Origin of the sequence: Nitrobacter vulgaris, from assembly GCF_031453995.1 — a bacterium.
Lineage (GTDB): Bacteria > Pseudomonadota > Alphaproteobacteria > Rhizobiales > Xanthobacteraceae > Nitrobacter > Nitrobacter vulgaris.
Genome location: NZ_JAVDPZ010000018.1, coordinates 1 through 55574 on the forward strand (window position 1 = coordinate 1; position 55574 = coordinate 55574).

Annotated in this window: 57 protein-coding genes and 3 pseudogenes (1 of these 60 running past the window's edge); 34 read left to right on the forward strand and 26 right to left on the reverse strand. The window is 58.4% G+C overall.

Annotated features, from left to right (window positions below):
- Nucleotides 1-168, reverse strand: a 168-nt coding sequence (locus tag GGQ85_RS12055; RefSeq protein WP_309774764.1) for a transposase, incomplete at its 3' end; no start/stop codon positions are given.
- A 403-nt stretch (nt 169-571) separates the two neighbouring features.
- The gene (locus tag GGQ85_RS12060; protein ID WP_309774765.1) at nt 572-2017 is read right to left on the reverse strand and encodes a carboxysome shell carbonic anhydrase; all 1446 of its coding nucleotides are present in this window, start codon (nt 2015-2017) and stop codon (nt 572-574) included.
- A 325-nt stretch (nt 2018-2342) separates the two neighbouring features.
- Between GGQ85_RS12060 and GGQ85_RS12065 the strand changes: the two genes are divergently transcribed.
- The 3 genes and pseudogenes from GGQ85_RS12065 to GGQ85_RS12075 all read left to right on the forward strand — a co-directional run.
- Nucleotides 2343-2663: a helix-turn-helix domain-containing protein gene (locus GGQ85_RS12065; RefSeq protein WP_309774707.1), complete on the forward strand. Its 321-nt coding sequence runs from the start codon at nt 2343-2345 to the stop codon at nt 2661-2663.
- Nucleotides 2664-3194: 531 nt separating this feature from the next.
- Complete coding sequence (locus GGQ85_RS12070; protein WP_079445980.1) at nt 3195-3530, forward strand: DUF983 domain-containing protein; 336 nt, start codon at nt 3195-3197, stop codon at nt 3528-3530.
- A gap of 209 nt (nt 3531-3739) precedes the next feature.
- Nucleotides 3740-4045 (forward strand): annotated as a pseudogene (locus GGQ85_RS12075) (IS3 family transposase); the annotation flags it as partial.
- Between the two features lie 165 nt (nt 4046-4210).
- Here the strand turns inward: GGQ85_RS12075 and GGQ85_RS12080 are convergent.
- Together GGQ85_RS12080 and GGQ85_RS12085 are read right to left on the reverse strand one after the other, a co-directional pair.
- Complete coding sequence (locus GGQ85_RS12080; RefSeq protein ID WP_309774708.1) at nt 4211-5176, reverse strand: diguanylate cyclase domain-containing protein; 966 nt, start codon at nt 5174-5176, stop codon at nt 4211-4213.
- Between the two features lie 108 nt (nt 5177-5284).
- Nucleotides 5285-5683, reverse strand: a complete 399-nt coding sequence (locus GGQ85_RS12085) for a hypothetical protein (protein WP_309774709.1) — start codon at nt 5681-5683, stop codon at nt 5285-5287.
- 34 nt (nt 5684-5717) lie between these two features.
- Here GGQ85_RS12085 and GGQ85_RS12090 point away from each other — a divergent pair, with 34 nt between their 5' ends.
- From GGQ85_RS12090 to GGQ85_RS12105, 4 genes are all read left to right on the forward strand, one after another.
- Nucleotides 5718-5939 (forward strand): hypothetical protein, encoded by a 222-nt coding sequence (locus tag GGQ85_RS12090; RefSeq protein ID WP_079445982.1) that lies wholly within the window; start codon nt 5718-5720, stop codon nt 5937-5939.
- A gap of 149 nt (nt 5940-6088) precedes the next feature.
- The gene (locus tag GGQ85_RS12095) at nt 6089-6367 is read left to right on the forward strand and encodes a hypothetical protein (protein ID WP_374708882.1); all 279 of its coding nucleotides are present in this window, start codon (nt 6089-6091) and stop codon (nt 6365-6367) included.
- A gap of 80 nt (nt 6368-6447) precedes the next feature.
- Complete coding sequence (locus tag GGQ85_RS12100; protein WP_309774710.1) at nt 6448-6933, forward strand: cupin domain-containing protein; 486 nt, start codon at nt 6448-6450, stop codon at nt 6931-6933.
- 365 nt (nt 6934-7298) lie between these two features.
- Nucleotides 7299-7496, forward strand: a complete 198-nt coding sequence (locus tag GGQ85_RS12105) for a twin transmembrane helix small protein (RefSeq protein WP_079446034.1) — start codon at nt 7299-7301, stop codon at nt 7494-7496.
- Between the two features lie 918 nt (nt 7497-8414).
- Here GGQ85_RS12105 and GGQ85_RS12110 read toward each other — a convergent pair.
- Nucleotides 8415-8675 (reverse strand): hypothetical protein, encoded by a 261-nt coding sequence (locus tag GGQ85_RS12110; RefSeq protein ID WP_309774711.1) that lies wholly within the window; start codon nt 8673-8675, stop codon nt 8415-8417.
- A 29-nt stretch (nt 8676-8704) separates the two neighbouring features.
- On the opposite strand from GGQ85_RS12110, the gene GGQ85_RS12115 reads away from it, so the two are divergent.
- The 3 genes from GGQ85_RS12115 (at nt 8705) to GGQ85_RS12125 (ending at nt 12163) form a co-directional block, all read left to right on the forward strand.
- Nucleotides 8705-10072 carry a glutamine synthetase family protein gene (locus tag GGQ85_RS12115; RefSeq protein ID WP_309774712.1) on the forward strand — a complete coding sequence of 456 codons (1368 nt, stop codon included), beginning with the start codon at nt 8705-8707 and terminating at the stop codon, nt 10070-10072.
- Between the two features lie 84 nt (nt 10073-10156).
- Nucleotides 10157-11329 (forward strand): iron-containing alcohol dehydrogenase, encoded by a 1173-nt coding sequence (locus GGQ85_RS12120; RefSeq protein ID WP_309774713.1) that lies wholly within the window; start codon nt 10157-10159, stop codon nt 11327-11329.
- A 3-nt stretch (nt 11330-11332) separates the two neighbouring features.
- Nucleotides 11333-12163 (forward strand): type 1 glutamine amidotransferase, encoded by an 831-nt coding sequence (locus tag GGQ85_RS12125; RefSeq protein WP_309774714.1) that lies wholly within the window; start codon nt 11333-11335, stop codon nt 12161-12163.
- A gap of 170 nt (nt 12164-12333) precedes the next feature.
- Here GGQ85_RS12125 and GGQ85_RS12130 read toward each other — a convergent pair whose 3' ends face one another.
- The 3 genes from GGQ85_RS12130 to GGQ85_RS12140 all read right to left on the reverse strand — a co-directional run bounded on the left by GGQ85_RS12130 (nt 12334) and on the right by GGQ85_RS12140 (nt 14689).
- On the reverse strand, nt 12334-12786 hold the full coding sequence (locus GGQ85_RS12130; RefSeq protein ID WP_309774715.1) for a DUF5681 domain-containing protein: 453 nt from the start codon (nt 12784-12786) through the stop codon (nt 12334-12336).
- Between the two features lie 686 nt (nt 12787-13472).
- On the reverse strand, nt 13473-13961 hold the full coding sequence (locus GGQ85_RS12135; protein ID WP_309774767.1) for a peptidoglycan-binding domain-containing protein: 489 nt from the start codon (nt 13959-13961) through the stop codon (nt 13473-13475).
- A 482-nt stretch (nt 13962-14443) separates the two neighbouring features.
- A complete protein-coding gene (locus GGQ85_RS12140) occupies nt 14444-14689 on the reverse strand; it encodes a hypothetical protein (protein ID WP_309774716.1) in 246 nt (81 codons plus the stop codon).
- Between the two features lie 496 nt (nt 14690-15185).
- Between GGQ85_RS12140 and GGQ85_RS12145 the strand changes: the two genes are divergently transcribed.
- The 3 genes from GGQ85_RS12145 (at nt 15186) to GGQ85_RS12155 (ending at nt 19245) form a co-directional block, all read left to right on the forward strand.
- Nucleotides 15186-15515 carry a hypothetical protein gene (locus GGQ85_RS12145; RefSeq protein ID WP_309774717.1) on the forward strand — a complete coding sequence of 110 codons (330 nt, stop codon included), beginning with the start codon at nt 15186-15188 and terminating at the stop codon, nt 15513-15515.
- Nucleotides 15516-15623: 108 nt separating this feature from the next.
- A complete protein-coding gene (locus tag GGQ85_RS12150; protein WP_309774718.1) occupies nt 15624-16973 on the forward strand; it encodes a radical SAM/SPASM domain-containing protein in 1350 nt (449 codons plus the stop codon).
- A gap of 31 nt (nt 16974-17004) precedes the next feature.
- Nucleotides 17005-19245, forward strand: coding sequence for a TOMM precursor leader peptide-binding protein (locus tag GGQ85_RS12155; protein ID WP_309774719.1), 2241 nt, complete (start codon nt 17005-17007; stop codon nt 19243-19245).
- A gap of 87 nt (nt 19246-19332) precedes the next feature.
- Here the strand turns inward: GGQ85_RS12155 and GGQ85_RS12160 are convergent, their stop codons facing one another.
- The 3 genes and pseudogenes from GGQ85_RS12160 to GGQ85_RS12165 all read right to left on the reverse strand — a co-directional run bounded on the left by GGQ85_RS12160 (nt 19333) and on the right by GGQ85_RS12165 (nt 20678).
- Nucleotides 19333-19668 (reverse strand): hypothetical protein, encoded by a 336-nt coding sequence (locus tag GGQ85_RS12160; protein WP_309774721.1) that lies wholly within the window; start codon nt 19666-19668, stop codon nt 19333-19335.
- Between the two features lie 226 nt (nt 19669-19894).
- A pseudogene (locus tag GGQ85_RS20860) lies at nt 19895-20035 on the reverse strand (DUF4291 family protein); the annotation flags it as partial.
- Nucleotides 20036-20177: 142 nt separating this feature from the next.
- Nucleotides 20178-20678, reverse strand: coding sequence for a DUF1269 domain-containing protein (locus tag GGQ85_RS12165; RefSeq protein ID WP_309774722.1), 501 nt, complete (start codon nt 20676-20678; stop codon nt 20178-20180).
- Between the two features lie 146 nt (nt 20679-20824).
- Between GGQ85_RS12165 and GGQ85_RS12170 the strand changes: the two genes are divergently transcribed.
- Nucleotides 20825-20959, forward strand: a complete 135-nt coding sequence (locus tag GGQ85_RS12170; RefSeq protein WP_309774724.1) for a hypothetical protein — start codon at nt 20825-20827, stop codon at nt 20957-20959.
- A gap of 175 nt (nt 20960-21134) precedes the next feature.
- Here the strand turns inward: GGQ85_RS12170 and GGQ85_RS12175 are convergent, their stop codons facing one another.
- Nucleotides 21135-21893, reverse strand: a complete 759-nt coding sequence (locus GGQ85_RS12175; RefSeq protein ID WP_309774725.1) for a bestrophin-like domain — start codon at nt 21891-21893, stop codon at nt 21135-21137.
- Nucleotides 21894-22217: 324 nt separating this feature from the next.
- Nucleotides 22218-22628, reverse strand: coding sequence for a DUF2237 family protein (locus GGQ85_RS12180; RefSeq protein ID WP_309774726.1), 411 nt, complete (start codon nt 22626-22628; stop codon nt 22218-22220).
- Between the two features lie 73 nt (nt 22629-22701).
- Between GGQ85_RS12180 and GGQ85_RS12185 the strand changes: the two genes are divergently transcribed.
- The 4 genes from GGQ85_RS12185 (at nt 22702) to GGQ85_RS12200 (ending at nt 27215) form a co-directional block, all read left to right on the forward strand.
- Nucleotides 22702-23031: a hypothetical protein gene (locus GGQ85_RS12185; protein WP_309774727.1), complete on the forward strand. Its 330-nt coding sequence runs from the start codon at nt 22702-22704 to the stop codon at nt 23029-23031.
- 109 nt (nt 23032-23140) lie between these two features.
- Nucleotides 23141-24142: a UDP-N-acetylglucosamine 4,6-dehydratase (inverting) gene (gene pseB / locus GGQ85_RS12190; protein ID WP_309774729.1), complete on the forward strand. Its 1002-nt coding sequence runs from the start codon at nt 23141-23143 to the stop codon at nt 24140-24142.
- On the forward strand, nt 24139-25296 hold the full coding sequence (gene pseC / locus GGQ85_RS12195) for a UDP-4-amino-4,6-dideoxy-N-acetyl-beta-L-altrosamine transaminase (protein ID WP_309774730.1): 1158 nt from the start codon (nt 24139-24141) through the stop codon (nt 25294-25296). Before pseB ends, pseC begins: the two co-directional genes overlap by 4 nt.
- Before the next feature lie 824 nt (nt 25297-26120).
- Nucleotides 26121-27215: a hypothetical protein gene (locus GGQ85_RS12200; protein WP_309774731.1), complete on the forward strand. Its 1095-nt coding sequence runs from the start codon at nt 26121-26123 to the stop codon at nt 27213-27215.
- Nucleotides 27216-27271: 56 nt separating this feature from the next.
- Here the strand turns inward: GGQ85_RS12200 and pseI are convergent, their stop codons facing one another.
- The 4 genes from pseI to GGQ85_RS12220 form a co-directional block, all read right to left on the reverse strand.
- Nucleotides 27272-28324, reverse strand: coding sequence for a pseudaminic acid synthase (gene pseI, locus GGQ85_RS12205; RefSeq protein ID WP_309774732.1), 1053 nt, complete (start codon nt 28322-28324; stop codon nt 27272-27274).
- Nucleotides 28325-28481: 157 nt separating this feature from the next.
- A complete protein-coding gene (locus tag GGQ85_RS12210) occupies nt 28482-29204 on the reverse strand; it encodes an NUDIX domain-containing protein (protein WP_309774733.1) in 723 nt (240 codons plus the stop codon).
- Nucleotides 29198-29860 (reverse strand): HAD family hydrolase, encoded by a 663-nt coding sequence (locus tag GGQ85_RS12215; RefSeq protein ID WP_309774734.1) that lies wholly within the window; start codon nt 29858-29860, stop codon nt 29198-29200. The genes GGQ85_RS12210 and GGQ85_RS12215 overlap by 7 nt, the downstream gene beginning before the upstream one ends.
- The gene (locus tag GGQ85_RS12220) at nt 29860-30678 is read right to left on the reverse strand and encodes a class I SAM-dependent methyltransferase (RefSeq protein ID WP_309774735.1); all 819 of its coding nucleotides are present in this window, start codon (nt 30676-30678) and stop codon (nt 29860-29862) included. The genes GGQ85_RS12215 and GGQ85_RS12220 overlap by 1 nt, the downstream gene beginning before the upstream one ends.
- A 185-nt stretch (nt 30679-30863) precedes the next feature.
- Between GGQ85_RS12220 and GGQ85_RS12225 the strand changes: the two genes are divergently transcribed.
- Together GGQ85_RS12225 and GGQ85_RS12230 are read left to right on the forward strand one after the other, a co-directional pair.
- Nucleotides 30864-31484 (forward strand): pseudaminic acid biosynthesis-associated methylase, encoded by a 621-nt coding sequence (locus GGQ85_RS12225; protein ID WP_309774736.1) that lies wholly within the window; start codon nt 30864-30866, stop codon nt 31482-31484.
- Between the two features lie 158 nt (nt 31485-31642).
- Nucleotides 31643-32368, forward strand: coding sequence for a cytidylyltransferase domain-containing protein (locus tag GGQ85_RS12230; RefSeq protein WP_309774737.1), 726 nt, complete (start codon nt 31643-31645; stop codon nt 32366-32368).
- A 486-nt stretch (nt 32369-32854) separates the two neighbouring features.
- Here the strand turns inward: GGQ85_RS12230 and GGQ85_RS12235 are convergent.
- Nucleotides 32855-32968: pseudogene (locus tag GGQ85_RS12235) on the reverse strand (TrbI/VirB10 family protein); the annotation flags it as partial.
- An 83-nt stretch (nt 32969-33051) separates the two neighbouring features.
- Between GGQ85_RS12235 and GGQ85_RS12240 the strand changes: the two are divergent.
- Nucleotides 33052-33366, forward strand: a complete 315-nt coding sequence (locus tag GGQ85_RS12240) for a hypothetical protein (protein WP_309774769.1) — start codon at nt 33052-33054, stop codon at nt 33364-33366.
- Nucleotides 33367-34154: 788 nt separating this feature from the next.
- On the opposite strand, the gene GGQ85_RS12245 is transcribed toward GGQ85_RS12240, so the two are convergent.
- On the reverse strand, nt 34155-35327 hold the full coding sequence (locus tag GGQ85_RS12245) for a helix-turn-helix transcriptional regulator (protein ID WP_309774738.1): 1173 nt from the start codon (nt 35325-35327) through the stop codon (nt 34155-34157).
- A 121-nt stretch (nt 35328-35448) separates the two neighbouring features.
- Here GGQ85_RS12245 and GGQ85_RS12250 point away from each other — a divergent pair, with 121 nt between their 5' ends.
- Nucleotides 35449-35874, forward strand: a complete 426-nt coding sequence (locus GGQ85_RS12250; protein ID WP_079446011.1) for a VOC family protein — start codon at nt 35449-35451, stop codon at nt 35872-35874.
- 204 nt (nt 35875-36078) lie between these two features.
- On the opposite strand, the gene GGQ85_RS12255 is transcribed toward GGQ85_RS12250, so the two are convergent.
- Entirely contained in the window at nt 36079-36567 is a 489-nt protein-coding gene (locus tag GGQ85_RS12255) for a DoxX family protein (protein WP_173815915.1), read from the reverse strand.
- Between the two features lie 917 nt (nt 36568-37484).
- Between GGQ85_RS12255 and GGQ85_RS12260 the strand changes: the two genes are divergently transcribed.
- The 8 genes from GGQ85_RS12260 to GGQ85_RS12290 all read left to right on the forward strand — a co-directional run bounded on the left by GGQ85_RS12260 (nt 37485) and on the right by GGQ85_RS12290 (nt 46289).
- Nucleotides 37485-37607, forward strand: a complete 123-nt coding sequence (locus GGQ85_RS12260) for a hypothetical protein (protein ID WP_309774740.1) — start codon at nt 37485-37487, stop codon at nt 37605-37607.
- 10 nt (nt 37608-37617) lie between these two features.
- The gene (locus GGQ85_RS20865) at nt 37618-37707 is read left to right on the forward strand and encodes a K(+)-transporting ATPase subunit F (protein WP_079446012.1); all 90 of its coding nucleotides are present in this window, start codon (nt 37618-37620) and stop codon (nt 37705-37707) included.
- 10 nt (nt 37708-37717) lie between these two features.
- Nucleotides 37718-39421, forward strand: coding sequence for a potassium-transporting ATPase subunit KdpA (gene kdpA / locus GGQ85_RS12265; protein ID WP_309774741.1), 1704 nt, complete (start codon nt 37718-37720; stop codon nt 39419-39421).
- 238 nt (nt 39422-39659) lie between these two features.
- Complete coding sequence (kdpB, locus tag GGQ85_RS12270) at nt 39660-41735, forward strand: potassium-transporting ATPase subunit KdpB (RefSeq protein ID WP_374708885.1); 2076 nt, start codon at nt 39660-39662, stop codon at nt 41733-41735.
- An 11-nt stretch (nt 41736-41746) separates the two neighbouring features.
- On the forward strand, nt 41747-42352 hold the full coding sequence (locus GGQ85_RS12275) for a K(+)-transporting ATPase subunit C (protein WP_309774743.1): 606 nt from the start codon (nt 41747-41749) through the stop codon (nt 42350-42352).
- Nucleotides 42353-42389: 37 nt separating this feature from the next.
- Entirely contained in the window at nt 42390-45113 is a 2724-nt protein-coding gene (locus GGQ85_RS12280; RefSeq protein WP_309774744.1) for an ATP-binding protein, read from the forward strand.
- Nucleotides 45110-45799, forward strand: coding sequence for a response regulator (locus tag GGQ85_RS12285; protein WP_309774745.1), 690 nt, complete (start codon nt 45110-45112; stop codon nt 45797-45799). Before GGQ85_RS12280 ends, GGQ85_RS12285 begins: the two co-directional genes overlap by 4 nt.
- 46 nt (nt 45800-45845) lie before the next feature.
- On the forward strand, nt 45846-46289 hold the full coding sequence (locus GGQ85_RS12290; protein WP_309774746.1) for a PTS sugar transporter subunit IIA: 444 nt from the start codon (nt 45846-45848) through the stop codon (nt 46287-46289).
- A gap of 72 nt (nt 46290-46361) precedes the next feature.
- Here the strand turns inward: GGQ85_RS12290 and GGQ85_RS12295 are convergent, their stop codons facing one another.
- The 4 genes from GGQ85_RS12295 to GGQ85_RS12310 form a co-directional block, all read right to left on the reverse strand.
- The gene (locus GGQ85_RS12295) at nt 46362-47177 is read right to left on the reverse strand and encodes a transporter (protein ID WP_309774747.1); all 816 of its coding nucleotides are present in this window, start codon (nt 47175-47177) and stop codon (nt 46362-46364) included.
- A gap of 408 nt (nt 47178-47585) precedes the next feature.
- On the reverse strand, nt 47586-48269 hold the full coding sequence (locus GGQ85_RS12300; protein WP_309774748.1) for an alpha/beta fold hydrolase: 684 nt from the start codon (nt 48267-48269) through the stop codon (nt 47586-47588).
- Nucleotides 48266-51673 carry an acyl-[ACP]--phospholipid O-acyltransferase gene (locus GGQ85_RS12305; RefSeq protein ID WP_309774749.1) on the reverse strand — a complete coding sequence of 1136 codons (3408 nt, stop codon included), beginning with the start codon at nt 51671-51673 and terminating at the stop codon, nt 48266-48268. Before GGQ85_RS12305 ends, GGQ85_RS12300 begins: the two co-directional genes overlap by 4 nt.
- A 73-nt stretch (nt 51674-51746) precedes the next feature.
- Complete coding sequence (locus GGQ85_RS12310; RefSeq protein ID WP_374708883.1) at nt 51747-52025, reverse strand: YiaA/YiaB family inner membrane protein; 279 nt, start codon at nt 52023-52025, stop codon at nt 51747-51749.
- A 133-nt stretch (nt 52026-52158) separates the two neighbouring features.
- Here GGQ85_RS12310 and GGQ85_RS12315 point away from each other — a divergent pair, with 133 nt between their 5' ends.
- The 3 genes from GGQ85_RS12315 to GGQ85_RS12325 all read left to right on the forward strand — a co-directional run bounded on the left by GGQ85_RS12315 (nt 52159) and on the right by GGQ85_RS12325 (nt 53809).
- A complete protein-coding gene (locus tag GGQ85_RS12315; protein ID WP_309774750.1) occupies nt 52159-52515 on the forward strand; it encodes a hypothetical protein in 357 nt (118 codons plus the stop codon).
- Between the two features lie 56 nt (nt 52516-52571).
- Nucleotides 52572-53126, forward strand: coding sequence for a TetR/AcrR family transcriptional regulator (locus GGQ85_RS12320; RefSeq protein WP_309774751.1), 555 nt, complete (start codon nt 52572-52574; stop codon nt 53124-53126).
- Between the two features lie 242 nt (nt 53127-53368).
- Nucleotides 53369-53809 carry an SRPBCC family protein gene (locus GGQ85_RS12325; protein WP_309774752.1) on the forward strand — a complete coding sequence of 147 codons (441 nt, stop codon included), beginning with the start codon at nt 53369-53371 and terminating at the stop codon, nt 53807-53809.
- Nucleotides 53810-53900: 91 nt separating this feature from the next.
- Here GGQ85_RS12325 and GGQ85_RS12330 read toward each other — a convergent pair whose 3' ends face one another.
- A complete protein-coding gene (locus GGQ85_RS12330; protein ID WP_079446024.1) occupies nt 53901-54434 on the reverse strand; it encodes an ATP-dependent metallopeptidase FtsH/Yme1/Tma family protein in 534 nt (177 codons plus the stop codon).
- Between the two features lie 320 nt (nt 54435-54754).
- Between GGQ85_RS12330 and GGQ85_RS12335 the strand changes: the two genes are divergently transcribed.
- Entirely contained in the window at nt 54755-54961 is a 207-nt protein-coding gene (locus tag GGQ85_RS12335) for a hypothetical protein (protein ID WP_309774753.1), read from the forward strand.
- On the opposite strand, the gene GGQ85_RS12340 is transcribed toward GGQ85_RS12335, so the two are convergent.
- A protein-coding gene (locus GGQ85_RS12340) for a lysozyme family protein (RefSeq protein WP_309774754.1) crosses the window boundary here: on the reverse strand, nt 54939-55574 show its 3' portion. The gene runs 135 nt beyond the window's last position; 636 of the gene's 771 nt are visible here — the last part of the coding sequence; its start codon lies off the right edge, out of view — the gene reads right to left on this strand; the stop codon is at nt 54939-54941. The genes GGQ85_RS12335 and GGQ85_RS12340 overlap by 23 nt on opposite strands.

Here is a 55574-nt window from a genome sequence, read left to right on the forward strand (position 1 = left end):
CGGACCGTACTCACGCGGCGCATCGCGCCAGCGCAGACCGTTTCTGATGACGAAGACGATGCCGCTGATCACCCGCCGGTCATCAACCCTCGCGACCCCATGCGACAAAGGAAAATAGGGTTCAATACCGCGCATCTGCGCCTCGGTGAGCAGAAACAAATCGGACATCACGGGCGTCTCCCAGCAACGCCAATGAATCAGCCGGAACGCCTCTCCGCAAGAAAATTAATGGGTCCTGAGCCTAGCCCTTCCGCAGGATTATCGAGACGACGCGGCGCGCGCGAGTTTAACGGCAGCGCCCAACGCGCGAGCCGCATTACGCTCTTTAGCCTATCTCCACCAGCCTCCGACCGGCTCGGCGCGAGGGAAGATCGGCTTGCTTGCGCCATTGCTGGAAATCTGTCGGCGACAATCCTGTTGAAGCTACGATGAACCAGAAATGCTCCGCTCTCAGTTAAGCCAATTTGGTTTCATTCAGTGCTGACGCCCGACAGATGACATATGGCACCAATGTGATTGGTCGACACGAGAATGGTTCTTACACGCTTGTTCTTTAGGGCGGCACACGTCCTCAATGATCGTCGACAGCGTTGTCGGCGACGAAGGTGCAACGCTCGTCGCCGCCTCGTTCGCTCACCGCAATCGCGCAATTGAGAAGCCCCCTGGCGGCCAAATCGGAGTAACGCGCTTTGATCGCGTCACGCACCCGCCGTCCCCGCGCGATCGCCCGCTCGCGCGACTTGGGAACTCGTGCGTCATATTCGAAATGCACTAGAACCGGCACCGGCAGACCGTGCGCGGCGTTGAGCTTGGTGAAGATATCAATCCCGACATCCATGTCGGGCGCGCCTTCCTCCATTGTATTGAGGTGAGCGAGATAAAACAGATTGCGCAGCTGCAGCGGCCGCAGCTTCTCACCGGCGATGATGTACTCCTCGTCGTGCCCGATGGTCTTATAGCGGCCGGTGTGGTGCTTGATGACGTATTCGATTTGCGACAGATTGGCCTCGGCCAGCGCCAGCACCAGGCGGCGCATACCTTCGTGCATTCGGTCGGTGCGCTGGCTCCCGTCATCCATGCCCTCGGCGACGGCGACGGTCTCAGCGATATGGACCCGCGCCGCTTCGGGCGAAAGACCAAGGGTATCGCGGTAGATTTGTGCAGTCTCAAAGTAGCGGTGCGCACTCGGTTCACCGAAGCCGTCGGGCAGATGGATGCGCAACGCATCCAGATCCGTATCAACACCGATAAGCAGGACATCAGGCACCGCGCCCGTGCCAAAAGTCCGGTCGATCGCCGACCGCAACTCGCACAGGCGCTGCAACGCCGCCTCTGTGGCCTGACGGTCGTTGCTGCCGTGAGCCGCGCAACCGTGATTATCGGGCGAAGAACTGCTGAAATGATAAACGGCGATCTTGAGGAAGTTCAGGCGGTCCCCATCGACCATAGCGCCCGACAGTCGCTTGATTTCGCGCTCTGCCCAGTCTGACACATTGGCTTCGACATTAAACAGTGCGCCGGCATACCCCTTCACCCGCACATTTGGCCCAGGCAAAAAGCGCAGCACATAGGCGCCGACGCCCTGCAGCCGGCCGTCGGAACACGGGCTGATGTCCACGGTGTGGTAACCGCACGAACGCAGAAAATTCTCGTCGAGCGGCAAGCGTTGGCGCCAACCGATCTGCTCGGTCTGCGCGTTATCGACGCTCAACTTCAGAGAGCTGAATATGCAGCGTGAATGCAGCGTGGACAAATCCAGCCCGGACACCCAGGCGTCCTCGAGCACCTGCGTCGGAAGATCGAAGCCGAGTTGCTCGCGGGCAAGCTGCCGAGCTCGCCCGATAAAATTCTCGTCGTGCTGATACGTCGAGATACGCTTGAGCACTTCGACGATGCGGGTAAAACGCGAGCGCACGGTCCGTTCGTAATCGAACAGCATGCGATTGAGATCGCGATCAACCAGCGCATGCTCACACATCTGCTCGCGGCCGGTCATGCGCGCCGGACGATCAAGCATAGCCGCCACGGGCGTCGCCGTGGCAACCGGGCTGGCTTTTCGTCGCAGGGCTTTACGGCGTTTAACCGCGCGGCGAAGGCTGAGATCAAACACCTATACATTTTCGTTGTTTCCAGCGCAGGCATTCAGCCCAGAAACATAATCTTAAAAAGCCAAAGATAAAAGTTAAAAATTCATGTTGACGCTTTGTTTTATACGAATGAAGTAGGTAGACTGATGTCTAATACATCTTCAAAAATGAGTTGTGTATGTAAATTGATGCTTGATGCAACAGTTCGTATGGTGTAGATATACTCCGTGCACGTCGAGTCGAAGCCGCTAATTCATGATTTCCGCTAATCAACTCAGAGCCGCCCGCGCGCTCCTGAATATAGATCAACGGCAAATAGCCGAACTGGCGGATCTTTCAGTCCCGACCATTCAGCGCATGGAAGCAAGCGACGGCGTCATCCGTGGCAATGTCGATTCCTTGATGAAACTGGTTTCAGCTTTAGAGCATGCGGGAATCGAGTTGATCAGTCCGGGTGGTCATAGCTTGGCTGGCGGTCGAGGCGTTCGGTTAAGGGAACAAGTCACGCAGCCAAAGATGAAGAACATAAAGCAACGCAAGCCTTCCTCGTCGCGGACGCCGGAACGCGTTCGATGAATACAAGGGGAAAAATGGATTTCGCCATCCAAGATGACGAAAGCGCTGAGACAACTGTACTTGCGAGCGAATTTTGGCGCCTGAAGGCGCCGAGATGGCATTTGGGCGGCCTATAAGTATCCGACGTGCGCGCGGGATCGGTCTTCCATATTTGATCTGGACGCCGGGGCTACGATTGCCGCCGACGTCCTAAGTCGACCGCTCGGTCTGGGCTTTTTGCCTGACGGGAATTTGTTTTGATAACCTAGCGGCTGATTCTGAAATTCGGTGCCGAGAACCAGACGATCCATGCCGACCTGGCCAACGCTGGGGTCGAAGACCTGAGGGACCCGGGAGTCGCTAGCGATGGAAACGCATATGTGACGTCTTTCGACTTGGATGCCTATGGACCCGACTGTCTCGCTTCAGCGCGAATTCTTATAGCAACGTCGGACGGCAAATTCGGTCGGTTGCAGATAATGTCGCGCATTCGAACGGGTTGGCTATCACATGTGCGCATATGAAAATCACTGACAAGGGATTCATTCAAAGATGCCTTCACCATATTTCACTGGGTTGATGTGCCGATGCCCGCGCTGCGGCAAGGGAAAGCTCTTCGACGGATTCCTGACGTTGAAACCCGAGTGTGAAAAGTGCGGTCTGAATTTCACCTTCGCGAACGTCGGCGACGGGGCCGCCGTATTCGTCATATTGATCGCCGGTGCCGTCATCGTCGTCGCCGCCCTGGTTACTGAAATTAAATATCAGCCGCCATATTGGGTTCACGCCGCGCTTTGGATTCCGATGGTCCTGATCGTGACGCTTTGGCCGCTGCGGGGGCTGAAGAGCCTCCTCATCTCGCTGCAGTATCACCACAAGGCATCGTAAGCGAAGCTCGTCCCACGCGTCGATAATAGCGCCGGACGTCAGCCTGAACGTTTAGGTTCGCGCTGCGTTCGGCGGCCCGCAGCGAGCCAAACGTGCTCCGCCGCGTGCGTGTAAAAAATCGCCAGGCCGGCCCGGCCAGGACATCCGCTCACATCGTTCCGGACGTTCATATCAGCAAAGCAGCAATGATGATCGCAGAATTCCGATGACGCAAGGAGTTTGGTGACCTGAAGGGCCGATCAGGTAAAGCGCCTGAAAGAACTCGAGAAGAGAACGACCGGCTGCGCAAGGCTGTGTCGGACCTGACGCTGGAGAAGCTAATCCTGAAAGAGGCTGCCTCCGGAAACCTCTGAGCCCTTCCCGTCGCCGTTGCTGCGTCGACCACGTCATGGTGGAGTTCTCCGTTTCGGAGCGCTTTGCCTGCAGGGTTTTCGGTCAGCATCGTTCGACACAGCGCAAGACGCCGAAAGGCCGAGCAGAAGAAGGCGTTGACCGCCGACATCATCCGGCTCGCTTTTCGCTCAAGATTACTGGTCGCTTCGTTCCTGCCCAAGCATCGAACGTGCTTCGCTTGTATCTCCTTACGCTGAACGCGACGTTTTCCACCTACGCCGGCTGCGACGTACACCCTCCCACCCATATTCTTCAGAAACGGCCGCTCGAACTCGCTCAGCCTGTGATTATGCTGCGGCTTCAGGATTAGCCGAGCGGCTGCGCCCCTCATCGCCGAACAGATAGACCCTGTTACGGCCAGCGGCCTTTGCGTCATACAGCGCTATGTCAGCCTCTGCGAACAATTCGGTAATCCGCCGGCGATGCGGGCGGCCGACGAGGGCAACTCCAATCGAAGCACCAACTCTAAGGCTAAGACCGTTCCAGAAAAATGGCTGGCGCAGTATCACAACGGTTTCCTGCAGCAAACGCACGATCCGGGCAGGAGCTGCTGGAGCGCTCAGGATGAGTGCAAACTCGTCACCGCCCAGCCGGGCGATCAAGCCCGCATTGCTGAAAGCCTGTCCCAAACGCATCCCAATCTCGCGCAGGCATGCATCGCCGGCCTCATGGCCGAACGTATCATTTAGGTCCTTGAAACGGTCAAGATCGATCAGCACGAGCGCCGACGTGAACCCATAGTTGAGATTGTCACCAACAATTTCCCGATAACGAGCTTGGAACACAGAGCGATTAGCCAGCCCGGTGAGTGGGTCCGTCTCAGCTTTCCGCCGCAGGCTCTCCAGTGCTAGCCGGTCAGAGGTGATGTCCTGTTTGTATCCGAAGATACGAACCGGCCGATCCTCCTCTCTGACCGCGCTGATTGAGAGCCGTATCCAGCGTCTTTCGCCGCGCCAGGTCCTAATCGCGGCATCGAGCGACATTGCACGACCGCTCCGGATCGCCTCGGCCCGAGCTCGTTCCATATTACATCGGGACCGGTCCTCATAGAGTTCCACGATGCTCGCGCGCCGCAGGGGGGTACCCATCGGATGCTCGAATATATCGTAGACGCCAGAAGTCCAGGTTAGGCGCTCCGTCTCAAGCTCGCATTCCCATACGCCAATGCAAGCATGGGCCAACGCTTGATCGTAGAGACGCGCGCGAACCTCGGCCGGCAGAAGTGCGGCAACATGGTCGGCTTCATCTTTCATTTACGATCCAGCTGTCTCTAGGGATCTTGCCTAATTCCTATGGACTAAAGCTGCGGAATTAACGCTTTCTACATGCGACCGTACAGATTCGTGCCTTCTTCATCTTGATCATTTCCATTGCCGCCAGCTTACTTCATATACTTGTCGAGAAAGGACAGCACCTTCTTGGGATAGCGGCCGAACCAGTTGTAGCCGATCTTCGATCTGCGGTTCTATGCTGTCCTTCGGCGCGGGCACTGATGGCCCCGAACCTCGCGAAGCTGTCGAATGCATAAGCACGAATGCGGCGATACGAGATGCTTGGGCGAATTTGTGTGAACTGAGGGGAATATCGGCGCTGTGGCGTTCAGCCGTACAGGCGATCCGGCCAGCAGTGAGCTCGCAGATGCTGTTTTGCTGAAAGCGTTTGGCGAAGTGCCGAGTGATTTGAGCGCGTAATCCAAATTTTGGGTTCGCGACGAATCTATTTTCTTGAAGTTCCGCAGCTTCAGCCGGATAATTGATCAAGGTCCTTGGCTATTAGCATCCGAGGAGGACGATCATGGCAATCCAGATCGTGATGGACCGTACCGGCGACAGCCGGAACTTTTTCAATGCGAATGACGCACAGGAACTGGCTAAGGCGGAGCAGCGATTTTGCGAGCTGACGAAGGTCGGCTTCACCGCCGCGGTTCGGACCGGTGCGGGGCAGGTCTCGCAAATCCGATCGTTCGACCCGGACGCGGAAGAAACCGTGTTCTTCCCCAGGCTGGTCGGCGGGTAGAAACGGTCAGTGCTATGTCGCGACTTCCACCATGCGAACGCTCGCGTATAAGAGCCGTAAGGGCGTTTTTCATCAGACTTGGGGCCGAGCGAACTGCGGAGGGCCGGTCTTTGCGGCTTCTGCGGGAGTGGCTGTCACCGGTGCAACGGATGCAGTTCGCGGAAAAGGAATACTTCGAAGTCGTCGGTGGCGACACGGGCAGGCGGTATAGGATTTATCCCGGCACCATGTTGAACGTCTGCGAGGTCGACGAAACAGGCCACCCGAGGCTAGGGCTGTGTTTTCGAACAATAGGTGAGCTGCCGATCGGAGACGTGATGCTTGCCCAGAAGATCGCGTTGGAAAACTGCGAGAGCGGCGTTCTCGCGGTGGCCAGAAGTTTCGTTCCCGGCATTTTCATGTTTCGGCGAGGCAGGCTGCTCGGCTGAGCAGTCTGATTTGAACTTTCGCATCTGCGCCGGGCGCGTAGCCGTTCACGGGCCGCGCCTATGTCAAAGGAGAAGCCACAATGAATCGGCATACTCTTCTCAACATTGTTGCGACAACGGCTATCGGACTCACAACGCTGGCCGGCAGCGCCGTTGGCCAAGAGACAGGCGAGCACAAGTTGTTTGCGCCCCAGGACATCGTGTGGGGACCAGCGCCATCATCCCTCCCGCAGGGTGCGCAGGCGGCAGTGCTGTATGGCGACCCGGGCAAGGAAGGTCTGTTTGCTCTTCGGCTGAAGGTGCCAAAGGGCTATCACATTGCGCCGCACACTCATCCCAAGCCAGAGATCGTCACCGTGCTCTCGGGAGCAGCGCGGCTGGGAATGGGAACGACGGACGATCACGACAAAGCTCAGGTTCTTCCCGCGGGTAGTTTCTTTGCTATGGCCGCCCGTTCGGTGCACTCGTTCTTCGCCGACGACGCCACGGTTATTCAGCTCAACAGCTCCGGTCCATGGGGCATCAACTACATCAATCCCAAGGATGATCCGCGTCCGAAGATGTAATAGCGGGATCAACGCCGAAGGTTTGCGGGCGGGCTTGCCAAGAGCGCGACCTTCGTTGCGTCCGCCCCGCGTGTCGCGGCCGTGACCTGCTGAGGAGTGTCTTTGGTTTTGCACGAAAAGTTCGGGACTACGCTCTCCGGAGGGGTATGGCTACCCAGCGGGTAGCGTCATTCATGCCGATGTTGGCCGCGCTTCAAAAGCCATTCGGACGGGCGGCCGCGAATAGTCTTGAAGCCGTCAAGAGCGAGTTCAGGGCCGCGTAGGGCGTTTCTATAGGGCTGTGGGCCAAAGAACGCGCGGTTGCCCGGAACCACTCCCGTCTCACTCAGTTACTTACATTAAGCGGGCGTGAGATCGCCATCACCATGACCCTATTCCTGAGCAACGTTTTGATTCCGATCGCGGTGGCTGCGGTCGCTGCCGTACTGCTCATGGGTCTGATCAACATGATGCGCGGCGGTAGTCCCAACCTATCGCAAAAGCTTATGCGAATGCGCGTCCTTCTCCAGTTCATTGCTATTGTCGTCACAATGACGACGCTCTGGATGGTGGGACAGCAATAAAGTTCGCGACTGGTAAGTCCTTTTTGTTCTTGTCGGGCCCGGACCGCTTTCGGCTCTAATCACTCAACAACCCCCGCTGCGCTTGAACATTTGTCGTGCTGCGGAACTAACATCAGGCCAGCCAGTGCAAGCATCAGGAAAGTTGCGCTAATCACAACACCTAACTTCAGCGTTTGCGCAGGTGATTTGCCGCCAACTGTTTCGGCTCGCTCCCTAATTTTGTCATACCGCCAGAGAGCAAAACCAAATATGGCCCCCAGGATAGTTCCCGTGACAGCCGACGCTATTGCAAGCGTATCCAGATGTAGGGGTCCACCGGACACCAGACTTATTGATGCAAATGATAGCGGTCCACCTACGAGGCCAATGAGCACAAACGCCAGCACCGAGACATGCGTTACGGGTCTTAAGAATACGGCGGCAAGTGGCAGAATCACGCAAGTGAGCGGCCACGCGTACCACGCTCCCTGAAATATGGTCACGAGAGAAAGGACGCCTATAGCAGTAGGCCCAAGAAGGAATCCAAAAAGCCACAGCGGCAAAACCGCCGAAGAGATCACGCCGAGAAAACCAGCAAGCGGTGTGAGTAAGAGCCCCAGCAGGATAGTAGCGCTCGACGGCCTTTCCATATTTGTCGGAGCTTTTGCTGGACCTCGCCTTCCCCGAAGGGGAATCCTCCATCAGTTGGAACCAACGCGCTCCCTTTGCGGAAATCGGCTAACGCATCGTCGTAACGTCCGCGTCGTAAAAAATAGAATCCTCGCTTGGAGTAGAAGCTGGGTCCAGAGGCTCGATTTCTAGGGCCGCGTCATAGTCGTTCTCGGCGCGCTCGTACTGCTCTAGGTCCTCGTACGCAAAGGCGCGTTGCCGCAACAAGTCGCGACGAACCTTGGCGTCATATGAACCGCTCTCTAGCCCTTAGGTATAGAGACCAACGGACAGAATGTCCGGACCCCAAGCCGTCTTGAGCTTGTACTTCTTCGCCAGATCATAGGCGGTGTCGGTGCCGGCGAACATGATTTTCTGCTTTTCACGGATTGCTGATCCTTCCGGGTCAGGATTGGCAGCAGGTTGAAGATTCGGCCGCCGCGCTGCTTCAGCAAGGAAAATGCGGACATATTCGTCACGGCGTGTGAAGATGAGCTGTAGAAGATCTGCCCGGTCTGACCAAACGCTCATCCGCCGCCACGCCAACCGAGGCCCAGTCCATGGATGCGAGAAGCGTAAAGAGTGCTGAAGATGCCCGTGCGCTGATCGAGGCGCGCCGTCTGTCCCACGTCAAGGTCGGCGTGGTCGATCTCGACGGCGTCATCCGCGGCAAATATCTGGCGCGGGACAAGTTTTTCAACGCGCTCGAATCGGGGTTCAAGTTCTGCGATGTGATCTTCGGCTGGGACTCCAGTGACCAGCTCTATGACAAGTCGACCTTCACCGGCTGGCACACCGCATTTCCGGATGCGACCGCTCGCATTGACCCCGCCACCTGCCGCGAATTGCCGACCGAGCCGGGCATGCTGTTCTTTCTCGGCGAGTTTGATGACGCGGCAGCGCAGCTCTGCCCGCGGCGACTTCTCAAGCGCGTGATCGATCGGACGACCGAGATGGGATTTACCGCCACGGTCGCTGCGGAATTCGAGTTCTTCGTCTTCGACGAGACACCGCACAGCATCAGGGAGAAGAACTTTCGCGATCTGAAAAACCTTACGCCCGGCTGGTTCGGCTATTCCGTACTGCGTTCGTCGGTCGAGGCGGATCTCAATCGCGGGCTGCTCGCGCTATGCGATGAGATGGACATTCCGCTGGAAAGCTTTCACACGGAAACGGGGCCCGGCGTGCTGGAAGCCGCCATCCAGTACACGGATGCGCTCGCGGCCGCCGACCGCGCGGTCCTGTTCAAGACCTTCTCCAAGGTATGGGCCGAACGTCAGGGCAAGATGGTGACGTTCATGGCCAAATGGTCGAATGCCTATCCCGGCCAGTCCGGCCATCTGCATTTGTCGCTGCGCGGTGCCGATGGCAAGCCGGCATTCCACGAAAGCGGCCGTCCGGGCTACATGTCCGACACCATGCGTCATTTCGTCGGAGGCCAGCAGGCGCTTCTGCCTGAACTTCTGGCCATGGTCGCGTCGACCGTGAATAGCTATTCGCGACTGATCCCGGGTTTCTGGGCTCCGACCGACGCCACCTGGGGTATCGAAAATCGCACTTGCGCCTTGCGCGTGATACCGGGATCGCCGTCGAGCCAGCGCGTCGAATACCGAATCGCCGCTGCCGACATCAATCCATATCTGGCCATCGCCGCCGCGCTCGGCTCGGGACTCTGGGGTATCGAGCACAAGATTGAGCCCGATGAACCGATCACCGGAAATGCCTATGACATGAAGCATGCATCTGCCCGCACGTTGCCGCGTACATTGTCGGAGGCTGCGGATCGGCTCGCCAGATCTGCCATTGCCCGAGAATTATTCGGCGAGCTCTTCATCGAGCATTTTGCCATGACACGGCAATGGGAGGAGCGCGAATTCCGCAAGGCGATCACCGATTGGGAACTTGCCCGTTATTTTGAGATCATCTGAAACCCGACGCTTCCAAGAGTGATATCGTGAACGATGTCCCGGCTCAAATCATATCATCTCCGACTGAAGCATTGAGAGCCATCCATGCACGTTCAGATCACTGGAGCCTGGAATTTTCCGACGCGCGTCATTGCGGGGCCCGGGCGCATCGCCGAGTTGCCGGATCTCTGCCGGGCTCATGGCATCACCAGGCCATTGCTTGTCACGGATGCAGGACTCGCCAAGTCTGACATGATCGCGAGCATCGCACGGCTCGTGCGCGAGGCGGGAATCCCGATCAGCATCTTCTCCGATGTCAAAGGCAATCCGGTCGAGTCCAACCTGACGGCCGGCGTTGTGGCGTTCAAGCAGGGTGGTCACGATGGCGTTGTCGCAGTCGGCGGCGGCTCGGCACTCGACGTCGGCAAGTGCGTGGCGTTCATGGTTGCCCAGTCGCGGCCGGTCTTTGATTTCGAGGATGTCGGCGACCAGTGGACAAGAGCCAACACCGACGGCGTCGCCCCCATTATCGCGGTGCCAACCACCGCCGGCACCGGCTCTGAAGTCGGGCGCGCAAGCGTGATCACTCGCGAAGACACGCACGAAAAGAAAATCATCTTTCACCCCTTGATGATGCCGAAGGTCGCCGTCGAGGACCCGGAGCTCGTGGTCGGCCTACCGCCGTTCCTGACCATGGCAACGGGCATGGATGCGCTGGCGCATTGCTTCGAGGCCTATTGTGTGAAAGCCTTTCATCCGCTCGCCGATGGCGTGGCGCTGGAGGGTATCAAGATCGTCGATACCTATTTGCCACGCGCCGTCGCCGACGGAAGCGACTTGGAAGCTCGCGCCTACATGTTCGCGGCGGCGTCGATGGGAGCCACGGCTTTTCAGAAAGGGCTCGGCGCAATCCATTCGGTGTCGCACCCTGTCGGCGCGCGATACGATACGCACCATGGCCTCACCAACGGCGTTATCTTCCCCTACGTCATGGTGTGCAACAGGAAAGCCATCGCCGACAAGATCCCGCACATTGCCCGCGCACTCGACCTGCCGGGCCGTGATTTCGATACTGTGCTGAACTGGATTATGACCCTGCGGAAGAATCTTGGGGTACCGCACACGCTGGCGGAGCTCGGCATCAAGGAATCAGATGCCAAAACGATTGCGAAGGATGCGGTCAAGGATCCGACCGCTCGCACCAATCCCCGGTCACTGACCGAAGCCGAGTTCGAGAAACTCACGCTAGCCGCGATCCGCGGTGACCTCGGGGGATAGGCCTTGCTGCGGTTATTGGTTCTTGAAGGTAACTCTCGATCCGGCCGCCGCCGGATTGCGCAAACTGCGGGGGCGACTCCGGGCGAGAGCTACGCCGATCTACTCCGGACCCTAGCTCCCCAAGCGGCGGTCGATATTTATCTTGGAACTGACGAAGGTGCTTCGTCGCCTCAGCCAATCGATGCCTATCATGGCGTTGCCATTACCGGCTCGTCGCTCAACATCTACCAGTGCGAAGCCGAATCGATGCGGCAGATCGAGTTTGTTCGCGAGGTCTTTGCTCGCGGGATTCCGATGTTCGGGTCGTGCTGGGGATTGCAGCTTGCGGCAGTGGCGGCAGGAGGGGAGGTTGGGCTCAATCCCGCAGGTCGGGAAGTGGCATTCGCGCGCAAGATCACGCTGACCACGGAGGGGCACCTACATCCAATGCATGCGCGTCGCGCCACGGCATTCGACGCGCCGGCCATCCATAGCGATGTCGTTACCCGTCTTCCGGCTGATACCGTCATCACGGCACGAAATGCGATCTGCGAGGTGCAGGCAGCGGAGATCCGCTTTGGACGGGGCGTATTTTGGGGGGTGCAGTATCATCCGGAATATCGTCTGCACGACGTTGCTTCCGTGATCCGTCGTTACGGCCAGACCTTGGTTGACGAGGGCTTTTTCGCTGATCTTGCTGAACTCGAACGATATGCCGCCGATCTGTCCGCGCTCGAAGCAGACCCAAAGCGGCGTGACATCGCATGGCGTCTCGGACTGGACGCAGATATTGTTAGTGACGCGATACGCCAGACCGAGCTTGCGAATTGGGTCTCCTTTTTGGAGTGCAAATGAAAGACCTGACGATCTCCACGCAACTTTCGCAGCGATCGGGGCAACCGACGACGGCGAGGTCTGTCGTCTGACAGCGAGTCAACTGGATAGCCTCGGCCGAAGGGAACGCCGCCTCGAACAGCATTGTCACAAGGACTGCCGTATCAAGGGCATTTGATGTGTGGCTCATACTAGCGCACTTCATCCGCGTCGTTATCGAGCAAATCGATCGGCGCAATCACGCGCTCATCTTTAAGCCGTTCGTCCGACGATCGTTGACGGGCTAAATAGGCGTCGAGGATCTCCTGGTGGTTGGGTGCCAGCGTCTCTTTGAGAGCTTCTGCCTTACCGGTAAGGTCAATGCCCAGCTGTTCAGAATACGTGAAAACGTCACGCCGCGCGTGGCGATCACCCTTGGCAAACTGGTTTGCCAGTTGCTCGAAGCCCACCTCAAGCTTCGTCAGGGTCACATGCCGGCTGTTACGCGTCAGCGAAACCTTCTGCTTCAATGCATCTTCGAATAGCCTCTTCACGTCTGCGAACATGGAATCTTTTCGTGGACGCCCTTTAGGATTAGGCGAGGGACCTCCTTTTTTCCCAGCGTGTTGCTTTCGGCGGGCGGCCAGGGCCAACGGTGGCGTCATCAGAGGATGGGTTCTTCCAGGGCACGACGACGGTGCGCGGTTGAGGAATATGCCTTGACGCTAAACAAGCGCGCTCTGCCGATTACGTCTGGTTCTCTCTACCTTGCTTATTACGCGGAACCCGCAGGCGCCGTGGCGCTATGGTCCAGCCCAGAAAATGCCGATGCTGCTTCCTTTATGGCCGACGCTGACACGAGGTGTCGGACCACACGCGAAAAGCTGGTCAACGCCAACCCATTCCTCAAGGTGCTAACGGTCGGAGACATTAAGAGGTGGGCCGATCGCAAGATGACAGCCGTCAATTCACTGGGGCGCTTGTGAAGACCTGAAGAAGGTGCGCGTGGAATTATGCGGTTCATGCTCCATTCGCGCGGGCTTTATGGCAGCCCATTCAAATCAACGAGTGGAGAGCGCATGGTCCGAGGCTCCCGTTGATCGCTTAAATCAAATGCAGACTTATGCCTTCGACCATGAAACAATCGTCGCTTCCCAGATTACCCCATAACCGGACATGCTGCTGACATGTCAAAATCGACGCGAATGACCATCTCCGATATCACCCTCTGGCCCCCCCACTGCGCATGCCCCGCTACATGAACTCGCCCTTGGCGAGTCAATCGTCATAGCCGTCCTACAAAATGCCAAGATGCGTAGGCGTGTTTCCAACTATCTTGAGGCTAGACGAGTCATCTGCGGAACAGTCCGCTCACCGCACGCCCTACGCCGTGCACAGCGCCGCCGATCGCGCCGATTGGACCGCCGCCACCACGCGAATAGCGAGCGCGGCCCCCAGCGCGACGACGGTGTTGATGGCCAGATTTGCCAGCGTTCGCGCTGGTGTCCGTTAGTACCTTATGCTGGGTGGCGTTGAGGAAGCCAGTCGTAGGGTAGCCGTTTTTCTCCTGCCAGCGCGCGATAACGGCGCGAGTCGATTCGTCGAACTTCCCATTGATCTTGGTGTCGAACCCGAGCCTGGTTAGCCTACGTTGCACTTCACGGCGCTTTGTTTTGGTGAGGCCGATCTGTTCCTCGGTCTTCTGAGTCGCTTCGTCGGTAGCGATCGCCGTATCGGCAGGTATCAACGTCTCGCGCGGCGTGCTGCTCAGGCCAGCCATAGCAAAGTGCGCGCTATTGACAATCGCTAGAATGGACAATGCCAGGATCAAGGCGCGCATGCCCTTTCCTTCGCCCTCAAGTCCGCCGATGGTTCGGTCTAGAAAGTAGGAGACACACCGCGCCGTCTGAACCATCAAAAATCCGGCGGCGCCACTCCGCTTCGTCGTGGGGTAAACTGTTGTCCGCCGCAGACGGTTCCATAGCCTCGCCGATTGTCACGCCGTATTGCACGCGGGGGCAATGGGAACGGCACCGCCCTTGGCCCTTCGGGATCAACCTTAAAAACGGCCAGAGCATCAGGTTCCCGAGATGTGATGCATGAGTCCGTTCGTGGGCCCTTTTAGGAATTGGCGCGATGTCGGACTTGAGGCATGCCCGATGGCGACGCAAGGCATAATCCAAAGAGGTTCGTGTTGAACGCTGGCCGGAGGCGACGGCGGTCATCCCGCGATGATCGGCGGACTCCAGCAGAGCATATCAGCCTGCCGACGACACAGCTCTCGCCAGGCTCGGATAGGTGATCCCACCCATAAACATGATTTCATTGCGCACTCTTCGAAGACTTTCCAGCTGCAGGCGACTTAGTCACAGCCCATGGATCGTACTTTTCCTTGGAATCGGGAATGCGTTTGAGAGCTTCCTGATAGGCCTTTTCGTCGACCTTGGGCTTGTTGCCTGCGGCTGCAGGACCGCCGCCCTTATGCCCACGTTTGCCGCCTCCCATCTGCGCTTGTGCAGGCACTGCCAACAACGCCAGCACCGCCACTGCCATCACCAGAAACCTCATCGCGAGCTGTCTCCCTAGCCGTCGCCTAGCGCAAGCTAATTCTCAGACAGCCGCTCGTAAAGTCGGGAACGCCATCTGTCGGGAGCTTATTGAAAGCGCCGACGGACTTTCATGCCGGCCCGAGATTACGAAACTCCCCGAACCGCGGCGCAAGACTGCTCTGCTTTGACAAACCGGCGACGTGAGCTGGTTGAAGGTTTCGCGCCGCCAGATCGAAACGGCTTTCTGACGAAGTTTCTCCGAATAACAGCTGTACCCCTAAGTGTCCCTGTCGGAAACCTAATCCGGCTGGCAATTTCAGCACTTTGGATCGGTTGATATTTGCTGGGCTGTATCGTTTGGCGCCAAGTGTTCTAGGTGCTCCGGCGATTTTGAAACTGAGACGGTGATCGTGTCGCCGAATTGCTACAGCGTATGTCGAGGGCATCATTTTAACATTTAACGCACTAAATCTGATCATGGGGCATCACAGCTTGATCATAAGTAATCGCATATAATGGAGCGGTCCATCACGGAGCACAACGGTGCCGGTTTTGGAGAAGATTATTCATTTGTTTCGGCTCCGGGTGCGATGGGCGTCTTTCAATTTGAAAGGATTGCCAAAATGGCCGAAGAACTCGATTCTGTTATCGAAGCCCTTTCTAGTGCCAAGCTGAGTCTGAGCAAGGCAGTCGAACAAATGACAACCGGCACGGCGGCGTCGAGCCTTTCCGAGGCTCAGTTGAGCCGGCTTAAGGCGCTGTCGGACCAGAACACCGGTTGTCAGAACAGCGGCTGCGGCGGTGCGGAAGCTGCGCTGGCGGCGAAAGCCGGGGGCCGGAAGTAAGTCCGTTCGCCTCGTCCGGCGGAAGCCAATGTTATTCCGCCGGACGTTTCTGATGCGGGTACGCTGCTCGGTTTGATAACCGTGCTTAGCTGCTAATGAGGCCCGATCATGCAGAAGCTGTCCTCATATGTTGTCGCATCACCTATATTCTCCGAGGATAACGCACCCCTTCTAGTGGTTCTCGCCACCCGGACGGGCGTCGTTTTCGAGTTGCCGCTATCGATCTGGCAAGTCTTGCGGTCGGGCGCATTCGAGAAACTGAACGCCAAGACCCGGACCGAGCTGTCGGAAGCGGAAATACTGGTGCCGCAGGCGGAGGACGAGCTCGCGGTTGTGTTATCGCGCAATCGGGAGGCGATCCGGACCAATACTCATCTGAATTACGTAATCCAGCCGACCGCGCATTGCCAGCTCGGCTGTGGCTACTGCGGCCAGACGCATGAGCGAAGAAACCTCAGCACAGAGAACGAGACGGCCATTCTGCGGGACGTCCGAGACAGACTGGATGCCGGGAAGTTTGTAGAGCTGAACCTCTGCTGGTTTGGCGCAGAGCCGCTTTCCGGACTTGTGCAGATGCGCTCCCTGACGCCCCAGCTTCGCCGAATTGCGGAAGAAAGGAATGTTGAATACCGGGCGAGCATTGTTACCAACGGATTGGCAATGTCCCGGAAGATAGGCGCTGAGCTAGTGAATACACTCGGGGTTGTGTCTATCACCGTGTCGCTCGATGGAACTGCGATGTATCACGACCGGCGACGGCATACGAAATCCGGTAAACCGACTTTCAACCAGATCCTTGCGAACCTCGTGGCGCTGGCGGATACGATCGGCTCCGATCCGGTGGAGATCAAGGTCCGCTGCAATGTCGACCGGGAGAATGCGCCCGATGTTGTACGGCTGCTGCAGCGCCTGCATGACGAGGGGCTGCACCGTGCGGTCCAGTTCTATACGGCGCCGATCCACTCCTGGGGCAATGATGCCCATCGGCGGAGCCTTGACCCGGAGGACTACGCCCGCATGGAGCTGTCCTGGTTCGTGGAGATGAAACGGCTGGGCTTTTCGGTGCCGCTCGTCCCCAAGGTGCAGCATGTCGTCTGCCTTGCGGTGCAGCCGCAGGGAGCGCTGGTCGATGCGCATGGCACGCTCTTCAACTGCACCGAGGTCTCCTATGTGCCGAGCTACGGCACGCCAAACCGATTTGCCATTGGTGATGTCATGAGCGGCGAGCGGGGCACGACGCGCGATGTCCTTGGTAGCTTCAACGATCAAGTTCAGAGCGGCGCCTTCGGCTGCAGCCGCTGCCGAATGCTTCCTGTTTGTGGGGGCGCATGTCCGAAGGAATGGGTCGAGGGCCGAGCGCCCTGCCCCAGCTCCAAGCGCAATATGGCGGAACGGCTGCTTTTGGCGGCGGCTTTCAGTCGCACCGATTCGGCGACTGATCCGGCCGAGGCTGCGTAAGCGGTGGCGTGAGCCGGTTCGGAGAACGGTTATGCGGATCACGCGGGACCGTATTCATCTAGAGCCGGACGGCGTTCTGCTTATTGGCGTAGCCGGTCCGATCCTGATCCGAAGCGAAACGGTCAGGGAGATGATCGAGGCGCTTCTGGCCTATGCCGATCCGACTTCTGGAGAAGTCTACGGGATTCGGCCGCACGGCGGCCGAATGGAGGCTTGTTACACTGAACTGACCCAGTTGCTTGAGATAGCGGGCGTGGCGGATGCTGGAAGTGCTGCGACGCAGGCGCCGCGCCCACGCGAGGGCCACGTGCTTATTGCTGGCGATGCCGATTGGGTGCCGGCCTTGGCCGAAGAACTCGCCCATTCGGGGATAGCGTACCTGTCGTTCTGGTATCCTGAGCCGGGTGGCAATTGCGACGCGGCAACCAGTCCGGAAGCTCTGTGCAGCAGGATCAAAATCATGGCCCCGGAATGCATCGCCCGCTTGCACGCATGCGCCGACGGAGAATGGGATTTACCTCCGGATGTGGACCTCGTCGTAGGCGCGCTGGCCCCGGTCAGGGTAGGACGGCAAGTCGAGCTGGAGCGCGCTTGCCGCGCTGTCAGGATCGCCTTTCTCGGGGCGGAGATCGTCGGCACGCGGGGTTGCATCGGCCCGATCTCCCTTCCAGGCACCGCGGGTTGCTGGCTCTGTGCACGTCAGCGGCGCCGTGCGCATAACCCCGATCCCGAGGCGGTGGCGCGCGCCGATCGTCTGACGGTTGCGAATTACCCACCTCTGCCGTGGGACGTGGCGCGGTCCTTTGGGCAATCGGTTGCGGTGGAGGTCCGGCGCTATCTCCGGTCGGCCGCTGAAACGTCGCTGCGCGCGCATGTGCGGATCGTCGAGGTGCACGGGCAGACCTCGGCGCGCCATGGCTTCGTTCCGATGCCTTGGTGCGAGACCTGTGGAACGGATGGTCCGGCACTGCCGCGGCCGGACCTTTCGGCCACCGCTGACGAGCCTAACGTAGAGACGATCCGAACGGCGTTCCGGGACTGGATCGATCCGGAAACAGGACCGATTGTCGGGCCGGTCCTCCGGGAGCTGCCGCAGTTCGCGCGCAAAGCTTTTGTTGCGGTTGCGGAGATTGCCCCTTTTTGCGCGTTTCGAACCGATCCTACCCTACCGGAGCCGGCGTCTGGCAAGGGGATGGCGGAAGGGACAGCAATGCTCGGCGCGATCGGAGAGGCGTTCGAAAGATATGCCGCTTCGCGCTGCGATCTTGATACCCTGGTCCAAGCCCGTATGGCCGAGCTCGATGGCCAAGTGCTCGATCCGCGTCGGGTTGGAATGTATGATGCGGCGCAATATGCCGCCGAAGGCTTTCCGTTCGCGCCATTCGATCGCGAGGCAGTTCATTTTTGGAGGTTGGCGAACAATTTGCGAACCGGGACGAAGACGTGGGTACTGGCCAGTCAACTGTACTACAAGTTTCCGTCCGTGTTTTCGGATTTCGTCGCGCAGGTCACTTCGAACGGGCTAGCCGCTGGAGCGGACTTGGAAAGTGCAACGATGCGGGCCGTTCTGGAGCTCATTGAACGGGACGCGGTCATGGTCGCGTGGCTCTGCCGCGACCCGGGGCGCCAACTGCCGCTCAATCTCTGCGATGCCGAGACCCGCGACATCGCCGGTGAACTGATGTCCGCGGGCGCTTCTGTCGCATTTTACCTGCTCGAGGGCGCAGGAAAGACTCCGGTGGTTCTGTGCACAGCCATGGGAGATGGACGGTCATGGCCCGGCCTATCCGCCACTGCGGCGGCGCATCCCTGTCTCCGGCGTGCGGCCCGAGGGGCGATGCTGGAACAGGCCGTCTCGGGCTTCGGCCTGATGAAGATGTTGCGAGAGGTAAGTGGACCGCGGCCAATGCGTCCAGAGGAGGTGCGCTGCGGCCAGTTTCTCGACCACGCTTGTTATTATTTGCCTAAGCGAGAGGAGGAGTTGGCGTTTCTTCGAAACGCGCCGAGTTACGAACCGGAGGTGGAGAGTCATGACGAGCCGATTCCGAGCCTTGCTGAATTGGCGGCCCGTCTGGCCGGCGATGGAGTCGAGATCGCGGTGGCCGACCTTACCCCGCCCGACGTGGCGAGCGCCTCCATCCATGTCGTCCGCGCCGTCGCGGCAGGTCTACAGCCACTCCATTGCGGTTTCGGAATGGAGTTTCGCGGAAGCTGGAGGCTTCGACATTGGCGGAGGAAGGCGCTGAACCCGGCACCACACCCATTCTGCTGACCGAGCCGGCTGCAAAACGGCGACAGCTATCGTCTCGCGACGGCCAGGCGATCTCTCCGAATTGCTCAAGCTCGGGATTGAGGTCGCTCAATCAAACGTCGCCAAGGTGAGCTGGTGCGGTGGGCTTGTCCCGGATGCCATGGCGCGCAGTCGGCCTGTGACGACCGCGCTATAGATTTGATCCCGATCGCGGATGAGGTATTTTGGGACATCATCCCAAGGGAAGGCCTCGATTATCTGCCGCGCAATCCACTCCGCTGCCGGATTTGTTGTGACGTTGATCCAGACCATCTCTCTGCGGTCGAGCCGGACGATGACGAAGGCATAGAGCAGGTCGGAACCGATAGTCGGGACAACGAACGGCTGATCGGATCGATCCGGCGCGAGTGTTTGGACCACATCATTGTCTTGAGCGAGGTGCATCTGCGCCGGGTACTCAATTTTATGTCGACCATTGCAACTGTGTCAGAACCCCTCGATCTTTGGACAAGGATGCGCCGGCTTCCAGGCCGGTTCACCGAACCGGTGTCATTTGTTTACACGCCATTCTGGGCGGACCGCATCACCGCTACGCCCGTGTTCAAGTTTTCGGTACATACAAGGTTGTGGATCGTATGCGCGAGATCGGTGGGTCGGTGATCCGTTGAACTCATTGCTCGACGTAACGCGGCACAGCTTCTCTACCGATACCGATCTGGATCGCGCGATATGGCAGCGGCTGAAGGTGAAGATCGCGCTCAGGGTCCCACTGTATCCGAACCAGCGAAGCGGCCTTCAGCTTGACCCAATCGTCCTTGCTTGTTGAGGGATCGGATGGCTAGTGCCCAAAGCCCATTCTAACGCCCGCGCAGGGCGCCAGGAAATATCTGGCAAGGCTGCCGATCTACCCCCTGATCGTTTGCACTAATCGGTAGCCTCCGATTAGCTTCCTATCAACGAGTAGCCGCTTGAACGCCCGCTAGCGCGGCTTGGAGCGCCACTTCTTTCGTATGATCGAGCGATGTTTTCAACACCGTTCCGCCTTCACCTTTTAGACCTTCTAGCACTTTGTCGGCGGTGACCTTACGTACCAATACGAAGAGCGCAGCGGTCCCAGGCTGAATTGCGGCGGCAGTTTCCTTCATCCATTTGTCGTTGATGCCGACATCCGTTAGATATCCGCTAAGTGAACCGGATGCCGCGCCAAGCGCAGCCCCTGCCAGCGGCATCAAGAAGATCAGGCCGATAAGTGTTCCCCAAAAAGCACCCGAAACCGCACCCGTAGTCGTAGTGTTGAGTAGCTGGTTGAGTTTGACACGGCCTTGAGCATCCTTCGCTGCGATCACCGCGTCGCCGAGCTCAATCAGATATTCCTTCTGCATCGTCAGCAATTTCTGACGAACCTCTTCAGCTTTCTCTTCCGTAGGAAACGCGATCACGACTAGATCACTCATGTTAGGGTTCCTTTTTGAGTTCAGTTTTCTTCGAGAACATTCGCGATGGGCGGTTGCTTTGATCTAAGTCAAAGACGAGTAGCGTGGTCTTTAGAAATGCACGGACTGGCAAGAATACTTTGTCTTGAGCCTTATAGGCAGGAAGGATGAACGAATGCACAAGTTTCGGCGAGGCGTGGACCACAAGCTGCGGGGTGCTCCAGCACGCTGACATTACAGATTTCTGGGCCGGCTGCTGCATTCTTATTCTTCGCGAAATCGATCTCGGTCTGTTTCGCTAACCATTCTTACGATCTTGCCGAAACTCTCGACAGATTTACTGCACGCGATCCAGCAGCGTCGGTGCAGAGCGATTTTGACTTGGAAAAAAGTCGCCGCGCGGCTAGACGACTTCGGAAGCCGACTGGAGGACTCGAACTTCTCCATCGTTTAGATCTTGCTTGTATAGTTAAGTGATCATCTCGATAAAGGTGACAGGGCCTGCGAGATCTGGGTCTCTGGTAGCTTCAGGAGCCCGCTGAAGGGCGTGTTGAGTTCAGCAATCAAAAACAAAGCGCTCGCTGCTGACAATGCAAAGAGACCTACGAAGACCATTACAGTCGGATTGATCGCTCCGAGAATGCTGTAGCTTGCGAAGATAACGGCGAGCCAGAAAATAAGAAGCACCAGAAAAGGTACTGGAAGCGTGCTGCCCGAGTCGGTGTACAAATGTAGGCGAGCCTGGGCGCCGCGGTTTATGACCTCGTCGATTTGCTTCCTGAACTGGCGTTGCTGCTCGGTCGCATTTGGCAGTTGATAGATAGTAGCCGAGAAGCGCTTCCAGGCGTCCGACGCCACGAACGCGTGATGGCCCAGCTGGCTTGCCGGAGCCCAGATGCCATTTGCCAGTGCTGCGGATTGCTGCCGCAAGGCTTCCCTCGCTCCGTCGGCCGGCGGACCATATTCGGAAAGCAATTGGTCAAGCAAAACCAGATCAGATGATATCTGATTTAGCTGGGATGCGGTTGAATCATAAGAAATCTTTGCCGTCGAGATCAGCAGACCAAGAATGAGAGCTGCCAGTGTTGAAAGCAATCCCACGCCTGACTTGATAACACTGATGGCTTGATCGTTGAGATGATGCTCCGGAAGGCGGTCGCGCAGCCATGAACCGACAGCGACCCCGCTGACCATTGCTGCGAGTGAGATGATCAATAACCACACGGATTCGCTCACGCAGCGTGCCTTCCAGAGTTGTTAGCAGTCAGCTCGCGATCAAACAGTTTTGGAACTATATCATCGAAGGGCTTTTAGGGCATGCCTGGGCTGCGACGCCCACGTCCGTCCAGACTGCAGCGGAACCGATCGGGTTCGTCCAGAAAGAGCCGAAATATCTTCACGAAATGCCACTATTCCCCTTTCTCGAGCCTAGGGTTTGGAGCCTCACGCCAAACAGGATCAGTGCACGCACGAGATTTGTTGACATGAGGTATCAAAGCTCAGCGCGGTTTTGATAAACTCGGCTAGGTCACTTGCAATGTTGATGACGCGGTTGGGCGGTCACGCCAGATCCACTGCAAAGCGTTTGAGATCGGCGAGCGAGCAATGTGTCAGCGCACCCTCATGAGTGGCGCGCAAGACCACTCGCGGTGCTCGGCTTGCTTGGAATGCTTCCTGCCAGCGGGGTGCACATAAGCACCAACGGTCTCCGGGTTTCAGGCCTGGGAAACCGAACTCCGGCAATGGAGTCGAAAGATCGTTACCGCGCGATACAGAAAAATCGAGAAACGCTGCAGTTACGACGACGCAGACCGTGTGACTGCCATTGTCTTCTGGTCCAGTGTCGCAGCAGCCGTCCCGATAAAACCCCGTCATCGGCCTGATCGAACAAAGTTGAAGCGGCTCGCCGAGCACGTTCCGACTTGTACGGCGGTGAGGGCCGCCCCCACTATCCTGATCGTCCCTTAGCATTGCCGCACCTTGCCTTCATCCCTGCATCTGGCACCGGAAAAGCGGGCGCCGATGGCAATGTATGGACTAAGCGTTGCGACGCAAGCTGAAAAGCCGGGTTCGCCTCACGAACAGCGATCGCTGGTTCTTTGTCCAGCTGTATCGCTGGTTTCCGTCGATCCTGCAGGTTCTCATGATTGTCTGGCCCGAGACGCTGGTGCGTTGGCATCGGGCTGGCTTTCGCCGCTATTGGCGGTGGAGATCGCGCCCACTGGGAGGGCGACCTCAGATCGAGACGGAGCTGCGCGTAACCTATCGATCTTTGGACAAGGATGCGCCGGCCTCCAGGCCGGTTTACCGAACCGGTGTCATTTGTTCACACGCCATTCTGGGCGGGCTGCATCACCGCTACGCCCGTGTTTAAATTTTCGGTACATACAATCACTTGCCACTTCGTTGATCTAGTCTGACCGGCCCGTCATTGACATCGCGCGGACTTCGGTTACGCCACTCCCAGACAAAGAGAGGTCCAGGTGTTCAACGGCAAATCCGTATTTATTTCCGGCGGTACAGGCTCCTTCGGGCGAAAATTTGCGAATATACTGCTCGAGCGCTACGACTTGGCGCGCCTGGTTTTCTATTCACGCGATGAGCTCAAGCAATTCGAGATGCAGCAGGAAGTAAACGCGCCCTGCATTCGCTGGCTAATTGGCGATGTGCGTGATCGCGCGCGTTTGATCGAAGCGACGCGTGGGATTGACTATCTCGTTCATGCTGCCGCTATGAAGCAGGTGACAGCATCTGAATATAATCCAATGGAATGTATCCGCACCAACATTCATGGCGCGGAGAACATTGTGGCAGCCGCGCTTGCCAACGACGTTGAGCAGGTGGTCGCGCTCTCAAGCGACAAAGCGGCTAATCCGATCAACCTGTATGGCGCTACCAAGCTTGCATCGGATAAACTGTTCATTGCTGCCAACAATATGGCAGGCAAACGACGTACCGCCTTTTCGGTCGTGCGCTACGGTAACGTTGCCGGCTCGCGCGGATCGGTCGTCCCATTTTTCGAAAAACTGATAGCGCAAGGCGCGACGTCATTGCCGATTACCGACGTCGCCATGACTCGTTTCTGGATCTCGTTGCAGGAAAGCGTCGACTTCGTTCTGAAGTGCTTCCAGCGTATGCATGGCGGCGAGATCTTTGTACCGAAGTTGCCGTCGATCCGGATAGTCGACCTTGCAACGGCGATTGCGCCGCACCTGCCACAGAACTTGATTGGTATCCGGCCGGGCGAAAAGCTGCACGAGATATTGTGCCCTGCGGATAATAGCCATTTGACGCTTGAGTTCAGTGATCATTATGTAATGCGGCCGTCGATCAAGTTCCATGATCGCGGCTATGATTATTTGGAGAACCGTCTCGGTGAGACTGGTGCTCCTGTAGCGCGGGGTTTCGAGTACAACTCCGGTACAAACCCCGTCCGTTACTCTGTGGAACAGATCCGGGAATTCTATGAACGGACCAAGACATGATTCCCTATGGTCGTCAGGATATCTCTAGCGCCGATGTCGAGGCGGTCGTCGAAGTCCTTCGGTCAGACTTCCTAACCCAAGGGCCGATGGTCCCGAGGTTTGAGGAGACGTTGGCGCGGGCAGTCGACGCGCCTGAAGCGGTAGCCTTTTCCTCAGCAACTGCGGCGCTGCACGTCGCTTGTCTTGCGCTCGGGCTCGGTCCATCGGATCGACTCTGGACGGTGCCGAACACCTTTGTGGCCTCCGCCAACTGCGGTCTCTACTGCGGAGCGATCGTCGATTTCGTCGATATCAATGCTAGGACCCGAAACATGGATGTCGAGGCACTAGCCACCAAGCTCGGAGCGGCCGAGCGCGACGGCACCCTGCCGAAGGTTGTCGTTCCAGTGGACTTCGCCGGTACTTCCGCAGATCTTGCCTCCATCCGCCGGTTGGCGGACCAATACGGCTTCCGCATCCTTGAAGACGCGAGCCATGCCGTTGGCGGATACTACCAGAATAGGCCCGTCGGTTCGAGCGAACTCGCTGACGTTACCGTTTTTTCCTTCCATCCCGTCAAGATTGTGACAACAGGAGAAGGCGGTGCGGCGACCACGCGTTCTGCCGAGATCGCCCATCGCATGCGCCTGCTGCGCAACCATGGCATTTCGCGCGATCCCGCTGATATGACCGCCGTTCCCGAAGGCCCTTGGTACTACGAGCAGGTGATGCTCGGCTTCAACTACCGTATGACCGACATTCAGGCGGCGCTCGGCGTGAGGCAATTTGATCGCCTCGCCGAATTCGTTGCTCGGCGGCACACGATCGCGGCGCGTTATCATGAAGGGCTTGCCGGTCTTCCCGTGATTCGCCAGTTCGTGCCGGAGGGCACTCTCTCGGCGTTGCATCTATATGTCATTGAACTGGATGAAACCGTAAGACGTACTCGCGCCGAAGTTTTTGCAGCGATGCGCTCTTCAGGTATCGGCGTCAACGTCCATTACATCCCGGTCCATCTACAACCATGGTACCGGGCCTTGGGATTCTCCCGTGGCGATTTTCCGACTGCCGAAAAATACTACGACTTCGCACTAACGTTGCCTATTCATCCAAACTTGAGCGCTGAACAGCAAGATTACGTTATGGAACGGTTATCCCACGCGCTCGAAACTTGAGGATCTAAATTGTTGTGTTTTGAGATTCCGACCCGAGATCCAACGTTCGGTCTTAGAGCAAGACGGGATGGCTGGCTTGTGACGTAGACGAGGCGACCAAAGCGCAACATCGAACGAGCCCTTCCACTTTTTCAGACCTTAAGTGCGAAGAAGTCATTCTTCAAAAACGCTGTTCATTGGAAGGACTGGGGCCGACTGGACCTCAGATGGAGAGCTGCTTATAGAACGTGATCTTTTCGGGTTGGTTTGCGCGATCAGAAATTTGAAAACCAGATCGCAGGGGTCTTCGTGGCGCCATGAATATTAGCGAGTTTCTAAAAGAAAATCGACGATTCTGGACATCCTCCACCCCGCCCAAGTCTGACCCGCCCAAGTCTGATCGCATCATAATTCTCGACCTTTATCATAATGCCAATGTGCACTCTCACCTGTTCGCGAATTGCGTCGTTGCGAAGTGCATACAGCACATATGGGGAGGTGAAATCGTCGGGATTTTCGCCGATGACTTTGGTGATGTTCAAAAGTTAGACATTGAAGCGAACCAGGCGCTCGCTCGCTCGTTTGGCGTCAGTTGCTTTTACAATATTTCCGAATTTCGCAATCGTCTCCTGTCTGATCCGGTTTGGTCGGCCAATGCGGAGAGTGACCTTCGCAAGCGACTGCAAGGCAAGTCGGGATCCTCGCTCCGACAAGCAATTCGCTCATTGTCAGAACCGCAAACGCCACGATGCGGCCTTCTGATTTACAATGAATTTCTGAGACGATTTGGCTTCGGCACCATCGACAATCTGCGCGACGAACTGATCGCAGTTGCAAAGCTCGTGTTGGCCGACTACGAGGCCCTTCCCATGATGTTTGGAAAGTCCTCGATTCGAGCGAGTGTATTGGGGCACATTTGCTATTCGGTATCGGGACAGCTGGCTGATTTTTCGGCCATGCACGGCGCGTCAACATTCCTAGTAGAACAGTACATCCCGATTGCTGTTACGCGATATCGGGATCTGACCGACTTGTCGTCCGGTCTTCCCGGCGACTGGAAGGAGGTGCTGGAAAGGTACGTTTTCGATCAAGCTTTACTGGATGACCCCAGGCTTGACCTGTTCGGCGGCGCTGTTGAAGGCACGCTGGCGCGGACGATCGAGCCGCTATTGAACCGTGATGTTGTTGATCAGCTGCCGGCTTCTCGCGAGGCATTCCTTGAGAGCTGCGGTGTCAACCCCGAGAATCCTACGGTCTGTGTATTTGCGCATGTGTTTCAGGACGCCCCGCTGACGCGGCCCAGGCAACTCTCAGACGATTACTGGCAAGCTGTTGTCGACGTCGTCGATCTTGCGCGGCCACTGACACATCTCAACCTGGTTATCAAGCCGCATCCGCTGAACGACAGCCATGATTGGAAAGGTTCGTGGGATACGCTGCGTAACTACTGTGCCGACATCAGGAATATCGGATTCGCAGATGGCGCCCTCAGCGCTGGTGAGGTCATGAAGCATTGCGATGCCGGTCTCACGGTTCGTGGAACGGTTCTCTACGAAATGGCCGCGGCTGGACATCGAATGATCGCGACGGGCGAAGACAAGTTTTCGGGCCTTGGTATCATCGAGGAGGCGTCCAGCATGGAAGCTCTGAGAAGTATTCTGTTAGATGTGTCGCGAAAGGCTTGGTCGATGCCGCAGGATCAGCGTCGGCGCGCCGTGGCTTATTCCTACTGCATGCTCCAGGGATTTCGCAGTAAATCGATTTTAGTTCCCGATAAGCGCTGGGCTCCTGAAGAATATTTTCGCAGTGCGACGCTGGCGTTGTCGAATTTCAGATTGGAAGAAGATCCCCTCTTCATAAATCTCAAATCGTTTCTCCAAGATGATCTGCCAATGCTGGTTTCGAAAGAGGCATTTCCCGTGGTTAGTTCGAAGCGGTAGGATTAATCTTTTCCGGTCTCTGTTCAACCGACGTTAGCGGCGCCATGGCGGGACCGTCACGCGATCGCTGACCACTTTAGCGCTTCACCATAGGCGATGTCGCGCGCGGCGGTGCGGCCGATGACATCGGGTAGATGCTTTGGTGGCAGGCCAAAGCCGGGCCGGATGACGCGGATATTCTCGCTCGTCAGAAGCTCCCCCGCCTTGATCGGCTTGACTGCGTAGATCGAACGGCGAAACCGCGTGTTGGCCTTCTCGCTCTGGGCGAGGCCATAGCCGACAGATCCGAGCGCCGACCATGCCGACTTGCAATCGTCGACCAGTCGCTTGAACTCGTGCGGTTCGAGCGAAAACGCGGCGTCCGGACCACCGTCGGCGCGCGAGATCGTAAAATGCTTCTCGATTATGGAGCCGCCCAGCGCGATCGAAGCGACGCAGGCGGCAGAGCCCGGCGCATGATCGGAAAGACCAGACACGGCGCTGAAGGTCTGGCCGAGATGCGCCACCGTGCGCACATTCGCTTCCTCGATCGGAGCCGGGTAGGCACTGGTACAGTGCAGCAGCGCGATGCCGCCGGCGCCGTTGCCGCGCGCTGTTTCGACCGCCTCCTGAATCTCGCCGAGACTGGCCATCCCGGTCGAGATGATCATCGGTTTGCCCTGCCTGGCGACATATCTGATCAGCGGCAGGTCGATCACCTCGAATGATGCGATCTTGTAGGCGGGCGCATCGAGCCCTGCGAGCAGGTCGACGGCGGTCTCGTCAAAGGGACTGGAGAAGATCGTGATCCCAAGCTCACGCGCCTTCGCGAACATTTGCCCATGCCATTCATATGGCGTGTAAGCCTGCTGGTAGAGCTGGTGGAGCCTGAAGCCGTCCCACAGGCCGCCCTTGATCAAAAACTCCTCGCCATCGTGAGGAATGGTCATGGTGTCGGCCGTATAGGTCTGGATCTTGATCGCGTCAGCGCCGGTGGCGGCGGCGGCTTCGATCAGCTCCAGCGCCTTCAAAAGCTTGCCGTTATGGTTCGCCGACAATTCGGCGATGATGTAAGGAGGATAATCGGGGCCGATCTTGCGCCCCGCAATGATGAGGTCCGGGCTCTGCATCACAATTTACGCTCCTGGTGCGAACTGGAAGTCTCGGTTCGCAGCAACGCTGCCGCTTGGCGGAAACGACCGCCTCGGCAGCCGGTTTACGAGGTTTGCGCGGCGCAGATCAAAGCTGCATCGGGGCTGCCGCGGGTTTTGACGATTTTCATAAGTATTACAAGCCGGCATGCATGAGAGCATCCAGAAGGGCGGCGGAAACAGCGCCCAACGAGCCAGCCCGATCGCGCCGAAACGCCCTCAACTCTGCGGGTGCAACGATCTCAAGTTCAGAATATTCACGATTCTTAAGCGCCGCGAAGCGCTGCTGGATTTGCGCAGCCGGGGAGGCAGTCGCGAGCATGATTCCGACGTCGGTGACGTGGCTTTGCGGATCCTCGACGAGCGCGACGGCTCTGGAATGCTCCGACAGCTCGGACGCTCCGATGCCGGTTTCTTGCTCGAGTTCGATCAGAATGCATCGTTCGAGGCTCACCTGTCCGGCCGGCCCGACTGCCGCGTCGTCAACGCCGCCGGACGGCACCAGCTCCCAGCACCCGGCGTCCATCTCGGAGCGAGCGCTGCGCCGGCCGAATAAGACGCCATCCGGACAAGATAGGATACCTGTGACGGCGAGCGGCTTGATCCTCAGCGCGGCATGAAGGCTCGGCTCGCGCCGTTGTGCGAGGAAGTAGCGGTATTCCGAAATCCAGCCGACGATCGTTTTGGCGTCACAATAATCGACGCTGAACAATCGCCCGTTGTGGAGATCGCGGGAGCGTAGCTCCTTCTCGCGCTGCCAGATTTCATCTACGCGTGCCTCGATGTTCGGGCCGATGGTTGGCGGTGCCGCTCCCAGCGTTACTCTCGGCTCCGACTGAAGCAGATGAACATTCAGCATGCCGGTATCCTTCCAAGGAGGTCGGTGAGACGTTCGATGAACGCGACCTGACCGGGCCATCCGGCGCGATTGTTCGGTGGCGCCAATGCCCACGTTTTGAGCCCCGCGGCAACTGCCGACATCGCGCCGATGCGGGAATCCTCGACGGCATGCGACAGGGCGGCCGAGCAATTCAGCCGCCTCAATGCCCTGATGTAGGGTTCGGCCGCGGGCTTGCCTGCGTTCACCTCATCGCCGCCGACGACATCGTCAATCTCGTCGGCAAGCCCTCCGAATGCGAGCCATCTTTGCGCGGACAATTTAGGTGACGACGTCACTACGGCGATCTTCAACCCGCATGCGCGGGCGTGCGCCAGCAATTCATGTGCGCCGGCAGCGGGACGCACGCTCTGCTGCGCCTGCGACACCATGGCCGAGTATTTTTGCAGGAGATCGGCCGGTGTTCCGGGCAGCTTGTGAGCCATCCTCAGCCGTTCGATAATCTCGCCAAGCGGCGGTCCGTTGAGCCGCTGAAACTCGACCTCGTCGCCGCTCGCGCCGAAGGAGGCGAGAAAGGAATAATAGACGTTTTTCAGCGCCGTCAGGCTGTCAGCGAGCGTGCCGTCAAGATCCAGAAAGAGGCCGCCGTGGAGCGGGCTTGCGTCAGTTTCCGGCATCAAGGTTTCCGACAGACAAACATCCGGCCTTGCCCAAATGCGCCGAATGCGTTCGATGTCTCCGCCGATACCGCTATGTTGAGCAGGGTTGCTGCATGGACCAGCGGATGGTCGTAATCTACGGTGCCCCCATTGATGGCCGGGACCAGCACATAGAGCATCAGGTCGTGAAGCGAAATGAAATCCTCGATCTCGACCTCAAGGCCGAGCGTTTTGAGGTGCGGCAGGATGCGTGTTTCGTCGAAGAACAAGTTGAATGCGGCGGGCGTGCGCGCGGGCAGGTCCAGCAGGGTGCGGCAATGATTTTGCCGATCATAGGTCGCCATCGAATTCTCGATCATGATCAGATGACCACCCTCCCGCACCCTTGCGGCAAGGTCGGTGATGGCACGCATCTGCAGGTCGACCGATTCGATGTTAATCAGGCAGCGATCGGTAAAAACGACATCGTATTGCGCCCGCAATCCCGAGGCCGCCGAAAGTTCGAGCGCATTGCCGATTCGGAAGCTGGACCTGTCCTGGAAGCCGTTGGCAACGGCGGCTTCACGCGCGGCGTCGATCATTTCCGCGGTATAGTCGATGCCGTCGAGTTGCATGCGCGGGAATTTTGCGGCAAGGCCGAAGCAGTTCAAGCCATTGCCGCAACCGACTTCGAGAACGTGTGCCGGCGCATCGCCGAGTCCGATCGCAGACATCCGGCGCGCCAATGCGTCGATCTCGAGCATCTTCGCGGTTCCGGTTCTGGTGGTGGCGCCGAGCGCAGTGCCGAATTTCGATGCCCAGTCCCGCCAATGAGCCCTGACCTGCTCGCGATCCATCATAGCCCTTCCATCTGCCTCTTCCTCGGCTCGCCTGACATTGCCGGGGGTTTATTCTCCTGCGTGCCCGGAGCCAATGAAAGGAACGTTAGTCTTCCGCAGGTTCGTGACGAGAGCATATACAATGATCCGCCGCTCGTTTTAGTTGTAGTAATGACGTGAAACTTCAAGGGGAACCAGCACATATGACCCAGATGACAGCACAGGAGGAGTTCTGGGCCGGGGAGTTTGGTGACAACTACATCGAGCGGAATCAAAGTCAGGACGTGCTGGCCGCCAAGACCGCGATGTTTGCCCGGATTGTCCGGCGATGCAGCAACGTCCGGTCGGTTCGAGAGCTTGGCGCCAACATCGGCCTTAATATCCTGGCCCTCAAGACCCTGCTTCCATGCGCAGCGTTCCAGGCCATCGAAATAAACAGCCTGGCCTTCGAAAGGCTGGCGACGATACCCAGAATAGCTGCTTCCAATACGACGTTGTTCGAACCAGTCGGGTGGTCGAGCGTCGATCTGGCGTTTACCGCAGGCGTTCTGATCCACCTCAATCCTGACATGCTGCCGGTGGCCTATGAAAGGCTCCATGAGGCCAGCAATCGTTATGTCCTCGTGGCGGAGTACTACAATCCCTCCGTGGTTGAGATCAGCTACCGCGGTCACAGCGGGCGTTTGTGGAAGCGGGATTTCGCTGGCGAGATGATGGACAAATACCCTGATTTAAAGCTTGTCGATTACGGGTTTATCTATCATCGGGACCCGGCATTCCCTGCTGACGACCTGACGTGGTTCCTGATGGAAAAGCGGGCCTGATTAATCAGCCAAAATGGCATCAGCGGGTCGTTGCGATCTGCACTCCGCACAACGCCAAGGTATTGGCTCGTGGTGGTACAGAGGGACTATGCTGTCGAATATGCTGAGTACTCTAAGGAGTCGGTATAAAACGGAACGACAGCTAGCGGTTTTCTACGATGCCAAATGAAGTCGTCATCATCACTCAGGCGCGCATGACGAGCACCCGCCTTCCGGGCAAGATCTTGATGCGCGCCGGGGAACGCACACTTCTTGAAACGCATCTCGATCGTATCGCCGATGTAGGTGTGCCCGTGATTGTCGCGACGACAACGAATCTCTCCGATGGTCCCGTCGTCGAACTCTGCGCCGCACTCGACGTTCCGGTATTTCGTGGCAGTGAGAATGACGTACTGGAACGTTACCGAGGAGCGGCGCGGGCACACGAGGCGCGCCACGTGATCCGCGTGACGTCGGATTGCCCGCTCATCTGTCCAGACGTGATTCGCGCCGGCCTCGACATCTATTCGGGCTTGAAGAGCGAGTCCGTTTATCTCTCGAACGCCGAAAAGCGGACCTTCCCTCGCGGCATGGATTTCGAAATTTTTTCCCGGCGCTCACTCGACTTCGCCGCGGAGAATGCCAAGCTTCCGTCCGAGCGCGAGCATGTGACAGGTTATATTCGCACGTCGATGCCGGATATCCGTCACGAGTACTGCTCGGATGAAGAAGATCTCAGCGACTGGCGCATCACCGTCGACACCGACGACGACTTCAAACTCGCCAAACTTTTGATTGAAGATCATCATGCGGCCGAGATGGACTACCCGGGCTTAAAGGCTTTGCTGAAAGCGCATCCGGAGCTCATGAAAATCAACTCTCACATTCAACAGAAACTGATCTAAGGAATTGGAAAGATCCAGCGGATATCACAAGAGTATGCGCGCACCTTGCGTCCCAGGATCAAAAAATTGCCGCCGAGACCGGCTGTCCCTGTCGGAAACCTAATCCGGCTGGCAACTGAGGTCGAATCGCGCAATGCTTCGGTCTTATGAGAGAAGCTTGCAGCTTGGTCTGGTTGGCGCTGGTCGGATTGTTCCGGTCGACGGGCCTCGCTGGAAGCCGAGATAACGTGCCATTCTGGGCGGACTGCATCACCGCTATGCCCGTGTTAAGTTTTCGGTACACACAGGAGGTCGTCGAAGTCCGGTCTCTACCGTAAATCCAATCCTGCGGTCTCAGCATCTTGCGGATCATCTCCGCGACGAGGTTATGAGCAGGATTATTGTCGAAGAACGCCGGAAAGGCCCTTTCATTTTCAATTCGGAAAGGGCCTGATTCTAGACTTATGTTTGAATGGAACGAAAACCTCCAGTTCGCGACTTTTCCTACTGGCGCTGCACGGTCTGTAGGCCTACCTGATTGACGGTATCCTGCGCATCGTCGTGGATGGCAAGGATCAGCCGGTTCTCGTCGCTGGTCGCCAGCTCCGTGCCGACTGCGAGGGTGGATTCACATTCGAAGTGCAACGCTTGGGCAAAGTCTCGGCCAGGACCCTGAAGTCGAGGCGTTTACGCGGGGTGTTGTTGTGAAGCGGCAATGCATTGGCGAAGGCGGTGGGTTGAGAGGTTGTGAGATCGGTCTTGCGTGGGATGAAGCGGCGTATGCGGCTGATGGCGTTCTCGATGCCGCCTTTCTTCCAGGGCGCATGCGGATCGCAGAAGAAGGTCGCGACCGCGAGATCGTGCCGCGCCAGGTGACAGGCGAACTCGGTGCCGTAGCACATTGGGAAGATAGCTCGGCCGTTTGCTGCGAGACGGATGCCGCTTTTCTTTTGAATGGGAGCGTGCTGTCCCTTGCCGTCAAGGCCATGCCCTTCGGGCGAAAGCGTCAGTCCGTGTAGTCGCTTCGCTTCCGGCCCCGCGCCGGATCCGGGCTTAAAGCATTGTCTCCGGATCTAGCGTCGACCCGACGATGCGTGTGCCGATCCACTCACGATGGGACCGCGAGGTGGGGCTCCGCCGGACGAGACGATAGGCCCCCGTGGTGGTGTCGCCGTTCCGCTCGACGAGACGGTGGGGCCTCGTGGCGGCGTTGCCGTATTGCCCGGCATATATGGATTTTGATAGCCGGGATCGCGGGGGCGGGGTGGGCGCCCAGCGCCCGGATCGTTGCGGTGGTCCTGATAGTGTCCAGCGCGGTGGTCTTGATAGTGCGGCGCACCTCGCGGCGTGAAGCTGTGGCCACAAAATGGAATGATGCACCTGATCCGCGTGCCTGAGCTGGCCGCGCCTCCGAAATTGTGATCCCCCTGCTGCGAGCGATGATCCTGATAGTGATCGCCGCGATGATCTTGATAGTGATTGCTGTGCGGGTGTTGATAGCTTCCGATTCTTGGTGGTCTGCCGTCGCTACCAGCTTCCGCCATACCTGCAAAGGACAGGCTCGCTGCGATGGGGATCACGATGATTGCTATGTTCCGACAGACACGTGCGATGCCCAGCATGATCTTCTACCGTTTGGGAGGCTCTCACGACCAGGATAGCTTGGGTGCCAGATATCTGTCGTCCGCCGCACGGGGGATAGAGACCGAGGCGCCATCGATTCCGTTTTTCTGCTGATGCGCATTTTCTACATGTTCGGAAGGTTGCTCTTGACAAATAGTATTTTCAGAAGAGTAGCGGGACCGCATTACGTTTCGGTGCGATTTGCCGCAGGCGAGGTCAAGTCGGTAATCAACTTTGCCAATTCCGATTGCCCGGAGGTTCTCGTTTTTTCAAATACACGGGCGAGGTGGGTCTTTACGGTTGAGTCGGCTATGCCGAGGGCGGCTGCGGCTGTCGCGCGATTGTTCCCCGATGCTATCTCGATCATCACGCGCGCTTCGGTCGGTGTCAGATCATAAAGCGCAGCCAGAGCTTCGAACGGAGGCGTGGCGTTTTTCGCCGACGGCGTAATGAATACGGCCGCAGCGGCGAGCGAGAGACCAGGGCGCAATTCTCCCGATTTCAGCGGCAAGACATGCGCGATAGAATGGAAAGGGGTTTGTGTATCCTGGCTTTTGAGCGGCACTCCAATTCCGCCATAGCCAAGCTCACTCTCATCCAAGGCGGCACGGGCTATAGCTTCCCGAATTGCTGTGGTTGCGTCCATCCCGCACGCTGCGAGCATGCTGCGTTGAGATAATATTGGGTCGCGGGCTCTGAACATTCTTCGAGCGGAGTGATTGGAATAAAGGATGCTGCTGTTCGCATCGACTAACACGACGGCTACCGAAAGCGCTTCGAGCGTTTCCTCAAATGCCGACGCCGCAAGCGAGCGCATATCCAGCAGGTCGCTGATGGAAGCAGCGCGTCGCATATGCGGGGTCAACAATGAAACAACAGCAAGATCATTTGACCCCACACGGTCGCGCGTTGGCGGCACAAATAGTTCGAACGTCCCGCTTCGCGTTGAGCTGCGCAAAAGGACGCCCGCGGCGACATCGCGATAGCCAGCAGGCTCAGCCCACTCGGTAAAGAACGGGAGCTGACGAATTTTATCTTCCTCCACTCCCAAGCGCTTTACCAGCATTGCCGTATTGGCGACATCGCCGACCTGAAAAGTCGGATATATCTCCCAGAAGGGATCCAGTTTGGCGTATTTCGAATGCAGGAGTTCCATCCAGTAAGGATCGCCGCCCCAACGGGCTGTGAAGTTCTTTTTCTGATTTTCTAGATCGTACAGGCTTACTGATCCGAGCGTCGCTCCGATCAGGCCGCAGCACGCTTCAAGGGCGTCTGGCCACAATGCGGGTTCTACCGCGCTATCGTAGATTTTACCAATGGCTGAAGAAAGTTGAGATGGAGATATATCTGCATGCATCGGTCTGTCTCTCTGGAAGGTTGGCCCGGCCCCGCTCGACGGGTCCTTCCGTTACGCTCGTAGCGGCCCAAGACTATCAGAGTGCTTGTATCGTGCAGGTGCCGATAGAAAGGAGCTGGACATGAAACCTCGTATTTCCGTTGTCACGCTCGGCGTTGCCGATATCGAGAAGTCACTTGCCTTTTATCGTGACGGCCTCGGCCTTCCGACTGAAGGGATCATCGGTCGCGAGTTCGAGCATGGCGCGGTGGCCTTCTTCGATTTGTCGGGCGGTCTGAAGCTCGCGATCTGGGCGCAGGATGATATTTCCCACGATACGGGCTTACCTAAGCATCCCATCTCTTCCACGGCCTTCACGATCGGACATAATGTCCTGTACCAGAAGGAAGTCGACGAGACGATGGATGCAGCGCAACGTGCAGGGGCAGAGATCATCAAGGCTCCACAAGACACGTTCTACGGCGGTTACGCCGGATATTTTCGTGATATCAACGGGCATCTGTGGGAAATTGTCTGGAATCCTCAAATGCTACCCGCAGATTCCTAATGATCTTTTGCAGTACCGTCGATAATGCATCCGAGACCGCAAGCACAAAAAAACTGAGGCGGCTACCCCCACGCGGCGTAATGCGACCGAACGACCGTTCAGGCGGCAGCGTTGCCAAACTGTCGATTGCCAATTTTCGGGAACATATGAGCGCAATTATGCATTTTCCTGCCTCACAAAACCGTTGTCATCTCTCACCATCAGCTATTGCGTCCGCTGGCTGAACTTCGGTCGCCAAGCGCGCGCATCGAGCGACCAGCGACCCGATCCGGACAGCAACATGAAGATTGCGCCCATCAGCATCGCCCAATCGGTGCGCGTCTCGTGAGTGAAGCTCAAGAAACCATAGCGATTGAGGTCGCGGAGGCTGAATATCCACCAGTTGCGGCCTAACAGGATTGGGATTTTCGTGGAGATGATCGCCACGATCATGACGATGATGATCGGCACGGCCGCTGCGCGCGAAGCATAGCCGATCATGAACATGATCCCCGCTAGCATTTCAATCACGCCAACGAATGGCCCAAAGAATTCTGGCCAGGGAATACCGATCTTAACGAAACGGCCGGCACCGAGAATGTCGGCATGCGTCAGTTTCTGCAGGCCTTCGGGGATGAATACACCAGCGAGCGCCAAGCGGATAAAAATGGCCCAGGTCGATTCGCCGGGAGAGAACCACCAGGACTGTTTCATGAAAGCATGTGCTCCTGAGAACATTGACCGGTGCGGGCGTGTGGTCGGCTACCATGAACCCGGATTTCCCGCACCGCTCCTAAAGGACGTACACGATCCATCGCTCTTAGTTATACCTCCGGCTCTCGTACGTCTTCCCTCCTGATCGGTGTCCGTGAAACCGCACCTCTCATGAACTGTCAATATTGAACCAGCTATAGAGTTCGTGGACTTTGAGAACCAAGATATCCTCATCATGCCAGACGTGAAATGGCTTGACGACTACTTGGGTGCCTCATGCCCCCGCTGCAACTCAGTCCCCGCGACCCCGACGCGGGCCTGATCACAGCGGGGGCCCCGTGCGGCTCCACAGTCAGCGACTTCTCAGAAATCGGCTTTGCTGCGGCGTTTGCTTCCGACCGACGGGGCCGCAAAGTGCCGTCGGACACTCGGCAAGGTGCACATCTCGACAGAGGAAATCGAGGCGGGAGGCCCGGTAATTTCATAAGCGCAAAATAAAGAAGCCATATCACTGACGCGGAATGGCGATGACCAGATGCCAATCGCGCCATGCACGCAGTCAAGCCGTATGCGGCAGCCTCATTGAAATTGGTGGGTGCAGGGCCAAAGAGAGCCTCGCGCCGTATGGCTGCCAGTGCGCCACAATAGATGAGATGGCTGCAGAGGGTCGCAAGTCCAAACAGACTCTTTCGTCCGATCAAGAAAAGATTTGGGGGGGGCAGCCCGGCGGCGACGAAGACGGCTGTCTGCGCTCAGGAGAAAGCTGCGCGGCGGCAGCGGGCTGGCGACCGACACTCTCTGAGCCAGGAAAGAGTGTGCGCTGATCTTTATGGAATTCCTATACCGCGGAGCCGCGTTCCCTCTCGAATTCCTATGCGCTGTGGTGCCACGTACAGAGTGAGGGCTGTCAGCGCGCCGTGACGACCCAAAGCAGTTCACTCGGCAGGAGCGGGCAAATGCTGGACTTCTTCATGCTGGTCATCGGCCTCGGGTTCTTTGCGCTGGCGGTTGCCTACACCTACGCCTGCGACCAGCTCTAAGAGGGCTTCCATGATCTTCGATTACTCGCTTGCTGCCCTCGTTTCTGGGGGCTTGCTCGTCTACCTCACCTACGCGTTGCTCAAGCCCGAGCGGTTCTGAGGGACATGTCATGACTGCCAACGGCTGGATTCAGATCCTGATTTTTTGCGCGATCATTGTCGCGCTGGTTGCTCCGCTCGGCGCTTATATGACCCGCGTCTTCAACGGCGAGCGCACTTTCCTGTCGCCAGTCTTACGCCCAATTGAGATCGGCCTCTACCGCATCGCCGGCATCGATGAGAGCCGCGAGCAGCATTGGATCATGTACACGATCGCGATGCTGTTCTTTCATGTCGCGGGCTTCCTGTTCCTCTACGCGCTCATGCGCTTTCAGGAATTCCTGCCGCTTAATCCGCAGGGCATGACGGCTGTCGCTCCAGATCTCGCCTTCAACACATCGGTCAGCTTCATCGCCAACACCAACTGGCAGAACTATGGCGGCGAGAGCACGATGTCCTACCTCGTGCAGATGCTCGGGCTGACGCATCAGAATTTCCTGTCCGCCGCCACGGGCATGGCGATCGCGGTGGCCCTGATCCGTGGCTTTACACGCGCATCGTCGCGGACCGTTGGCAATTTCTGGGTCGATCTCACCCGCTCGACGCTCTACATCCTGCTGCCGATCTGCGTGGCCGGTGCGATCGTCCTTGTAGCGCTTGGCGTGCCGCAGAATCTCAACCCATATGTGGAAGCGACCACGCTCGAAGGCGCCAAGCAGACGATGGCGCAAGGGCCGGTCGCCTCGCAGATGATGATCAAGCATCTTGGCACCAATGGCGGCGGCTTCTTCAACGCCAACGCCGCGCACCCTTACGAGAGCCCGAACGCCATCACCAACCTGATCCACATGGTGGCGATCTTCGCCATCGGCGCGGGACTGACCGGCGTGTTCGGCCGCTTGGTCGGCAACCGCCGTCAAGGGTGGTCGATCTTTGCTGTGATGGGCATCCTGTTCGTGGCCGGCGTTGTCGTCTGCTACTGGGCGGAGGCGTCCGGAACGACGGGCCTGAACGCACTTGGCCTCACTGGCGGCAACATGGAAGGCAAGGAAGTTCGCTTCGGTATCCCCCTGTCGGCGATGTTCGCCGTGGTCACGACCGCGGCCTCCTGCGGCGCCGTCAACGCCATGCACGACTCCTTCACCGCGCTCGGCGGCATGATCCCGCTGATCAACATGCAGCTTGGCGAGATCATCATCGGCGGCGTCGGCGCGGGCCTCTACGGCATGCTGCTGTTCGTCATCATCGCAATCTTTGTCGCGGGCCTGATGGTCGGGCGGACGCCCGAGTATATCGGCAAGAAGATCGAGGCGAAGGAGGTCAAGATGGCCATGCTCGCCATCCTGATCCTGCCGCTCATGTATCTCGGCTGGACAGCTATTGCCGTCGTCTATCCCACGGCCGTCGCCTCGATCGCGAATCCCGGGCCGCACGGCTTCAGCGAGGTGCTCTACGCCTTCGTGTCGCAGACTGCCAACAACGGCTCCGCCTTCGGCGGGCTTACCGGGAATATCCTTTTCTACAATATCACCGGTGGCATCGCGATGCTGGTCGGACGCTTCATCATGATTATCCCGGCCATGGCCATAGCCGGCTCGCTCGCCGCCAAGAAGTCCATACCCGAGTCCGCCGGAACGTTTCCGACGACCAGCGGCCTCTTCATTGGCCTCGTCGTGGGCGTCATCGTCATCATCGGCGGATTGACGTTCTTCCCGGCACTCGCGCTCGGGCCGCTCGTCGATCACATCTCGATGATCCAGGGGCAGACATTTTGACAGTCCGTCATGATCAATGGAGCCAACGAGACCAGAGCGACGGAATAGGGCACGGGTGGATGCGTCCGCCAGTGTGACCGGAATCATTATCGGTCTGCTCGGCGTGCTGCTGATGATCCTGGGACTCGTGATCTCCGTTCACGCCGTCATTCAATGGATTGCGCCGGCCTGAAGTCTTCTCTTGCCGGCCTGCCACGAACCACACGCTGGAGTTTTTCATATGAGCCGGTCGAAACCCATGAGCATGATGGACGCCCGCATCCTTGTTCCTGCGTTGGGCGAATCCTTCAAGAAGCTCAATCCCAGGAGTCTCGCTAGAAATCCGGTGATGTTCGTCGTTGCCGTCGTTTCGGCGCTCACAACGATCTTTTTCGCAAAGGACATCGTGGCGGGCGCGGAGAACGTCAGTTTCACGTTCCAGATCGTTTTGTGGCTGTGGTTCACGGTCCTCTTCGCCAACTTCGCAGAGGCCGTAGCCGAGGGCCGCGGCAAGGCACAGGCGGACTCGCTGCGGCGCACCCGCACGGAAACCCAGGCCAAGCTCCTTACGGGAACCAACGACAATAGCTACAAACAGGTTCCTGGCACGAGCCTCAAGATTGGCGATGTCGTATTCGTGGAAGCCGGCGACACCATCCCCTCCGATGGCGAGGTGATCGAGGGTGTGGCTTCGGTCAACGAGGCGGCGATCACCGGCGAATCTGCACCCGTCATCCGTGAGTCCGGCGGCGATCGTTCGGCCGTCACCGGCGGCACGCAGGTGCTGTCCGACCGGATCCGCGTGCGCATCACCGCCGCGCCCGGCTCGACCTTCATCGACCGCATGATCCGGCTCGTGGAAGGCGCCGAGCGGCAGAAGACGCCGAACGAGATCGCGCTGAACATCCTCTTGGCCGGGCTCACCATCATCTTCGTGTTCGCGACCGTGACGATCCCGAGCTACGCCGCCTATGCTGGTGGTGCAATCTCGGTCGTGGTGTTGATCGCACTCTTCGTGACCTTGATCCCGACGACGATCGGTGCGCTGCTGTCGGCCATTGGCATCGCCGGCATGGATCGCCTTGTGCGTTTCAACGTGCTCGCCATGTCCGGCCGCGCGGTCGAGGCGGCCGGCGACGTCGACACGCTCCTGCTCGACAAGACCGGCACGATTACGCTCGGCAACCGGCAGGCTGCCGAGTTCAAGCCCCTTCGAGGAGTTAGCGAACAGGAACTCGCGGACGCCGCGCAGCTTGCCTCGCTTGCGGACGAGACTCCCGAAGGCCGTTCGATCGTCGTGCTGGCCAAGGAAAAGCACGGCATCCGCGAGCGCAATCTTGCGGAGCTGCACGGCAAGTTCATTCCCTTTACCGCCCAGACCCGCATGAGCGGAATGGAGGTTGACGGCTCATGGGTCCGCAAGGGGGCTGTGGATGCGATCCTCAACTATCTCAACGGCTCGTCGTCCCGGGCCACAGGGAGCACCGTGCGGGTCCTGCAGCCAGCCGTGAGCGCGGACGTCGTTCGCGAGGTCAACGCGATTGCCGAAGCCGTCTCAAAATCCGGCGGCACTCCGCTTGCCGTAGCAAAGGACGGCAGGCTTCTCGGCGTCATCTATCTCAAGGACATCGTCAAAGGCGGCATCCGCGAGCGTTTCGCCGAGCTGCGGCGCATGGGTATCCGCACGGTCATGATCACCGGCGACAACCCGACCACGGCGGCCGCGATCGCGGCCGAGGCGGGTGTCGATGACTTCCTCGCTCAGGCAACCCCCGAAGACAAGCTGCGCCTGATCCGCGACGAGCAGGCCATAGGCAAGCTTGTCGCGATGTGCGGCGACGGCACCAATGACGCGCCGGCGCTTGCCCAGGCTGATGTCGGCGTTGCCATGAACACCGGCACCCAGGCGGCCCGCGAAGCCGGCAACATGGTCGACCTCGATTCCAATCCGACCAAGCTCATCGAGATCGTCGAGATCGGCAAGCAGCTCCTGATGACGCGCGGCGCGCTCACCACCTTCTCCATCGCCAACGACGTGGCGAAGTACTTCGCCATCATCCCGGCGATGTTCGTCGCGTTCTATCCACAATTGAACGCACTCAACATCATGAATCTCGCGAGCCCGCAAAGCGCGATCTTATCGGCAATCATCTTCAATGCGCTGATCATCATCGGGTTGATTCCGCTCGCCCTGAGAGGCGTGGCCTACCGGGCAATTGGCGCCGCCCCGCTGCTTCGCCGTAATCTGCTGATCTACGGCCTGGGCGGCGTCATCATCCCCTTTATCGGTATCAAGGCCATCGATCTCGTGGTCACGGCCCTGCACCTCGCCTGAGGAGAGACATCATGCTGAGAGAAATCCGTCCCGCCATCACGTTCCTCATCACACTTACCGTGATCACAGGCCTCATCTATCCTCTCGCCATAACGGGGATCGCCGGCGCGATCTTTCCTCATCAGGCGCAAGGAAGCCTAATCGAGCGCAACGGAACGGTCATTGGTTCTGAGTTGATTGGGCAGCAATTCACGAGCGAACGCTATTTCCACGGGCGGCCGTCGGCGACTCTCGGTCCTGATCCCGCTGATTCCTCCAAGACCGTTCCGGCACCCTACAATGCGGCCAATTCGATGGGCTCAAACCTAGGCCCGACCAACAAGGCGGTCCTCAAGCGCGTACAGGCCGACGTCGAAAAGCTCAGGCAGGAGAACCCCGGTATGCCGGTGCCGATCGATCTGGTGACGACCACGGGCAGCGGTCTCGATCCGGACATCTCTCCGGAGGCAGCGCTCTTCCAGGTTCCCCGCGTAGCGAAGACGCGAAACATCCCGGAGGCTCAGCTCCGCGAGTTGGTCAACCAGCAAATCCGAGGTCGGGTTCTGGGGGTTTTCGGGGAGCCGCGCGTGAACGTTCTCGCCCTCAATCTTGCCCTGGATGAGGCCGAGGCGCGATAAGAGTTGACTGGCCGCGTGGGCCATCCGGGAGAACCTGATGGCAGAACAGAACCTCGATAACGATCAACGTCCGTGGCCGGAGGCCCTCCTGGAGGCTGCCCGGCGTGAGGATAGACGTATCGGCAAGCTGAAGATTTTCGTCGGCGCCGCTCCCGGCGTCGGCAAGACCTACGAAATGCTCCAGCAAGGGCGCGCCCGGAAGAACGACGGCTGCGACGTTGTCGTGGGTGTGGTGGAGACGCATGGCCGCAAGGAGACGGCCGCCCTGTTGGAAGGCCTCGAGGTCATTCCGCGCCGGCAGATCGACTATCGCGGGCAGCATCTCGACGAGATGGATATCGACGCGGTCATTGCGCGGTTGCCGCAGATCGTGCTCGTGGATGAGCTCGCACACACCAACGCTGCGGGCAGCCGCCATCCGAAGCGTTATCTCGACGTGCAGGAGCTCTTAAGCCACGGCATCGACGTCTACAGCACGGTCAACATCCAGCACATCGAAAGCTTGAATGACGTGGTCGCGCAGATCACCCATGTGCGTGTCCGCGAGACCATTCCAGATGTCGTTTTCGACCAGGCGGATGCCATCGAGCTGGTCGATCTCACGCCTGACGACCTGATTGACCGCCTGAAGGACGGCAAGGTCTATGTTCCGAAGCAGGCCGAGCGTGCCCTGAAACACTTCTTCTCGCCGGCGAATCTGACGGCACTCCGGGAAATTGCGCTGCGCCGCACCGCGGAGCGCGTTGACGAGCAGCTTCTCACCGAGATGAGGTCGCGTGCCATCCAGGGGCCATGGCCGGCCGGCGAGCGCGTGCTTGTCTGCGTCAGCGAGGATCCCCGCGCCACCGTACTCGTGCGTTACGCCAAACGCCTCGCCGACCGCCTGCATGCATCATTCATCGCGCTGTCGGTCGAAGGCAGACGGAGCCTTCAGCTCACCGAGGAGGAGCGAGATCGTATCGCCGATACGCTGCGCCTCGCGCAGACGTTGGGTGGCGATGCCAACACCATCCCAGGTGGCGACCGGCGGATCACCGACGACATCATCAAATACGCGCAGTCCACCAACGCCGCCCATATCATCGTCGGTAAGTCGACCCGCTCGCGCTGGTTCGAAATCCTGCATGGCTCGATAGTGCATGACCTGGTTCGTCGCTCTGGAAGCATCAGCGTCCATGTGATCGGTGGTGACGAGACCTCAGGAGAGATCGTTTCGAAGAAATCTGTGAAGACCACGCCGAAGCCAAAGTTTGCGGATCCGCTCCCCTTTGCGGCGTCGCTTGCGGCGGTCGCCGGGGCGCTCGCGGTCGGAAAGTTGATCCTGCCACTCGTTGGCATCGAGACCGTCGATCTCGTCTTCCTGACGGCGATTGTCGCCGTTGCCGTGCGCTTCGGCCTCTGGCCATCTCTCCTGGCCAGCGTCGCGGCATCCCTTAGCTACAATTTCTTCTTCATGGAGCCGTTATATACGTTCTCGATCTCCGATCCGACGAACATCGCCGCCTTCGTCTTCTTTGTCATCATGGCGGTGTTCGTCTCCAATGTCGCTGGTAGGGTCCGCACTCAGGCCATTGCGGCGGCAACACGCGCCCGCACCACGGAATCTTTGTACGCCTTCAGCCGCAAACTCGCGGGCGTCGGCACGCTAGATGACGTGCTCTGGGCCGCTGCCTACCAGACCGCGTTGATGCTTAACGTCCGGGTGGTCCTCCTCCTGCCAGAGGAGGGAAGCATTGTCGTGAAGGCAGGCTACCCACCGGAAGATACGCTGGACGAAGCTGATATCGGTGCGGCGAAATGGGCGTGGCAAAATGATCGTCCCGCGGGTCGCGGCTCAGACACGCTGCCCGGGGCTAAATGGCTATTCCTGCCCATGTGCACGGGTCGCGGTCCCATCGGCGTCGTGGGTATCGATAGCGATCGGTCGGGGCCGTTGTTCACGCCCGACCAGCGCCGTCTGCTGGACGCCTTGATCGACCAGAGCGCATTGGCCATCGAGCGCGTTCATCTGGTCGAGGATATGGATCGCGTCAAAAGATCGGTCGAGACCGATCGGCTGCGGTCGGCGCTGCTCACCTCGATCTCCCATGACCTCAAGACGCCGCTTGCGGCGATTCTGGGGTCGGCCGGAACGCTGCGCGATCTGTCGGGCAAGTTGAGCGAGATCGAAAAGGCGGATCTCCTCGCTACTATTATCGACGAGTCTGAGAGGCTCAATCGTTTCATCGCCAATCTTCTCGACATGACCAGGCTTGAGTCTGGAGCGGTCGTGCCGAACCTGGCTCCGCATGATGTGAGTGAGATCATCGGCAGCGCGCTGTGGCGCGCCAATAAGATACTTCTTCATCATCAGATCGATGTGCAACTGGCGCCTGAGCCTCCGATGGTTGGAATCGATGCGGTTCTGTTCGAGCAAGTCTTGTTCAATCTCCTCGACAACGCCGCAAAATATGCCCCGCCGGACACGACGATCCGCATTCAGAGTTGGCGCGACGGCGATGAAGTATGTGTCCAGGTCGCCGACGAAGGCAATGGCATCCCGCAGGCTGATCTTGAGCATATCTTTGACAAGTTCTACCGCGCGAAAAAGACAGATCAGGTCCGCGCTGGAACCGGCCTTGGGCTGGCCATCTCGCGTGGGTTCGTCGAGGCGATGAACGGCACGATCGTCGCGGCCAATCGGCCAGACCGGTCGGGTGCAGCCTTCACCATCCGCCTGCCGATTCCACTCCAATCCCAGCCGTTGGATACCGCAGCATGAACGCACCTGCATCCAAAGTTCTCATCATCGATGACGAACCGCCGATTCGTAAGCTGCTGCGCATGGGATTGACGACACAAGGCTACCAGATCATCGAGGCGCCGAACGGGAAGACGGCACTGGAATTGCTCAAGGAAGAACCCGATCTGATTATTCTCGATCTCGGACTCCCGGACATCCAGGGACACGAACTCTTGCGGATGATCCGCGCCCGCAGCGAATCCGTTCCGATCGTGGTCCTGTCAAGCCGCGGCGACGAAGCTGGGAAGGTCCAGGCGCTCGATCACGGTGCTGATGACTACGTGACAAAACCGTTTGGAATGGAAGAGTTGCTCGCACGCATGCGCGCGGCAATGCGCCACCAGCTTCAAGCGCAGGGCGAACGCCCAATCTTTAAGGTGGGTGACCTCTCCGTCGATCTCGTTCGGCGCATTGTTAGAATGGGCGAAAGAGAGGCAAAGCTCTCGCCCAAAGAATATGACCTGCTCCGTGTCCTCGTGCAGCATGCGGGTAAGGTGCTGACACACAAGTTTCTGCTCGGGGAGCTATGGGATTCGATGACAGACGCGCAATATTTACGCGTCTATGTCCGCCAGCTCAGACAGAAGATCGAGAAGGACCCTGAGCGCCCTCAATACATTCTGACTGAAACCGGGGTCGGCTATCGGCTTCGCTCACCAGACTGACAGCCACGATCATCGCTTGCGATAGAAAAACAATATGGAAAGCGCAATGCAACTTGCCGATTATCTCTCGGAGAAGAACACTCTCGTGGACGTCCAGGCGTCAACCAAAACTGATTTGTTGAGCAATCTTTGCGCTCGTGCGGCTGTGGCCGCCAGCTCTGATGCAAAGACGATCTCATGCGAGATATTAAAGCGCGAAGGGCTTGGGTCGACCGGCGTGGGCGGCGGAGTTGCCATTCCCCATGCACGGATTCCAGGTCTTAAGAGCGCTTTTGGTGTACTCGCGCGCCTTCAGAAGTCGATTGATTTCGAGGCTATCGATGGGGAGCCCGTGGATATCGTGTTTTTGCTTCTTCTGCCGACAGCGACATCCGGCGAAGATCTGAACGTGCTCGCTGCGGTTGCTCGCAGGTTGAGAAATGCGGAAGCGCTCCGGGCGCTTCGTCAGGCACGAAATGGTGCTGCCTTCCATGGCGCGATGGTCGCTTAGCCAGCGCCGAGAACCGCCGTGAATAGCACCTACTGGTGGTTGCTGGGGGAAGATACGCGAATGCCAACCTCATCAGAAGCGTGTGGAGACGCCGACGTAGCTTACAATGGCGGGCGTGTTGCGATTGAGACCGATGTTGACGCCGATATCGAACTGCAGCGTCGGGTGCGGTAGCCAGACCAAAGCCATATCATAGCTGTATTGTTGTACGGTCCCGGCAGGATCGAAATTCTGGCTGGTCCAGATTTCATTGTAGATCGTGAACTTGCCGATCTGCTTCGCGACGTTCACGAGCCCCGTCGCGCCAAGATGCCGGCCTTGGCCATCAGAGTCGGCAAGAACGTCGAGTTGCGGTCCCAGCGTCACCGTCCAGCCGTTCGGCACACTCATGTTGATGGGCACGGCCATGCCGCCCTCCACCTTGCCGTTGCCGTTGCCGATGCCAGTGGGTGCCGTGGGCAACTTCACGAACGGCAGAACGGCGAGTTGAAAGTCGCCTTCGGGGCCGGTGAGCCGCCGCTTGAACCGCACGGTTGCGTCGCCGATGCCCGACTGGGTGGACACATTGCCGACAGCATCGCCGGTCCGCACCCGCGTGAAGGGTACCCAGTTCAGCTGGATGTCAGAACTATCGGTCAGGCCATACTTCACGGTGGGATTGCTGAACAGCAGCTGATCGGTCCGGTTACCTCCGGCGGTGTTGTTCAGCCAGGTAAAGCCATCCGCTTCGATCTGCACCAGCCCCTTGGGGACCGTGCAGGCGAAGTTGGACTTGGTCGGCCGGTCGGTACAGATCGGCGCATCGGCCACAGACGCCGTTGGTACGGCATCCTGTGCGAAGGCGGGACCTGCAAGCAGTGCGGCAAACAGGATCAAGCAACGAATCATTGCTTTATTCCTTTCAGGCAAGTCCGAGCGCGGCGACAGCGATTGGCCTCATGATTTTCCGTACTCCGCGATTGACACGTCGAGGCCGAGTTTCATGTTTGCATTCAAGTACCACGAGGAGGCCCGTTAGCGGCAAAATGCCCCGTAGCTCTCGACATACTCCGGGGCTCTCAGTGGCTAGCGCAACGCGTATAGGAATTCGAGATGAGTCCGACGCCAATTGCATAAGCAACTCTTTATGCGGACTCTTGCCGCCAGATCGCTGACCAGCGCATCTGGCCGCAGGTGATCGAACTCACAGATCCAACATCACGTAACAGCATTGCCCGATTATGGTGGGCTCTCTCTCCGTCACCGGCGCGTTTTGCCCGGGGGGCGGTCAATTCTCCGATCGATGTTCCCGTTCAGCTAAAAGATCCGAAGATGGCTATTCATAGCGGTCCGGAGAAATCGGCCATCACGCAGAAAGGAAAGAGTCTGATTGATCGCGCTCTGGTGTCTCAATAAACCGGAGTGGGTTGCGTCAAGTACGATATGGTCGCTCATGCCTTTTAGTCTGGTGCTCTTGACCGAAACTCTGCCGTCATTTGGCTGCGGTACAATAAAGAAGGACGATATCGGATCGATCGTTTTGTTCCCCGCTATGATCCCAACAGAATAATCCGGCAACGGAAGCCGCTCGGAAGATTGTAGCCGGCTCGTCCCGAGTTGCTGACCGGCAGGTCCATAAAATGTACGATAAGGCGCAGTTTCCTTTAGAAAATCCGCGACCTCGCTGCCGCCATTCGGTGGGCCGAGCATGACGACGCGATGTAGCCGGATCGGTCGATATCTTGCCAGATAGAATTGCGCGAGTAGTCCACCCATGGAGTGGGTGACGAAGTGAAGCGCGTCCGTCTGCATAGCAAACGGATGAATAGCAGCGTGAACATTTTCGACGAGTACCTCCAGCGGATACTTTCGGCTTGGATAGGCGAGGTTCAGCGTCGCGAAGCCTTCCTTTCGCAGCGCTCGTTCCATTCGTCCGAATGAGCGCGGCGTTTTTGCCAGACCATGGAGGAGAACCACGCCTGATGAAGGTGTATCGATCACGCTACTTCGCGCCCGGCTATCCGTACCGTCTCCTTGCCGAGCGCTGTCGCCGCCACGTAGTCGGTCTTGCCAGAGCCAAGCAGTGGGACCGTGTCCACTACGCAGATGTCGGCGGGGACGGCCAATTCCGACATCCCTGACGCCTTGGTGTGGCGCTGCATCGCGACACGGTTGGCATCCTTCTGGGTCGTGAGCAGCACAATCCGCTCGCCCTTGCGCTGGTCGGGAATCGAAACCGCGACCGAAATTGCTTGCGGCCAGAGGGCGGTCGCCATCGCTTCGACGACTGACAGCGAAACCATTTCGCCGGCGATTTTGGCAAAGCGCTTGGCGCGACCCTTGATCGTGATAAAGCCGGCAGTGTCGATGCTGACGATGTCGCCGGTATCGTGCCATCCGCCCGGCAGGAGCTCCAGCACGCCCGGGTTCTCCGCACGCAGATAGCCGAGCATGACGTTCGGGCCGCGAACCGAAAGACGTCCGCCTTCCTCGATGCCAGGGACAGGATCGAGGCGCGCCTCCATCAGCGGCGACAACCGGCCGACCGTGCCCGGGCGATTTGCCATTGGCGTATTCATGGCGAGCACCGGCGCGGTTTCGGTGACGCCGTACCCTTCAAGGATACGCAAACCGTAGCGCTCCATGTAGATCTGGCGCGTCCGGTCCTTGACGGCCTCCGCGCCCGCGAGCACCAGCCGCAGCGAGCGGAAATCGTAAGCGTGAGCCGAACGTGCGTAGCCGGCGAGGAAGGTGTCGGTTCCGAACAGGATGCTGGCGCCGGTTTGGTAGATCAACTCGGGCACGATCCGGTAGTGCAGGGGCGACGGATACATGAAAATCGGGATGCCCATAAGCAGGGGCATCATCATGCCGCCGGTCAACCCGAAGGAATGGAACACCGGCAGGACGTTGAAGACTTTATCATTGGCGTTGGCATCGACCCGCGCCATTGCCTGTGATGCGTTGGCGAGGATATTGCGATGGGATAGCACCACGCCTTTAGGCGTCCCCTCCGAGCCGGACGTGAACAGTACGACCGCCGGGTCATCGGCCTTGCGCGCAACTCGGGGCGCGGACCCGGCCAACAGGCCGGCCAGCCTGTCGGCAAAGCCAATTCCGGCCCGGATGTCTTCGAGGTAGAGCACGCGGGCTTCGCCTGCGACCGCCGCCACGAGCTTGTCGAGCTTGGCTTTCTCAACGAACGCTTTCGACGTAAGGACAGTGCGAACCTGCGCGGCCTTCATCGCCGCTTGCACATTCGAGATGCCGGCCGAGAAGTTCAGCATCGCCGGCACGCGGCCGATAGTCTGAAGCGCCATGAATACGATCGCCACGCCGGCCGAGTTCGGCAACAGCACGCCGACATTCTCGCCGATGGATGTGCCTTGTTCGAGCTTGCGGCTCAATACTTGCGCGCCAAGGATCAACTTGCGGTAGGTCAAGGACGTGCCAAGCGCGTCTTCAATAATCGGCTTGCCGGTATCGCGATCGCGATGCGCGTGTGCCAGTCCATCGAACAGCGTTTGATCCAGCATCGCGTTCTTCACCATGGCGTCGATCATGACGTCCTGCAACGCGCTGCCGGCGGCATTGCGCCGCGCCTTGCCCTTCAAGAGGGGGGCAATCGCCAGCTTCACCGGTGGCAAGATGGAGATCGTGACTTTCGGGAAAAGACTGCGCTTGATCTCACCGTTCTTCAGGTAGCTCAGATATGAGCGCTGGGCGCCTTCGATCCGCACCGGAACCACGACGGCGTCCGCCTTGTCCGCGATCATTGCGGTACCGTCGTAAACCTTCATTAAAGAGCCAGAGACCGTGATGCGGCCTTCCGGGAAAATGACGACCGGCTCGCCGGACGCGACAAGCTTGATCAGGTCGCGTGCTGCAAGCGGCCTGGACGGGTCCATGGTGTAGTGTCTGATCTGTCGAAGGAACGGCTTGGCCCACCATGCCTTTGCGATTCCGGTGTCGACCGCGAAGCTGGCGTCAACCGGTAATGTCGCATGTACCAGCGGGCCGTCGACCAAGCTGACGTGGTTGGGGGTAATCAGCATGCGGGTGCCAGGTTCGGGGAGGTTTTCCAATCCCCGTATTTCGACCCGAAAGAGCGCCCGAAACAACAGCGCACCGAAATCGCGGACGCCTTCTTTGCCCCATTTACTGAGAACAAAGAAGATCGAACCGAAGGATGCGAGCGCGAGGCCAAAGAAGATCCATGCGATCGAAAGCCCGGCAGCTTGAACCAGCGCGACCATCAGCGAGCCCGCCACCATGAAGCCTGCCTGGAGGATGTTGCCGGCCGCGATCACGCGAGCGCGCTCGGCCGGCATAGACCACGCCTGTACGGCGGCAAAGGAGGGGACAACGAACAGGCCGCCACCGAAGGCGAAGATCGCGAAGTTGGCAACGATCCACAGGCCATCAACCGAGGTAAGAAAGGCTATCGGCGTGACACCGGAGGCCGGCGTGGCGTGACCCACCACCCATGCGATGTCGAGGCCGGAAATGCCCATCACGATCGCGCCGATTGGGACCAGCGCGAGGTTCGGCCTCACATGCGAAAGCTGGGCGGCAAACAGCGAACCCGCGGCAATGCCAATGGCGAAGATCGCGAGGCACATCGTCACGACGGTCTCGGTGCCGCCGATGATATCCTTTATCAAAGTGGGCAGCAGCGACAGCACGATGGCGCCGGCCAGCCAGAACCACGACACGATCAGCATGCCATCCCAGAGCCGCCGCTCGGCATAAAGTGATTTGAGCAGACGACGGGTCGAGGTCCAGGGGTTGGCTGTTATGGCTAGTTCAGGCGCCGATGGTGTTGTGATCGGTATGCGGGAAGCGAACGCCCATGACAGGAACGCAAGCAGCACGATCGCGGAGGCGACCCAGCCCATATGGGCCGTACCGGAGACCAGTAAGCCGCCAGCGATGGTGCCGATCAGGATCGCGAGAAAAGTCGCGCCCTCCACCAGCGCATTACCCGTCGCAAGTTCTCCGACGGACAACTGATCAGGCAGAATGGCGTATTTCACCGGGCCGAAAAGCGCGGCAACGGTCCCGAACATAAAAAGCGCCAGGAATAGAAACGGGATCGAGTGCAGGAAGAATCCGACAGCAGCAAAAGCGGCGGCGAAAATTTCTACGAACTTCAACCGTCGCGCCACGACGGACTTGACGTATTTGTCTGCGAGTTCGCCGCCAAGGCCCGAGAGTACGAAGAAGGGAAAAATAAAAACCGCGCCGGCGATCGTCACCAGAGTGCCGCCGCCCTGCGTTGTCGCAGCCCCATACAGCAGGATGATGACAAGGCCGTTCTTCAAAACGTTATCATTTAGCGCGGCGCAGAATTGAGCCCAAAACAACGGCGCAAAACGGCGTGATGACATCAGTTCCCGGATCATTGGCTTCCTGTGATGGCTTTGAATTGCAAAAAGGTAAGTTTGACGGGTGTGCCGCGGTTCGGAGACTTTGGTGTCAAGCCCGCTCGGCGCTCAAGAGCTTTTCCGTCCGCGCTTCCTCAATCCGGTTGATCATGCGGCTGCTCTCGTGAAGGTCACGAACCGTCTTGGCGAGCGTTAGGCAGGATTGAATCAACATCCCCATCCCCATTGCGAAGTAGGCGCGTGTCCACCAATCCAGCGGAAGCGCGAAAATACCCCCGCCCACCATCAGGACAGATGCTACGAAGCAGATGTAGGAAAAGTTGACCCATGCGCTGGTGGGACGATCGGAATGCGTCATATGCTGTGACATAGTAGCTCCTTCGTTAAGACTTCAGGTTCGGCGATCGCGATCGCAAGCGCGCACCGAGCCGCAATGTGAAACTAATGTGAGACTGATGAGCCGCCGCCAGTGAACGATTCAGGCTTGTTATCGGGGATAACGATTGCCGATACAGGTCACTCAGTATGTCGAACAGTCGGAAGAGGGATTGGCGCATCGATCGGCCTCACGTCAGGTGTTTCAGGTGGCCGAAAGAAAACGGGCAACGGCGTTTTCCTGTCTGCTGCCGCTTGCGGCGGTGGACCAGCACGCCCGCAACGTCGCTGGCTTGGGCCATCCGGTCGATTGGAGACAGGAGGAGCTCCATGACGAGTTTGACGGCAATCCTGCCGAGGCCGGTCGCGAGGGCATGGGCATCGTCGACAGCGGTAAGAACTATGTTTTCGAGAACGACCGTTTGCATATTCAAGGGCCTCCTGCTATTTTGAACATTGTTCAAAACTCGGTACGGGAAAAATGAACATTGTTCAAGAAGAATCTTTGCGCGATCAGAAAAAAAGTCGCAGGCGCACACTGATGCTCGATACCGCACGACGCATTATCGCGTCTAAGGGACTGATTTCATTGAAAGTTCGAGACGTTGCCGAAGCCGCAGAATGCTCGATTGGGAGCGTTTACAATGAGTTCGGTGACTTTGACGGCCTGATTCTGACCGTGAACCGCGAGACGGTTCAGCTGCTCACATCGAAACTACGCATGGTTCCCAGCGACGACCCGCGCGCCCAGCTCCATGGTTTGGCGACCGGTTATCTCGAGTTCGCCGTGGAGCACACGAATCTGCTCCGATCGCTATTTGAGCATCGTATGGAGAAAAACCGCCCATTTCCCAAAGATATTCTCGATATGGTCATGGAGGCGTTCGCGCTGATGTATTCGCCGCTCTCGCGGCTTTTATCGAAGCGCGATCCCGATGAGCTGTTATTGATCGCGCGAACCATGTTTTCAGCCACGCACGGGATCATTTCGCTCGGGCTCGAAGACCGTATGGTCGCCGTACCATCGCCAAATCTCAGGCAGCAACTTGCGCAATTCGTCGATGCGCAACTCAAAGGATTGAGCGCGCACGCCTGACCGCGCTCGCCGATCGCCACAAGAAGCTATAATTCGTTTTGAGAGATGTACCGTTCACGCGCAGGACGATCATCGCGGCGGTTACGTTTCTCAGCGAGTGGCTGACTGAAAGCTTACGAAGAATGGATTGGAAGAAACCTTTGCGGATTGTCGGAAGGCGTGCAGGTCGTTCGTCCTAAGAGAAGTTCATACGTAAAACGCGGCTGGGAACGCCCTGGGGAACTTATGAAAGGATATGATCTATGCCTAACACTGTTAAACTGCACCGGGTCTTTGCTGCCCCACCCAAAAAGGTCTACCGCGCCTTTCTGGAACCTGATGCGATTGCGAGCTGGCTCCCGCCCTTCGGTTTTACCTGCACTGTCCATGAGCTTGAGGCCAAGGAAGGCGGCAAGCACAGAATGTCCTTCCGAAATTTCACGACGGGGCAAAGCCATTCATTCGGCGGGACCTATCTGAAACTCGTTTCTGGCGAGACAATCGTCTACAGCGACGCGTTCGATGATCCGAACCTTCCGGGCGAGATGAAAGTAACGGTCACGTTGACGACCGTTTCAGTTGGAACGGAGATGACGGTGGTTCAGCAGAACGTACCCGATCTGATCCCAGTCGAGGCATGTTATCTCGGTTGGCAGGAGTCGCTGCGCAAGCTTGCAAAGCTTGTCGAGCCCGACCTCAAATGAGGCAACGATACAGTTAAATATTATGGGAGGTTACCCGGCAGGGAAGGCAGGGCTAGAACTCAGATTTAACCGTCGGTATAAAATAGTCCTGCTAGTTGTCGTGCGCCGCGATTAGGGCGTCGATATCATCCTCGGTAAGCCCGGGACGGCTTAGCAGGGCCGCAGCGACGCGCTGGATTGCAGGCCAGTTTTCCTCGACCAGATCGGCAGTCTTTTGGGTCGTACGGCTGAATAGGCGGCTGAACTCCTCTGTCTCGGGGCCGTCCAACTCAACGTAGCTGCCCGGCACCGCCGGCTTGCCGTGCTGCCGCAAAACCAGCATCGCCAGGAGGCTGGTCGCGTTGGCGCGATCCACGCGCCAACCACCCTCGCACGCGTGATTCTGGGCCGCGAGCGACATGGGACGATAGTGATGCTGCGCTTGCGGGCCGGCCAGCGCGACAATGGCGTACTTCTCCGGCGTCTCAAGGTCGTCCAGGGCGAGGTGCGTCGCGCTGGACCTCGTCACGACGGCGCCAGCGCCGTCGTGTGCATCGAGGGTCGCGTAGCTTACCGGGATGTCCAGCACGCGCGCTATCACGGCGTGTCCGGCCTCGTGATGGGCGATGGTCTCTTTCTTCTCCACGACGACAAGCTCCGATAACCTGCTGACCAAAGTTGCCGACCGGACGCTCGAACGCCGGATCGGACTGACCTGACCTCGGCGGTACCGATGGCCAAGCGGTAGAAAGGTAGCAAGACGGTGCCGAAGGGCAAGGCGCCGCTCGGGGAGTTGCCCTTGCCTTGCCTACGAGGTCCCGGTCGGGCAAGCTTCATCTCACCGGCGGATGTCGGGCCCTCCCGGCCCAGGCAGCAGCTTCAGCATGACTCATACCGGATTGATCGGGAGAAAGCGTACATGACGGCGCCAGTCCGTCGGACGCGGAGTCGCCGAACAAGACGGCAATGCCGCCGGTAACACCCACGAGCGAGGAGTCTCAAGCTTCCAAAGGCTGGGTCAAGTCTCAGGCTTCCATCAATGGCGGGATCATGGACACCGCCAAGCAAATGAAGCATGACAACGAAATTTCCAAGGGCATCCTCTTCAAAACGCCCTTCTCCGAGGAACTGGCGCGGCGGGTGGAACTTCTCACAAGCGCCCTGGAGAATTGATTGGTGTCATCTTGCGGTCGGCCCACCTCTTGATGTCGCCGGCGGTTAGCACCTTGAGAAACGGATTGGCGTTAACGATTTTTTCGCGCGTCGTCCGACCCGTTGTGTCAGCGGTAGCCATAAGGGAAGCAGCATCGGCATTTTCTGCGCCGCACAATAGCGCCACGGCGCCCGCGGGTCCCGCGAAATGGGCAAGATAAAGAGAACCGGGCGTAATCGGCAGACCGCGCTTGTCTAGCATCGCGGCATATTCGTCGATCAACTGCGCGGCAATCTCTCGCGTAAGCTCGGGATCTCGCCGTAACTCCAGAACTTCCTTCTTGCTGCGCCCCGCCATCAGATCGCGTCGATGCCTACGAATGGCTTCGAGCCACGTGTCGTCAACAAACTGGGCGGCACCCGTCGCGCTCGAGCGCTTGTTCCTTGCATTCGCGTCACCATTGGACTCGGCGATAATAATGCGCTCGACCAAAGCCTTCGTGACCGCCTTGTCGATTGTTCCGTTCAATTGGGTGTCACGAAACAGGACGAAACTTGCGACGAAAGCCAGACCAATTGCCAGTCCAAGAACGAGCGTGATGGACTCTGCCGACAGCCAGTCCCTCGCCGCGAC

What these genes read in the sequence shown, in the direction of transcription:
- GGQ85_RS12225 (WP_309774736.1), top strand. Translation starts at nt 30,864, where the DNA reads ATGACCCAGATGACAGCACAGGAGGAGTTCTGGGCCGGGGAGTTTGGT.
- GGQ85_RS12100 (WP_309774710.1), top strand. Translation starts at nt 6,448, where the DNA reads ATGAATCGGCATACTCTTCTCAACATTGTTGCGACAACGGCTATCGGA.
- GGQ85_RS12070 (WP_079445980.1), top strand. Translation starts at nt 3,195, where the DNA reads ATGCCTTCACCATATTTCACTGGGTTGATGTGCCGATGCCCGCGCTGC.
- GGQ85_RS12095 (WP_374708882.1), top strand. Translation starts at nt 6,089, where the DNA reads ATGCAGTTCGCGGAAAAGGAATACTTCGAAGTCGTCGGTGGCGACACG.
- GGQ85_RS12150 (WP_309774718.1), top strand. Translation starts at nt 15,624, where the DNA reads ATGCAGAAGCTGTCCTCATATGTTGTCGCATCACCTATATTCTCCGAG.
- GGQ85_RS12325 (WP_309774752.1), top strand. Translation starts at nt 53,369, where the DNA reads ATGCCTAACACTGTTAAACTGCACCGGGTCTTTGCTGCCCCACCCAAA.
- pseI (WP_309774732.1), bottom strand. Translation starts at nt 28,324, where the DNA reads ATGCAGAGCCCGGACCTCATCATTGCGGGGCGCAAGATCGGCCCCGAT.
- GGQ85_RS12215 (WP_309774734.1), bottom strand. Translation starts at nt 29,860, where the DNA reads ATGCCGGAAACTGACGCAAGCCCGCTCCACGGCGGCCTCTTTCTGGAT.
- GGQ85_RS12165 (WP_309774722.1), bottom strand. Translation starts at nt 20,678, where the DNA reads ATGAGTGATCTAGTCGTGATCGCGTTTCCTACGGAAGAGAAAGCTGAA.
- GGQ85_RS12210 (WP_309774733.1), bottom strand. Translation starts at nt 29,204, where the DNA reads ATGCTGAATGTTCATCTGCTTCAGTCGGAGCCGAGAGTAACGCTGGGA.
- GGQ85_RS12305 (WP_309774749.1), bottom strand. Translation starts at nt 51,673, where the DNA reads ATGATCCGGGAACTGATGTCATCACGCCGTTTTGCGCCGTTGTTTTGG.
- kdpB (WP_374708885.1), top strand. Translation starts at nt 39,660, where the DNA reads ATGAGCATGATGGACGCCCGCATCCTTGTTCCTGCGTTGGGCGAATCC.
- GGQ85_RS12130 (WP_309774715.1), bottom strand. Translation starts at nt 12,786, where the DNA reads ATGACGCCACCGTTGGCCCTGGCCGCCCGCCGAAAGCAACACGCTGGG.
- GGQ85_RS12320 (WP_309774751.1), top strand. Translation starts at nt 52,572, where the DNA reads ATGCTCGATACCGCACGACGCATTATCGCGTCTAAGGGACTGATTTCA.
- GGQ85_RS12105 (WP_079446034.1), top strand. Translation starts at nt 7,299, where the DNA reads ATGACCCTATTCCTGAGCAACGTTTTGATTCCGATCGCGGTGGCTGCG.
- GGQ85_RS12230 (WP_309774737.1), top strand. Translation starts at nt 31,643, where the DNA reads ATGCCAAATGAAGTCGTCATCATCACTCAGGCGCGCATGACGAGCACC.
- GGQ85_RS12295 (WP_309774747.1), bottom strand. Translation starts at nt 47,177, where the DNA reads ATGATTCGTTGCTTGATCCTGTTTGCCGCACTGCTTGCAGGTCCCGCC.
- GGQ85_RS12310 (WP_374708883.1), bottom strand. Translation starts at nt 52,025, where the DNA reads ATGTCACAGCATATGACGCATTCCGATCGTCCCACCAGCGCATGGGTC.
- GGQ85_RS12060 (WP_309774765.1), bottom strand. Translation starts at nt 2,017, where the DNA reads ATGCTTGATCGTCCGGCGCGCATGACCGGCCGCGAGCAGATGTGTGAG.
- GGQ85_RS20865 (WP_079446012.1), top strand. Translation starts at nt 37,618, where the DNA reads ATGATCTTCGATTACTCGCTTGCTGCCCTCGTTTCTGGGGGCTTGCTC.
- GGQ85_RS12160 (WP_309774721.1), bottom strand. Translation starts at nt 19,668, where the DNA reads ATGCACCTCGCTCAAGACAATGATGTGGTCCAAACACTCGCGCCGGAT.
- GGQ85_RS12065 (WP_309774707.1), top strand. Translation starts at nt 2,343, where the DNA reads ATGATTTCCGCTAATCAACTCAGAGCCGCCCGCGCGCTCCTGAATATA.
- GGQ85_RS12335 (WP_309774753.1), top strand. Translation starts at nt 54,755, where the DNA reads ATGCCGCCGGTAACACCCACGAGCGAGGAGTCTCAAGCTTCCAAAGGC.
- GGQ85_RS12145 (WP_309774717.1), top strand. Translation starts at nt 15,186, where the DNA reads ATGGAGCGGTCCATCACGGAGCACAACGGTGCCGGTTTTGGAGAAGAT.
- GGQ85_RS12135 (WP_309774767.1), bottom strand. Translation starts at nt 13,961, where the DNA reads ATGCGCGCCTTGATCCTGGCATTGTCCATTCTAGCGATTGTCAATAGC.
- GGQ85_RS12290 (WP_309774746.1), top strand. Translation starts at nt 45,846, where the DNA reads ATGCAACTTGCCGATTATCTCTCGGAGAAGAACACTCTCGTGGACGTC.
- GGQ85_RS12120 (WP_309774713.1), top strand. Translation starts at nt 10,157, where the DNA reads ATGCACGTTCAGATCACTGGAGCCTGGAATTTTCCGACGCGCGTCATT.
- GGQ85_RS12140 (WP_309774716.1), bottom strand. Translation starts at nt 14,689, where the DNA reads ATGAGGTTTCTGGTGATGGCAGTGGCGGTGCTGGCGTTGTTGGCAGTG.
- GGQ85_RS12250 (WP_079446011.1), top strand. Translation starts at nt 35,449, where the DNA reads ATGAAACCTCGTATTTCCGTTGTCACGCTCGGCGTTGCCGATATCGAG.
- GGQ85_RS12255 (WP_173815915.1), bottom strand. Translation starts at nt 36,567, where the DNA reads ATGAAACAGTCCTGGTGGTTCTCTCCCGGCGAATCGACCTGGGCCATT.
- GGQ85_RS12155 (WP_309774719.1), top strand. Translation starts at nt 17,005, where the DNA reads ATGCGGATCACGCGGGACCGTATTCATCTAGAGCCGGACGGCGTTCTG.
- kdpA (WP_309774741.1), top strand. Translation starts at nt 37,718, where the DNA reads ATGACTGCCAACGGCTGGATTCAGATCCTGATTTTTTGCGCGATCATT.
- GGQ85_RS12280 (WP_309774744.1), top strand. Translation starts at nt 42,390, where the DNA reads ATGGCAGAACAGAACCTCGATAACGATCAACGTCCGTGGCCGGAGGCC.
- GGQ85_RS12180 (WP_309774726.1), bottom strand. Translation starts at nt 22,628, where the DNA reads ATGCTAAGGGACGATCAGGATAGTGGGGGCGGCCCTCACCGCCGTACA.
- GGQ85_RS12275 (WP_309774743.1), top strand. Translation starts at nt 41,747, where the DNA reads ATGCTGAGAGAAATCCGTCCCGCCATCACGTTCCTCATCACACTTACC.
- GGQ85_RS12110 (WP_309774711.1), bottom strand. Translation starts at nt 8,675, where the DNA reads ATGAGCGTTTGGTCAGACCGGGCAGATCTTCTACAGCTCATCTTCACA.
- GGQ85_RS12080 (WP_309774708.1), bottom strand. Translation starts at nt 5,176, where the DNA reads ATGAAAGATGAAGCCGACCATGTTGCCGCACTTCTGCCGGCCGAGGTT.
- GGQ85_RS12090 (WP_079445982.1), top strand. Translation starts at nt 5,718, where the DNA reads ATGGCAATCCAGATCGTGATGGACCGTACCGGCGACAGCCGGAACTTT.
- GGQ85_RS12220 (WP_309774735.1), bottom strand. Translation starts at nt 30,678, where the DNA reads ATGGATCGCGAGCAGGTCAGGGCTCATTGGCGGGACTGGGCATCGAAA.
- GGQ85_RS12170 (WP_309774724.1), top strand. Translation starts at nt 20,825, where the DNA reads ATGAACGAATGCACAAGTTTCGGCGAGGCGTGGACCACAAGCTGCGGG.
- GGQ85_RS12115 (WP_309774712.1), top strand. Translation starts at nt 8,705, where the DNA reads ATGGATGCGAGAAGCGTAAAGAGTGCTGAAGATGCCCGTGCGCTGATC.
- GGQ85_RS12285 (WP_309774745.1), top strand. Translation starts at nt 45,110, where the DNA reads ATGAACGCACCTGCATCCAAAGTTCTCATCATCGATGACGAACCGCCG.
- pseC (WP_309774730.1), top strand. Translation starts at nt 24,139, where the DNA reads ATGATTCCCTATGGTCGTCAGGATATCTCTAGCGCCGATGTCGAGGCG.
- GGQ85_RS12245 (WP_309774738.1), bottom strand. Translation starts at nt 35,327, where the DNA reads ATGCATGCAGATATATCTCCATCTCAACTTTCTTCAGCCATTGGTAAA.